At 59.5% G+C, this 57,671-nt stretch carries 46 protein-coding genes and 1 pseudogene (2 of these 47 only partly in view); 23 read left to right on the forward strand and 24 right to left on the reverse strand.

Going from position 1 to position 57,671, the window contains the following annotated elements; translation table 11 throughout:
• Together M6G53_RS00985 and M6G53_RS00990 are read right to left on the reverse strand one after the other, a co-directional pair.
• Window positions 1–663: pseudogene (locus M6G53_RS00985) on the reverse strand (NAD(P)/FAD-dependent oxidoreductase) (it extends 380 nt beyond the left edge of the window).
• Between the two features lie 17 nt (window positions 664–680).
• Window positions 681–1,853 carry an MFS transporter gene (locus tag M6G53_RS00990; protein WP_253328363.1) on the reverse strand — a complete coding sequence of 391 codons (1,173 nt, stop codon included), beginning with the start codon at window positions 1,851–1,853 and terminating at the stop codon, window positions 681–683.
• 182 nt (window positions 1,854–2,035) lie between these two features.
• Here M6G53_RS00990 and M6G53_RS00995 point away from each other — a divergent pair, with 182 nt between their 5' ends.
• Complete coding sequence (locus M6G53_RS00995; RefSeq protein WP_253328364.1) at window positions 2,036–2,923, forward strand: LysR substrate-binding domain-containing protein; 888 nt, start codon at window positions 2,036–2,038, stop codon at window positions 2,921–2,923.
• On the opposite strand, the gene M6G53_RS01000 is transcribed toward M6G53_RS00995, so the two are convergent.
• The 3 genes from M6G53_RS01000 to opgC all read right to left on the reverse strand — a co-directional run bounded on the left by M6G53_RS01000 (window position 2,920) and on the right by opgC (window position 5,518).
• Entirely contained in the window at window positions 2,920–3,327 is a 408-nt protein-coding gene (locus M6G53_RS01000) for a DUF2000 domain-containing protein (RefSeq protein WP_253328365.1), read from the reverse strand. The genes M6G53_RS00995 and M6G53_RS01000 overlap by 4 nt on opposite strands.
• A 53-nt stretch (window positions 3,328–3,380) precedes the next feature.
• Window positions 3,381–4,229, reverse strand: coding sequence for an AraC family transcriptional regulator (locus tag M6G53_RS01005; protein ID WP_253328366.1), 849 nt, complete (start codon window positions 4,227–4,229; stop codon window positions 3,381–3,383).
• An 86-nt stretch (window positions 4,230–4,315) separates the two neighbouring features.
• On the reverse strand, window positions 4,316–5,518 hold the full coding sequence (gene opgC / locus M6G53_RS01010; protein ID WP_253328367.1) for an OpgC domain-containing protein: 1,203 nt from the start codon (window positions 5,516–5,518) through the stop codon (window positions 4,316–4,318).
• A gap of 296 nt (window positions 5,519–5,814) precedes the next feature.
• On the opposite strand from opgC, the gene M6G53_RS01015 reads away from it, so the two are divergent.
• From M6G53_RS01015 to M6G53_RS01045, 7 genes are read left to right on the forward strand one after another with little or no spacing between them, the layout of a single operon-like run.
• On the forward strand, window positions 5,815–7,647 hold the full coding sequence (locus M6G53_RS01015) for a glycosyltransferase family 2 protein (protein WP_253328368.1): 1,833 nt from the start codon (window positions 5,815–5,817) through the stop codon (window positions 7,645–7,647).
• A gap of 2 nt (window positions 7,648–7,649) precedes the next feature.
• Window positions 7,650–9,014, forward strand: a complete 1,365-nt coding sequence (locus M6G53_RS01020) for a DUF3131 domain-containing protein (protein ID WP_253328369.1) — start codon at window positions 7,650–7,652, stop codon at window positions 9,012–9,014.
• A gap of 19 nt (window positions 9,015–9,033) precedes the next feature.
• Complete coding sequence (locus tag M6G53_RS01025; RefSeq protein ID WP_253328370.1) at window positions 9,034–10,602, forward strand: DUF3131 domain-containing protein; 1,569 nt, start codon at window positions 9,034–9,036, stop codon at window positions 10,600–10,602.
• Window positions 10,587–11,969 (forward strand): DUF3131 domain-containing protein, encoded by a 1,383-nt coding sequence (locus tag M6G53_RS01030; protein ID WP_253328371.1) that lies wholly within the window; start codon window positions 10,587–10,589, stop codon window positions 11,967–11,969. Before M6G53_RS01025 ends, M6G53_RS01030 begins: the two co-directional genes overlap by 16 nt.
• 1 nt (window position 11,970) lies before the next feature.
• A complete protein-coding gene (locus M6G53_RS01035) occupies window positions 11,971–12,423 on the forward strand; it encodes a Globin (RefSeq protein WP_253328372.1) in 453 nt (150 codons plus the stop codon).
• The gene (locus M6G53_RS01040; protein ID WP_253328373.1) at window positions 12,420–15,128 is read left to right on the forward strand and encodes a hybrid sensor histidine kinase/response regulator; all 2,709 of its coding nucleotides are present in this window, start codon (window positions 12,420–12,422) and stop codon (window positions 15,126–15,128) included. The genes M6G53_RS01035 and M6G53_RS01040 overlap by 4 nt, the downstream gene beginning before the upstream one ends.
• A complete protein-coding gene (locus M6G53_RS01045) occupies window positions 15,125–17,308 on the forward strand; it encodes a glycoside hydrolase family 2 protein (protein ID WP_253328374.1) in 2,184 nt (727 codons plus the stop codon). The genes M6G53_RS01040 and M6G53_RS01045 overlap by 4 nt, the downstream gene beginning before the upstream one ends.
• Window positions 17,309–17,341: 33 nt before the next feature.
• On the opposite strand, the gene M6G53_RS01050 is transcribed toward M6G53_RS01045, so the two are convergent.
• The 8 genes from M6G53_RS01050 to M6G53_RS01085 all read right to left on the reverse strand — a co-directional run bounded on the left by M6G53_RS01050 (window position 17,342) and on the right by M6G53_RS01085 (window position 27,116).
• Entirely contained in the window at window positions 17,342–19,102 is a 1,761-nt protein-coding gene (locus tag M6G53_RS01050) for a putative bifunctional diguanylate cyclase/phosphodiesterase (protein ID WP_253328375.1), read from the reverse strand.
• A 19-nt stretch (window positions 19,103–19,121) separates the two neighbouring features.
• A complete protein-coding gene (locus M6G53_RS01055; protein ID WP_253328376.1) occupies window positions 19,122–21,002 on the reverse strand; it encodes a diguanylate cyclase domain-containing protein in 1,881 nt (626 codons plus the stop codon).
• A gap of 41 nt (window positions 21,003–21,043) precedes the next feature.
• A complete protein-coding gene (locus tag M6G53_RS01060; RefSeq protein WP_253328377.1) occupies window positions 21,044–21,496 on the reverse strand; it encodes an ATP-binding protein in 453 nt (150 codons plus the stop codon).
• Between the two features lie 25 nt (window positions 21,497–21,521).
• Window positions 21,522–21,863, reverse strand: coding sequence for an STAS domain-containing protein (locus M6G53_RS01065; protein WP_253328378.1), 342 nt, complete (start codon window positions 21,861–21,863; stop codon window positions 21,522–21,524).
• A gap of 27 nt (window positions 21,864–21,890) precedes the next feature.
• Complete coding sequence (locus M6G53_RS01070; protein WP_366519467.1) at window positions 21,891–23,126, reverse strand: PP2C family protein-serine/threonine phosphatase; 1,236 nt, start codon at window positions 23,124–23,126, stop codon at window positions 21,891–21,893.
• A gap of 12 nt (window positions 23,127–23,138) precedes the next feature.
• Window positions 23,139–24,026, reverse strand: a complete 888-nt coding sequence (locus M6G53_RS01075; RefSeq protein WP_253328379.1) for a hypothetical protein — start codon at window positions 24,024–24,026, stop codon at window positions 23,139–23,141.
• Window position 24,027: 1 nt separating this feature from the next.
• Window positions 24,028–26,469 (reverse strand): glycogen/starch/alpha-glucan phosphorylase, encoded by a 2,442-nt coding sequence (locus M6G53_RS01080; RefSeq protein ID WP_253328380.1) that lies wholly within the window; start codon window positions 26,467–26,469, stop codon window positions 24,028–24,030.
• A 197-nt stretch (window positions 26,470–26,666) separates the two neighbouring features.
• Window positions 26,667–27,116, reverse strand: coding sequence for a MerR family transcriptional regulator (locus M6G53_RS01085; protein WP_253328381.1), 450 nt, complete (start codon window positions 27,114–27,116; stop codon window positions 26,667–26,669).
• A gap of 72 nt (window positions 27,117–27,188) precedes the next feature.
• On the opposite strand from M6G53_RS01085, the gene M6G53_RS01090 reads away from it, so the two are divergent.
• Window positions 27,189–28,412 carry an NADH:flavin oxidoreductase/NADH oxidase family protein gene (locus M6G53_RS01090; RefSeq protein WP_253328382.1) on the forward strand — a complete coding sequence of 408 codons (1,224 nt, stop codon included), beginning with the start codon at window positions 27,189–27,191 and terminating at the stop codon, window positions 28,410–28,412.
• A 46-nt stretch (window positions 28,413–28,458) separates the two neighbouring features.
• Here the strand turns inward: M6G53_RS01090 and M6G53_RS01095 are convergent, their stop codons facing one another.
• The 3 genes from M6G53_RS01095 to M6G53_RS01105 are packed head-to-tail and all read right to left on the reverse strand — an operon-like array spanning window position 28,459 to window position 30,562.
• Entirely contained in the window at window positions 28,459–28,863 is a 405-nt protein-coding gene (locus M6G53_RS01095; protein WP_195873440.1) for a fucose-binding lectin II, read from the reverse strand.
• Window positions 28,864–28,873: 10 nt separating this feature from the next.
• Window positions 28,874–29,275, reverse strand: coding sequence for a fucose-binding lectin II (locus M6G53_RS01100; RefSeq protein ID WP_253328383.1), 402 nt, complete (start codon window positions 29,273–29,275; stop codon window positions 28,874–28,876).
• A 15-nt stretch (window positions 29,276–29,290) separates the two neighbouring features.
• Entirely contained in the window at window positions 29,291–30,562 is a 1,272-nt protein-coding gene (locus M6G53_RS01105; RefSeq protein WP_253328384.1) for a type 2 periplasmic-binding domain-containing protein, read from the reverse strand.
• 889 nt (window positions 30,563–31,451) lie between these two features.
• Here M6G53_RS01105 and M6G53_RS01110 point away from each other — a divergent pair.
• The 10 genes from M6G53_RS01110 to pqqF all read left to right on the forward strand — a co-directional run bounded on the left by M6G53_RS01110 (window position 31,452) and on the right by pqqF (window position 42,221).
• Entirely contained in the window at window positions 31,452–32,834 is a 1,383-nt protein-coding gene (locus M6G53_RS01110) for a diaminobutyrate--2-oxoglutarate transaminase (RefSeq protein ID WP_253328385.1), read from the forward strand.
• Between the two features lie 18 nt (window positions 32,835–32,852).
• Window positions 32,853–34,322 (forward strand): pyridoxal phosphate-dependent decarboxylase family protein, encoded by a 1,470-nt coding sequence (locus tag M6G53_RS01115; protein WP_253328386.1) that lies wholly within the window; start codon window positions 32,853–32,855, stop codon window positions 34,320–34,322.
• Window positions 34,323–34,463: 141 nt separating this feature from the next.
• Window positions 34,464–35,369 (forward strand): LysR family transcriptional regulator, encoded by a 906-nt coding sequence (locus M6G53_RS01120; RefSeq protein ID WP_253328387.1) that lies wholly within the window; start codon window positions 34,464–34,466, stop codon window positions 35,367–35,369.
• Window positions 35,370–35,508: 139 nt separating this feature from the next.
• Entirely contained in the window at window positions 35,509–36,558 is a 1,050-nt protein-coding gene (locus M6G53_RS01125) for a dipeptidase (protein ID WP_253328388.1), read from the forward strand.
• Window positions 36,559–36,675: 117 nt separating this feature from the next.
• Window positions 36,676–36,753 (forward strand): pyrroloquinoline quinone precursor peptide PqqA, encoded by a 78-nt coding sequence (gene pqqA, locus M6G53_RS01130; protein WP_004937827.1) that lies wholly within the window; start codon window positions 36,676–36,678, stop codon window positions 36,751–36,753.
• Between the two features lie 57 nt (window positions 36,754–36,810).
• Complete coding sequence (gene pqqB / locus M6G53_RS01135; protein ID WP_253328389.1) at window positions 36,811–37,722, forward strand: pyrroloquinoline quinone biosynthesis protein PqqB; 912 nt, start codon at window positions 36,811–36,813, stop codon at window positions 37,720–37,722.
• Window positions 37,723–37,731: 9 nt separating this feature from the next.
• On the forward strand, window positions 37,732–38,487 hold the full coding sequence (gene pqqC / locus M6G53_RS01140; RefSeq protein WP_253328390.1) for a pyrroloquinoline-quinone synthase PqqC: 756 nt from the start codon (window positions 37,732–37,734) through the stop codon (window positions 38,485–38,487).
• Window positions 38,487–38,765: a pyrroloquinoline quinone biosynthesis peptide chaperone PqqD gene (pqqD, locus tag M6G53_RS01145; protein WP_016927749.1), complete on the forward strand. Its 279-nt coding sequence runs from the start codon at window positions 38,487–38,489 to the stop codon at window positions 38,763–38,765. The genes pqqC and pqqD overlap by 1 nt, the downstream gene beginning before the upstream one ends.
• The gene (gene pqqE / locus M6G53_RS01150; protein ID WP_253328391.1) at window positions 38,758–39,894 is read left to right on the forward strand and encodes a pyrroloquinoline quinone biosynthesis protein PqqE; all 1,137 of its coding nucleotides are present in this window, start codon (window positions 38,758–38,760) and stop codon (window positions 39,892–39,894) included. The genes pqqD and pqqE overlap by 8 nt, the downstream gene beginning before the upstream one ends.
• Window positions 39,894–42,221, forward strand: coding sequence for a pyrroloquinoline quinone biosynthesis protein PqqF (pqqF, locus tag M6G53_RS01155; RefSeq protein ID WP_253328392.1), 2,328 nt, complete (start codon window positions 39,894–39,896; stop codon window positions 42,219–42,221). The genes pqqE and pqqF overlap by 1 nt, the downstream gene beginning before the upstream one ends.
• On the opposite strand, the gene M6G53_RS01160 is transcribed toward pqqF, so the two are convergent.
• From M6G53_RS01160 to M6G53_RS01185, 6 genes are all read right to left on the reverse strand, one after another.
• On the reverse strand, window positions 42,218–43,603 hold the full coding sequence (locus M6G53_RS01160; protein ID WP_253328393.1) for a purine-cytosine permease family protein: 1,386 nt from the start codon (window positions 43,601–43,603) through the stop codon (window positions 42,218–42,220). The genes pqqF and M6G53_RS01160 overlap by 4 nt on opposite strands.
• A gap of 162 nt (window positions 43,604–43,765) precedes the next feature.
• The gene (locus tag M6G53_RS01165; protein WP_253328394.1) at window positions 43,766–45,232 is read right to left on the reverse strand and encodes an aldehyde dehydrogenase; all 1,467 of its coding nucleotides are present in this window, start codon (window positions 45,230–45,232) and stop codon (window positions 43,766–43,768) included.
• Between the two features lie 11 nt (window positions 45,233–45,243).
• Window positions 45,244–46,281, reverse strand: a complete 1,038-nt coding sequence (locus tag M6G53_RS01170; RefSeq protein WP_253328395.1) for an LLM class flavin-dependent oxidoreductase — start codon at window positions 46,279–46,281, stop codon at window positions 45,244–45,246.
• 19 nt (window positions 46,282–46,300) lie between these two features.
• Window positions 46,301–47,230, reverse strand: a complete 930-nt coding sequence (locus M6G53_RS01175) for a flavin reductase family protein (RefSeq protein WP_253328396.1) — start codon at window positions 47,228–47,230, stop codon at window positions 46,301–46,303.
• Complete coding sequence (locus M6G53_RS01180; RefSeq protein ID WP_253328397.1) at window positions 47,217–48,044, reverse strand: alpha/beta fold hydrolase; 828 nt, start codon at window positions 48,042–48,044, stop codon at window positions 47,217–47,219. The genes M6G53_RS01175 and M6G53_RS01180 overlap by 14 nt, the downstream gene beginning before the upstream one ends.
• Complete coding sequence (locus tag M6G53_RS01185) at window positions 48,016–48,618, reverse strand: amino acid synthesis family protein (protein WP_253328398.1); 603 nt, start codon at window positions 48,616–48,618, stop codon at window positions 48,016–48,018. Before M6G53_RS01185 ends, M6G53_RS01180 begins: the two co-directional genes overlap by 29 nt.
• A 456-nt stretch (window positions 48,619–49,074) precedes the next feature.
• Between M6G53_RS01185 and M6G53_RS01190 the strand changes: the two genes are divergently transcribed.
• Both M6G53_RS01190 and M6G53_RS01195 read left to right on the forward strand, forming a co-directional pair.
• A complete protein-coding gene (locus tag M6G53_RS01190; RefSeq protein WP_253328399.1) occupies window positions 49,075–49,749 on the forward strand; it encodes a GntR family transcriptional regulator in 675 nt (224 codons plus the stop codon).
• A gap of 1 nt (window position 49,750) precedes the next feature.
• Entirely contained in the window at window positions 49,751–50,047 is a 297-nt protein-coding gene (locus tag M6G53_RS01195; RefSeq protein ID WP_253328400.1) for a DUF1330 domain-containing protein, read from the forward strand.
• Window positions 50,048–50,101: 54 nt separating this feature from the next.
• Here M6G53_RS01195 and M6G53_RS01200 read toward each other — a convergent pair whose 3' ends face one another.
• The gene (locus tag M6G53_RS01200) at window positions 50,102–53,137 is read right to left on the reverse strand and encodes an autotransporter outer membrane beta-barrel domain-containing protein (protein ID WP_436286510.1); all 3,036 of its coding nucleotides are present in this window, start codon (window positions 53,135–53,137) and stop codon (window positions 50,102–50,104) included.
• A 909-nt stretch (window positions 53,138–54,046) separates the two neighbouring features.
• Between M6G53_RS01200 and M6G53_RS01205 the strand changes: the two genes are divergently transcribed.
• Both M6G53_RS01205 and M6G53_RS01210 read left to right on the forward strand, forming a co-directional pair.
• Entirely contained in the window at window positions 54,047–56,140 is a 2,094-nt protein-coding gene (locus M6G53_RS01205) for a putative bifunctional diguanylate cyclase/phosphodiesterase (protein ID WP_253328402.1), read from the forward strand.
• A 137-nt stretch (window positions 56,141–56,277) separates the two neighbouring features.
• On the forward strand, window positions 56,278–57,195 hold the full coding sequence (locus M6G53_RS01210; RefSeq protein WP_253328403.1) for an ABC transporter substrate-binding protein: 918 nt from the start codon (window positions 56,278–56,280) through the stop codon (window positions 57,193–57,195).
• Between the two features lie 49 nt (window positions 57,196–57,244).
• On the opposite strand, the gene M6G53_RS01215 is transcribed toward M6G53_RS01210, so the two are convergent.
• A protein-coding gene (locus M6G53_RS01215) for a sigma-54-dependent Fis family transcriptional regulator (RefSeq protein WP_253328404.1) crosses the window boundary here: on the reverse strand, window positions 57,245–57,671 show its 3' portion. Its footprint extends 1,355 nt past the window's final position; only the last 427 of its 1,782 coding nucleotides appear in the window; the start codon falls outside the window, past its right edge; the stop codon is at window positions 57,245–57,247.

Here is a 57,671-nt window from a genome sequence, read left to right on the forward strand (position 1 = left end):
CCAGCGCCGCCGCACGATAGCGTAACAGAATCGCCGGCGACGCCTCGATCGGCAGCGAGAACCCGCTGCCATCCAGCAGCGCGGAGATTCCCGTGCCGCAGGCAAGCACCACCCGATCGGCGGCAATCGCGCCTTCCTCGGTAACGATGCCGATTATCTGCCCCTCTTCACGCAAAAATCCGGTGACGGTTCGCCCCAGGAGCAACTCCCCGCCCCACGCGCTAACGCACTCGAGCAACCGCTGTGTCACTTCTTGCGGATCGACGGCGCCGTCACGCGCCGCAAAATAGGCTTGGCTATCGGGCTGCCTGAGCCCCGGTTCCAGCGCGTTCACCTCGGCGGAGGGCAAACCCGATTGTCGGGGTTTTGCGTCGCCGGCGCCTGGCCATAGCTGAGCGCGCCGGACCAATTCACCCAGAGATCCGGGATCTCCTGCGCCAGGCGCATCCAGTCAGCGACGATCTCGCGCCGCAGAAACGCGTCGGGAGCGCCCTCAGGCACGCCTTCGCTGATCCAGCCAAACGAGCTGCCTGTGGCCCCCGCCGCGGGATGCGCCTGCTCAACGACGACAACGTGCTGCCCTTGGCGCGCGAGATGATAGGCGACCGATGCCCCGACAATCCCGGCGCCCACGATAACCATGCGTGATGATGTTCCATTCATTTAATGATGTCCGTACCTCATTTCAAGTGCTGCCGCCAAAGCAGGCAGGCCGCCAGACAGGCTACCCCACCACCGCAGGCCAATACGGCATAAGACGTGCCCCAGCTCTGGGTGGTATCCATCACGACGCCAAAGGATAACGGGGCGAACGAACCGATACCGAACCCCAGCAGCGATCGCCAGCCCATCACGCTGCCGAGCTGTTGCGGCGGCACGTTGTCCGCCATCGCGGCCGACAGCACGCCGGAGTCGCCGAGGATGAAGAAACTGCCGATGCTGACGGCCAGCAGCGTCCATCCCGGCCCCCAGTTCGCCGACCAGCCCATCAGCAGCGATCCCAACGCGCCGGCGGCGCCCATAAACATCAGCACCGATGCACGGTTGAAATAGTCGGAAACGGTGCCGACAATCAGCGTGGCAACCATGCCGGCCAGATGGATCACCGCCGCGACGATCAATCCGGCGCTCAGCGGATCCAGCGAGAAACCGCTTAACGCCTCGCTGACCAGGCTGGGTGCCCAGGCCCAGTTGCCGAGCAGCTCCCAGCTGTGGGCGATATACCCGATCAACAACAGCAGGGTCGCATAGGTGATAGCGTAGCCTTCACGTTTCGTCCTCCTCCCCAGGGGGCGTGGCTGCGGTTCCTGATAACCGACCAAGGCCAACGAACCGGCCAGCGCCCCCAGCAACGCGCCGGCGGCGCACAGGGAAAACGCCACGCCGGCGCCCCAGCGCATGGCGCTCCAGCCGGCGATGAAGACCGACAGAAAATACCCCAGCGAGCTGGCCGCCAGCATCATGCCGACGGCATAACCGCGCCGGGCCGGGCCGTTCATTCCCATCGCCAACAGCAGCGCCGGCGTGTAGGCGCCCCCCTGCGTCAGGCCGACGAAGGCCATCAACACCAGCGCACCGGCATAAGAATGAGCAAATACGGCGAACAGCGCCAGCGCGATGGCGCCCAGCCAGGAAAACAGCAGGTAAACCCGGCGCGCGCCCAACGAATCACACCACCAGGAGGCCACCAGCAAAGCCAAGGCGTTGGTCAGGCTGAACACTGTCTGCACCGTACCGGCGGAGGCGGCGTCGAGCTGCCACTCGCTTCTGATGGTCGGCAGTGCGCCGGCGAACATCATGGTGCCCAGGCAGAGGCCGGCCCGGCTCACGCAAAGCAGAAAGAAAGCGCGCATCTCAGCGACACCTTCCTGCCCATCGATGGGTGAGGATAACTCGACCAACACGGGCGACAAGACGGGGAAACCTCAGCATGGCACACTCGGCAAATCTGGGGAGGATGCGTCATAATAGTGAGCAAAATCAACGGCTGGCAAACGATCTTTCCTCGCTCATTTGGTTGAGCTAGACTCAACCTATGAAAAAAATCCATTCCCTGCCGCACCTGCCTGCTTTCGAAGCCGCCGCCCGTCTCGGCAGCTTCAGCGCCGCTGCGGATGAGCTGTTTCTCACCACCGGCGCCGTCAGCCGCCACATTCGCAGCCTGGAAGAACAACTGGGGATCACACTGTTTTATCGCGGACACAAGTCCGTGCGGCTGACGCAGGCCGGCGAGAACTTTTCCCGTACCGCGTCCCGGGTGATAAGCGAACTGTTTGCCGCGGAAAACGCGCTGAAAACGAGCGCCGGCCGGCAACGGCTGGTGGTGCACAGCCTGCCGACGTTCACCATGCACTGGCTGATGCCAAAGCTGGCGGCGTTCAATGAGATTCATCCTGAGGTCGCGATTGATATCACCACCAGCACCGGCGCCGTCGATCGCAATACGCCGTTCGATCTGGCGATCAGGCGCGATCCCGCGCACTTCTCCGGGCTGAAAGCGATCCCTTTCCTGCAGGAAGACAGCCTGTTGGTCTGCAGCCAGAGTTATTTGCACGCCACGCCGGTCAGTGCGCCGGGCTGGCTGGCCGGGCATACCGCCATCCGCATCCGCGCCCGTGAGGATTTATGGCACAGCTGGCTGAATACCTACCCGACGGCGCTGGACGCCTCACCGCCGCCGCTCACGCTCGACCATACCTTTGCCGCCATTCAGGCGGCAGAGGACGGCCTGGGGCTGGCCGTCGTGCCTTACCTGTTTTGCGCCAAACATCTGTCGTCCGGCCGGCTGGTGTCGCCTTTCCCGGCGTTGACTATCCGCACCGGCGTTTACTCCCTGCTGCTGCGCGATAGGGACGATGAGGTCGTGAGAAAATTCGCCGCCTGGCTGCAAGCGTTCCAGGCTGAGATCCCGATTAGGGGTTAGCCGTGGAGCACCAGGCCTTTTATCGCCTTGTCCACCGCTTTCTTCGGCCCGCGCAGCGCCAGGCCGACCAAGTCCAGATTGTCCGCGTCTTCGGCGAGAAACGCCTGCCGGTTGGCTTCATCGTGCCCGGTCGAGAACATGGCGTGCACATAGGGGATCAGCGTCAACTCTCGCTCCAGCCCCTTGCGATGCACATTTTGCAGGCTCGGCAGATCCGCGGCGAAAATCAACATCGGTTGCCCGGAAATGCCGCCGTAGCGGCGGCCCTGCGCATCCACGTAGCACTCGCCGATGATTTCCGGGGCCGCGGCGGCGATGCCCGTCGCCAGAAAGGCCACCACGTTCAGCCGCTGCCAGGTTTGCAGATCGTCACGCACGACAAACGCTATCTTGGTATCAAACATGTTTCGCTTTACTCCGTTGTGCTGTTAAAAGCACATCATCGGCGAAGGACGAATCAGCGGTATAGAACGTTTGTGCACTGGCGTTGATAGGCCGCCGGCGATAAACGGTAGGCGCGCTGGAACCAGCGGCCCAAATGGCTCTGATCGGCAAAGCCCACCTGCATGGCGACCTGCGCCGGTTCTTGCCCCTGGGCCAACAACACGCGTGCCGCCCGCAGCCTTAGCCGAACCAAATAAGCATGCGGCGACTGGCCGAAAGCCTTGGTGAACTGACGGGTCAGTCGGAAACGGTCCAGACCGCACTGAAGCGCCAGGTCATCCAGGCTTGGGTTATCCGCCATATGCGCATGCAAATAGTCCCGTAAACGATTCATCTCAATCAAAGCGTCATCGTGTTGGGAAAAGGGCCTGGTGCGGACATGCCGTGACAACAGCGTCAGCAGATGGTCCAGGCTCTGATCGCGCGCCAGTCGCCCTTCTCTATGATGCAGCGAGAAAAAGGCCTGCTGTATTGCGGTCGCCAGCATCGGATCGTCGGTCAACGTGCTGTGGAAGGCGCCTTCCAATACCGAGGCATCCCCCAATCCGCGGCGATGCATCGCGTCGCAGACCCAGCGCTGCGGCAGATAAAGCATCGCATAGGTAAACCCCTCGGCCTGTGGCGCATGGCCATCATGCACCGCGCCCGGTTCGATCAGCATGGCTCTGCCCGGCCGGCTGGTATGCAATGAACGGTGGCAGTTGAAACGCTGTAAACCCTGCTGCGTGACGCCCACCAGCATTTCATCATGATCGTGCGGATCGTAGGCATGTCCCTGAAAGTGGGCGTTGACGCTCTCGATGCCGGTTTCGTCATCGCGTCGCAGTTCAAGCCAGTCTTTATGTTGGCGATTTGGCGTCATGCGGTTGTTCCATGCTCAAGCTCATCGTGAAAAACACAGCGTCATCTTAGGTTCATTATCTTATGACATCTGTTTTTCGGCTAAAGCTAGTTGGGAACAATCTTTTTCAACAGGCCGTAACGCGCCATCACCCAAAGCGCCATCAGACCGGCGACATGCACCGCCGTATTGAAGAGCCAATGTTGCGTCCAGAGATCGAAGGTCACGAACTGGCTGATGAACAACACCAGATAGACATGAATAATGAAGGTATACAGCGAGTTTTGCCCCAGTACGATCAGGAACCACCCTATGGCCTTGTTGATCGGCTGCCAGCAGACGGTCAGCAGCCAATAGACGCTGGCAATCAGGCAAAAATCATTCAGGATGCGTACGGGCCCCAGCGCATTCTTGGCGGCAAGGTGCTGATAAAACCAATTGAATTCCGCTGCCGGGATCACATGCATCATCAATGCCGGCGGCATAAAGGGATTGGTATGGTTCTGCGCGACGAACAGCATGGCCAAGGCCACCGCCGCCATGAGATAACGTGCCATCTTGCCGGCCTGGGTTCGGGCCAACGACGCGATCTCCTCTTTATACCACCCGCAGCACAGGCCCAATACGTAGATCAACTGCCAGGCCAGGAAAGGAAAAGCGAACTCGAACTCCGCCGACGTCATCGGCATGTCACTGAGCTGGTAGTAGCCATAAGCAATCAACGACAGCGCCAGCAGCGCGGCTCCCCTGCCCGTGTTCAATAGCCAGAGGAACAGCGGGCTGAACAACAGCAGATAGAAATAGAGCCCCAGAATTTGCGTTTGATGCGGCCCGATCTGCAAAAAAAGAATCTCGTTAAACCAGGCCTCTTTGACCTGTTCATTAACCGGATACATCGAGTATACCGCCCCCGAAAAACGATCGACAAAATGCGTCACTTCAAACGTATCGATAAAGTCCAGTGCTCGCACCAGCAGAATACTTATAATAATAACGATGTTAACGAAATAAAGCTTTACCGCACGGCGTACCAGCGAATAGGCCACCGTCAACATGGGTTCAGTTTGTAACTGACGTCGTTTCATATTGCCGAGAATAAAGCCTGACAAGATAACAAAGCCCTCCGCCCCGGTCGTCAATCCGAATCTTTCCCAGGTGAAAATATTCAAAACCGACATAACCTCCACGTGCGCCACCACCATCATCACCAGCGCTATGCCGCGCAGCATATCGATGCGCAAATCACGTTTTCCACTGGCAACATAATGAATCGCCGTCGTAGGATACTCATCAACTTGCTGTAAATTCATTGGGTTATCTCATGATGCTCGATTTGAAAGACGGCACTACGTGGTTTGCTTGCACCTGTAATTAATTGCAAAATAAATTTATAACTTACTAATCATTTTATTCCCCTGACAGGCCTCTAGGAATTTTAGATGAAAAAACAAATTTGTCCGCCCGAGATGTGTTTTTACAATTGCCAGCCAATCATATAAAAAATAATGAGATGCGCTTTTAATTTTAAAGCTGAGCTCTTGCTAATCCTTCACCCTTAACTAAACTCTCTGTCTATATCACGACTTCCTTGCCGGGAATGAAATGCATGGCGAATTTTTATTTTTCATCTTTTGAAAAAAGGAGCCCCCCTGCACCGCTAAAAACCTCGCGGGCAATTGAGTTCCTGTGGCAAACTCTCGCCGTTGCTGCTTTGTTGGTCGGTGCCAACTACATTCGCTGGCGCTGGATGGCGTCGCTCAATTATGACGCCTTATGGTATGCCGTCCCCTTGGTGATAGCGGAAACCCTGGCCTATTGCGGCACGATCCTGTTTACCATCAACCTGTGGCAGGTACGCGACGTCAAACGCCGGCCGCCGCCACGCGATATACGTCAATGCCTCGATCCTGACGACACGACGGCACCGCGCCCGGTCAAAGTCGATCTGTTTATCGCCACCTATTCCGAAGATACCGAACTGGTCAGGCTGTCGATTCAGGATGCCAAACGAGTCACCTATCCCTTCGCATTGGATTACCGCATTCATGTGCTGGACGACGGCAAGCGCCCCGAGATGCGACGCGTTGCCGAACAGGAAGGCGTGAATTATCTGTCGCGGGAGAACAACATCGGTTTTAAAGCCGGCAATCTGCGCAACGGGCTGGAACACACGGACGGGGACTTCATCGTCATTTGCGATGCCGATACCCGCGTCTTCCCGTCCATCTTGACCGACACGCTGGGGTATTTTCGCGATCCTTTGGTGGCCTGGGTGCAAACGCCGCAATGGTTTTACGATCTGCCCGCCGGAAAGCGCCTGCCGCAAAGGTTGAAAGCCACGCTCGGGCAGCCCGGCTATCTCGCCGGGCGAGCGCTGGAAGGGATGGTTGGCCCCCTTACCGTTGGCCACGATCCCTTCTTCAACGATCCCAAGATGTTTTACGACGTGATCTTGCGCCGCCGCAACTGGGCCAACGCCGCCTTCTGTTGCGGCGCGGCCTCGCTCCATCGGCGCGAGGCTATCATGCAGAGCGCGTTGCGTAGCTATGCACGCGCCGTCGAAACGGAAATCGATCGCTATACCCGCGACGTAACGGATGCCGGGCTGCGCGACGAGCTGGGCCGGGCGATGAAACCTCAGGTTGCGCTCGATACCGAATTGACACCCTATAAATTCCACGTGTCGGAAGACATTTACACCTCGATCGTGCTGCACGGCGATCCAGAACGGCGCTGGCGCTCCGTCATGCATCCCGAGGTGGAATCGAAAATGCTGTCGCCACAGGATTTGTTGACCTGGATGATTCAACGCTTCAAATATGCGGCAGGTTCGCTGGACATCGCGCTGCATGATGCGGTCTTCAGCGCGAAAAACTTCAGGCTCAGCCTGGCGCAAAAACTGATGTACGGCACCACGTTCTGGTCATATCTGGCCTGCTTGTGGAATACGGTGTTCCTGATCTCACCGTTGATCTATCTGTTTACCGGCATTCCGCCGGTTTCCGCTTACTCGCTGCCCTTTTACCTGCACTTTTTACCGTTTTTCCTGCTGTCGGAGCTGGCTTTCATGTTCGGCACCTGGGGGATCTCAGCCTGGGACGGAAAAGCCTCTTACCTTTCGCTGTTTTCCATGAACCTGCGGGCGCTGGATACGGTGTTGCGCGGTGAGAAGATCAAATTCCACGTCACGCCCAAAGAACGCCAGCAAGGCAATTTCCTGACGTTGGTCAAACCGCAGTTGGCCATCATCGCCTTAACGCTGCTGGGGCTGTTATGGGGCGGCGTTCAGCTGTATCTCGGCAACGTGGCCGATCCGTCCGGCTATGTGATCAATATTTTCTGGGGTGGCGTAAACATTTTTGCCATGTTGCCAATGGTGTTCGCCGCACTGTGGCGCCCCGAGTCAGAATCCCCTTCCGAGCAGCAGGAGGCCGGATAAGCATGACGTGGAAACACTCATTGTTGCAGGCGCGCAGCTATATCGCGGTCATCATCGGTTTCCTGCTGGCATTCGGCGTCGTGGTTTATGTTGAGACGCATATGCCCCCCGCCCCGGCGGAAAGCGCCGAGCTGACGCTGAGCGCCGATTTCCCCACGCTGCCCGCGCCGCGCGCGCTCACCTTCGACGAAGCCGTTTGGGCACGCATCGCCTGGCAATACTTCGTCAACAACACGCAGTCCAACGGACTGGCGAATGCCATCGACAACCAGCCCTACACCACCATGTGGGATACCGGCAGTTATCTGATGGCAGCCATCAGCGCGCAACGGCTCGGGATCATTACGCGCGACGAGCTCAATGCCCGCGTGAATGCCGCTCTCACGGCGCTGTCGTCATTACCGCTGGCCGACGGCCAGTTGCCGTCGCTGTATTACCATACCCAGCGTTCGATCAGGCTGAACAGCCTCAGCCAAAACGAAAGCCAACCCGATTGGTCGGCCGTCGACATCAGCCGTTTGTTGATGGCCTTGGATATCGTCGCCTGGCTGTACCCGGAACAAACCGCGGCGATCGCTCGCTTAACCGCTCCCTGGCGGTTCGACGCCCTGTTTATGCAGCAGGAGCCGCAACAACCGCTGAATTTCCGCGCGGCAAAGAAATGGCAACTCGTCACCCAAAGCAACCGCGACAGCTATGGTTACCAGCTTTATGCCGTCAACGGACTGCGCCGCGTCAGCCCCCTGGCCGGCATCGTTCTCGGTTCACAACAGCCCTCGCCGCGCACCATCAGCATTGACGGCCTGCGTATCCCCTACGACAGCCTGGTCAAAATCGGCAAGGTCGATCACCCGGTCGTCACCACCATGCCCTATCTGCTGACCGGGCTGGAGGCGGGGTTCGACATCCGTTCGGCGGAAATCAGCTGGCGGGTGATGAAAGTGCAGGAAAGCCGCTATCGCAGCCACGGCGATTACGCCTATGTGAACGCCGACAATGAAGAACAATTGCCGCGTTTTATCGACGATGCGGTCATCAGCCGCTTCCCGGCATTGATCGACAAATCGCGTGCGGAAATCAAAGAGGCGGCGCTGCAGCTGTCGACCAAGTCGGTGTTCGGTTGGTACGCGCTGTTTCGCACCCCATGGAGTGACGAAATGCGTCGGCGTGCCAGCGTGTTGTTCGAGCCGGGACGCGGCTGGTACGAAGGCATCATCGCCGCCAATGGGCAGCAGAGCCGGGTGATCGGTGCCAATACCAATGCCCTGATATTGGAAAGCCTGGTTTATATCGCGCAAGGTCCGCTGTTTTGCCAAAACTGCGCCCCTGTTCCCCCGGCGAATTCTACCGACGGTCAACGGCCGTAATCAGTTATAAGGAGCCATTATGCCTCATCATTATTCCGTCAGGCCGTTTGTCACGCTGGTTCGGCGCGCGCTGTGCGGCTGTTTGCTACTGTTGCTGACGGTGTCTGCAGCCGCAGGCGACACCCAGTTGCCCGCCGCCGCCTATCCGCAGCGCCACGGCGACCTGACGCCGCGCGAACAGGCGATGGCGGTCAAAGCCTGGCAATATTTCGTCACCAACTACCAACCGGCGACCGGGCTGGTCAATGCCGTCAACAACTACCCGTCGACCACCATGTGGGACAGCGCCTCCTACCTGGCCGCGCTGACGGCCGCTCGCGAACTCAGCATCATCGACAAGGAACAGTTCGATCAGCGTTTGATCAAGTTTCTCGCCACGCTCAACACCGTGCCGCTGTTCCAAAACCAGATGCCGAACAAGGCGTACAACACCATCACCGCGCAAAAGGTCGACTATCTCAACAAGCCTGGCGAGATCGGCTTTTCATCCATCGATATCGGCAGAATGCTGCTGTGGTTGAAAATCATCAAAGAGCGCTATCCCGAATTTGCCAACGACGTCGATAACGTCGTACTGCGTTGGGATTTCAGCCATATCGTCGACGACTGCGGCACGCTGTATGGCGCCAATCTGGATGCCAACAAGCAGCCGGTTTACGTCCAGGAAGGCCGACTGGGTTATGAAGAGTACGCCGCCAGCGGTTTTCAGCTGTGGGGGTTCTCCACCTGCCAGGCTTCCCGTGCGGAACCTTACCAGTTGGCGGACATTTATTGTGTTCTGGTGCCGTATGATTCACGCGATCCGCGTACCACCAGTCAGCATAACTATGTGGCCACCGAACCCTATGTGCTGCACGGGCTGGAGATGGGCTGGGACACCAGCGACGATCGCAGCAACGATCCCGCTAAACACAGCCATCCCTGGATGCAAGACTTCGCCAATCGGGTCTATCAGGTGCAGGAAAATCGCTACCAGATTACCGGCCGTCTGACGGCGCGTTCCGAACATCAGCTCGATCGCGCGCCGTACTTCGTGTACGACACCGTCTACTCCGACGGCTTCGACTGGAACACCATTACGGATAAGGGAGAATACGTGCCCGATACCGCCGCCATCTCGCTCAAAGCGGCGCTCGGCATGTGGAGTCTTTGGCAATCCCCGTATACCGATCGGCTGCTCGACGTGATTGAGAACGCCAGTGAAAAAGACAAGGGCTTCTACGAAGGCCTGTATGAAAACGGCGCCGGCCCGATCCGCGAGTTCACCGCCAACAACAACGGCATCATGCTCGAAGCCCTGCTGTTCAAAAAACAGGGGCGGCTGTTGAAATTCAATACCAATGACCAGAGCGACGGCAAGTATGCGCCGGCCCTGTGGGATAAAACGCTGGTGAACGTGTTTGACGACAAAAACACGCCGTTTAACCGGCCTTTCATCACGCCGGACGTTAACCTGAAAACCTGGTGTCAACAAACGGGGGTCGCGCTGCGCAACGCGCCATCCTGCAAAGCCTGCAAATGCCCGCAGTGCCAGAATGACGCGCCTATGAAACTGCCCCCGGTAGCGACATCATGCTTAAAACCCTAACGCTGATCGTCTCCGTCGTCATCGCACTTGCGCTGGTGGTGCTGTTGGGGGTCATGGCACGCCCCGACGGCGCCGGGCCGGTGTGGGAACGGTGGCAGCAACAGCCTCGCCGCGGCGCGTTGACTGAAGAACAACGGCAATGGGCCGACGTTGCCTGGCGTTACGTGCAGAACAACACGCAGCCCGGCTCCGGTTTGGTGAACGGCAAAGATCGTTATCCGGTGGTCTCGCTGTGGAACATCGGCGACAGTCTGGTTGCGTTGACCGCCGCACGGCGTTTGGACCTGATGCCGCAACGGGAGTTCGATACCCGTTTGTCGGCGCTGCTGACGACGCTCGATCGTTTACCTGTGACCCGCATTGGCGCGCCGGGCATGCTGTACGACGCCGTCAGCGGCGCTTTCAGTCAGAACGGCAGCGCCGTCAGCGAAGCGCAAGGGATGGCTCGCCTGCTGGTCGGCATGCGCTTCACGGCGCAAAGCTTCCCCGAATACCGCACCTTCCTCGAACGCATCGCGCTGCGCTGGAACTTCTGCAACCTGCTGACCCAAGACGGCCAGCCGCTCGACGGGCGGGAGCAAAACGGCGGTTGGCGCAGTGCCGCAGCCAGCGACGTCGGCTATGCCGACTACAGCGGCGCAGCGTTCCGCCTGTGGGGATTTCAGCGGTCATCAACGCGAACGGCGCCGTTCAAAACGGCGATCGTCTATGGTGAACCCATCGCCATTACGGCTCGCGATCCGCGTCTCTCCGGCACGCCCGCCGGCATCGAAAATACCCCCTATCTGCTGACCGGCCTCGAGATGGGATGGCCGGCACCCCATGCCGGCGAGGCGGCCGACGCCAGTATGGCGCAACGGGCCCAACGCCTTTACCAGGCGCAGGAAACGCGCTGGCGCCGGGAGAAAATCCTCACCGCCCGGGCGCAATATTCACGCAGTGCGGCGCCGTGGGAGGTGTATGACAGCCTGTTCGCCAACGGCTATGCCTGGAATACCCTGGCGGACGACGGCCGCTACGCGCCCGAGCTGGCGCTGCTCTCGACACGCGCCATTTTCGGCCTGTGGGCGCTCTGGGATACCCGCTACACCGACGCGCTGATGCAGCTGGGGCGACTGCATCAGGATGACAAACGCGGATGGTTCGAAGGCCGCTACGAGGCGAGCGGCGGCTATAACACCACCTTCACCCTCACCACCAACACGGTGGTGCTGGAGGCGCTGTTATTCAAACAGAACCGCGGCCCGCTGCTGCACGCAGCGCTCAACGACGGCTATCTCGATGCGCGCATGAAAGACATATTCAACTGGCCTGGCCACTGTCTGCCGCAGGAACGTCATTCGCTCCCCGGTGAGAAAGGAGGATGACATGGGGATCAATTATGAAGAGCTGTTCAATAACAGCTACAACCGCATCACTCAGGGAGATAAAGGCGACCGTTTCTTCACCCATTTTTACGCGTTGTTTATCGGCAGCACCGAGGATCTGAGTTCGCCGGGCAGTATCGCCCAACGGTTGGAAAAGCAGAAAATCATCTATAAAACCTTTTTCTATATGCTCTCGGTCGCCAATACGCATATCGTGGCGGATTACCTGGTGCAGGTGACGCAGGAAGGCAGCCCGCAAAGCCTCAACCTGCCACCGTCGATTTATGCGCTGTGGCGCAAAGCCGTGCTGCAAACCGTGCGGGATCTCGACCCCGAATGCGATGAGGAGATCCTGACCGCCTGGGCCATCGTGCTGGCACCGGGGCTGGAGTTCATGCGGCGTCAGGCCGAACTGCATCATAATCCCACTGCGCAATCAGGGCTGCCGGGATGAACAAGCTGCCGCTGCTTTCCGCGCTCAACGCCCCACCTATCGCGCTGGCCATCTATGACGCCGAAGAACGGCTGAGCTATTGGAACCGGCGTGTGATCGAGTATTACCCCGGCCTGGAGTCTTGGCTGCGCATCGGGCTCACGCTCGCCGACGTCTTGCGCATGATGATCGATATCAGCTATCCGTCGTTGCATGACGACGCCAAAAAACGCATGGCGGCCGCCCTGCTGGCCAACTATCGCCGGCCAGATCATTACGAGGTGCGACGGATCACCGATCGCACCCTGTATATCCAGCACCGCCGAACGCCGGAGGGCGGCGTGATCAGCACCCATACCGATATCAGCCGCTATGCCGACGTCATCAAGGCCGAACAGCGGCTGCACAGCGATTTTATCCTGGCGGCCGAAACCTCGCGCATCGGTATCTGGGAATGGGATTGGGCGACAGACGAGTTGCAGGTTAATGACGCGTTGCTGCTGTTGCTGGATATTCCGCGGACCAACCCGACGCTTTCCGGCACATTGTGGGCGCAGGCGCTTCCCGCCGACGATCTGGCGCATTTCACCCGCAGTATCCGCCAGGCCGGCCGGGCTATCCTGCCGATTTTCGCCTGCGAAGCGAGGATACAGCGTGCGGATGAACGTTACGGCTGGGTGTCGCTGCAGGGCCAGATCGTGCAGCAAGACCTGCACGGCGAAGTGCAACGGGTCATCGGCACGCTGCAGGATATTACGGAACACAAAGAGGCGGAGGCGTCGTCCCGCCAGTCGGTTGAGATAGCCAAAGCGGCCAGCCAGGCAAAAAGCGAATTTCTCGCCAACATGAGCCACGAAATTCGCACGCCGATGAACGGCATTCTCGGCATGACCCAGCTTTGCCTGGAGACCGAGTTGAATCAGGAACAGCGCGACTACGTCACGATGGCGTACAGTTCCGCGCGCGCCCTGTTGAAAATTATCGATGACATTTTGGATTTCTCCAAAATCGAAGCGGGCAAGATCAGCCTGGATCCGGAAGATTTCGCCCTGCGGCCGTTATTGCAGGAGATCACCCGCCCGCTGACACCCAAATTCTCTGAGAAAAACGTCGAACTGCTGGTGGATATCCACCCTGACGTCGCCGACGAGATCTATGGCGATCCGCTACGGCTGCGCCAGATACTGACCAACCTGATAGGCAACGCGCTCAAATTTACGCCCGCAGGCGAAGTGGTACTGCGTATCGAGCCGGTAGCCAACGATCCGCATCGCCTGTTGTTCAGCATCCGCGACAGCGGTATCGGCATCGCCGCCGACAAGCAGAAAGTCATTTTCGAATCGTTCAGCCAGGCAGATAACTCGACGACGAGAAAATACGGCGGCACCGGCCTCGGGCTGACGATCTCCGCCAGACTGGTCGCGATGATGGGGGGCGAATTGCAGGTCGACAGCGACGTTGGACGCGGCAGCCGTTTCTATTTTTCACTGCCGGTGTTGTCAGACGCGCGCAGAGAAAGCGTCCGCTGGCCACGCACGCTGGCAGGCATCGAGGTGCTGGTGGTGGACGACAATGCCACCAACCTGCGTCTGCTGGCCGACCTGCTGCGCAATATGGGCTTGAAACCGACCCTCGCCGGTTCAGGCAAGGAGGCGCTGGCGCTGATGAACAGCCGCGCACCGTTCCCGCTGGTGCTGCTGGACGCGCAAATGCCGGAAATGGACGGCATGGCACTGGCGCTGGAGGTGATGTCTACCCCCTCGTTGCGGCACTGCACGCTGATTATGCTGAGCTCGACGGGCAACCGCATCGATAAGGCGGTGCTGCAAAAGGTGGGCGTTTCCTTTTTCCTGACGAAGCCCATCGATGCCGGCGAACTGTTTGCCGCCATGGAACAGGCGCTGGTGCCCATGCTACCGGGCTCGCCCGCCGCCGCTACGGCCACCGAGGCGCCGCCGGCCGTCCACGAGTCGGCGATGGCCACCGAGGCTCCCCATTACCATTTGCTGATCGCCGAAGACAACCCGGTCAACCAAAAGCTGGCGCTCAGTTTCATCGGCAAGCTGGGGCACAGCGCCGATCTGGCCGGCAACGGCGCCGACGCGCTGAGCCGGCTGCAAACGGCACGCTACGACGTCATTTTAATGGATCTGCAGATGCCGGAAATGGACGGCGTCGAAGCGGTGCAGGCGATCCGCCAGGCGGAGCGGCAGGGGCCGGCCGGCGAGCCGACGCAGCGGATCATCGCCATGACCGCCCACGCCATGAAGGGTGACAGAGAAAAATGCCTGCAGCTTGGCTTCGACGGCTATATCGCCAAACCGATCCTGCTGGACAAGCTGGCCGAAGAAATTGCCCAGGTGATCGCTGCCGCGCCCGCCCCGGCGCCCGCGTTCGACTACCCGCTGGCGCTCGCGCAGTTGGACAACGATCCGGCGCTGTTCAACGAGCTGGCGGCGATGTTCATCGACGAATTGCCCGGGTTGTTGCACGCGCTGCAGACGGCGATCGCCGCCCAGGCATTCGATGAGATCAAACGCTGCGCGCACCGGCTCAAAGGCGAAACGCTGCACTTTGCCGGCTCGCCGTTGACGCCCTGTCTGCAAGCCATTGAGCAGGCCGCCGGCGCCCGCGATCTCGCGTCGCTCCCCTCTCTGCAGTCGCAGTTGGCGCCCTTGAGCCGGCAACTACGCGACGCGCTGATCGCCATCGTGGAGGCAACATGAAGACAAGATTCTGGCTCTCGTTGGGGCTGCTGGTCTGTGCATCAACCCCCCTTGCCCAGACGCCGCGCAGCGTTTCCCTCGATGGCGTGTGGCAATACCAGGACGCCAACCCGCCCCATGACGATCGGCAACGCCTGACGCCAAACTGGCGCCCGCTGCGGGTACCGGCGAACTGGTACAGCGCCGGCGTCGATCATCAGGGCGCGTTGTGGTACCGCACGACATTCCCTCTCCCGCACCTCACCCGCGATCGGCTGGCCACGCTCACTTTCGACGGCGTCGACTATCGTGCGGACGTCTGGCTCAACCAACGCTTTGTCGGCCGGCATGAGGGCTATTTTCAGCGTTTCCAGTTCGATGTCACCCAAGCGACACGGCGTGAGAACCACCTGCTGGTGAGGGTGGACAGCCCGTTTGAACCCCCCGGCAGCGTCTGGCCACTGCACAAGCGCGCAATTAAAGGCATTTTGTCACAGCATGATACCCGCCCCGGCGGTGCCTGGTCGCCGCAGGGCCAGGATGCCAACTCAGGCGGTATTTGGCAACCGGTCACGCTACGCCTCAGCCGCGGCGCGGCGATCGATAACCTCACGGCGTTGCCCGACTGGCGTCAAGGATTGGAACGACCGACGCTGGACATCCGTCTCGATTACCGGGTGAATCGGCCAAGAAAAGCGCGCCTGACTCTGCGCCTGACGCCGCTGAACTTCGCCGGAAAAAGCTATCGTCTTTCCCGCCGCGTAACGTTGACCGGCGGCGCACCGCTCGCCGTTTCGCTGCCGATGCCCGGCGCCGCGCTTTGGTGGCCATACGGCTATGGGGCGCAACATCTTTATCGCATCGAGGCCACCCTGTCCGACGCCGAAGGGCTGCTGGATCGGCGCACGTCGCACACCGGTTTGAGAGAGGTCCGTGAACTGGCATCGGGCCATGGCTGGACGATCAATGGCCGTCGTCTGTTCATTCGCGGCACCAACTATATCGGTTCACCGTGGCTCGGCACCATGACCGGCCCGCTCTATCGCCGGGATCTGCTGCTGATGCGCGCGGCAAACATCAACGCGGTGCGGGTGCATGGGCATGTTGCCGGCCAGGCGCTGTATCGCGAGGCCGACGAGCTGGGCATGTTGCTGTGGCAGGACATGCCACTGCAATGGGGGTATGACGACAGCGAAGCCTTCGCCGCCGAAGCGGCGCGCCAGGCCGGCGATCTGTTGCAACAGCGGGGCAATCATCCTTCGGTGATCGTGTGGGCCGGACAAAATGAGCCGCCTTTCGATTCACCGTGGATGAAACAGCGGTTTGCCGACTGGACCCCCACGCTCAACCGTCGGCTGGCGCAACGCGTGGCAGACGCATTGAGCGAAGATCGCAGCCGCATCGTCCACCGCTGGTCGACGGTGGCCGAGCATTACTGGCAAGGATGGTATTTCGGCACGATCGCCGATTTTCTCAAGCCGGCGACCACGGCGATCATCAGCGAGTTTGGTGCGCAGGCGCTGCCTCGTCTCGCTACGTTGCGCACTATTATTCCGGCGGCGAACCTGTGGCCCGCCAGCGCTTCGCCTGACGATCCGGGCTGGAAAGTCTGGCAATATCACAACTTCCAGCCCGAGCAGGCTTTCGGGCTGGCCAAATTGTCGCGCGGCACCACGATCGAAAGCTTTATCGCCAACACCCAGGGGTATCAGGCGGAAGGCATCCAACTGGCGGCGGAAAGCTATCGGCGTCAACGCTATCAACCGGTCGCCGCCCTGTTCCAGTTCATGTTCAGCGAGACCTGGCCATCAATAAACTGGGGGGTGGTCGACTACCGTCGGCAGCCTAAATCGGGTTACTACGCGTTGCGTAAAGCCTATCAGCCCATACTGCCATCCATCGAACCGATCACGCCAGAATGGCAACGGGGGCGCAGCGGCAGGATTGGGCTCTGGGCGATCAACGATCGCTGGCAGAGCTATCACGACGCGAGGCTAAGCTGGCGTCTGGTGCAGGGAGAACAGGTATTGGCGCACGGTAGCATGAAGCTGGATCTCCCGGCGGACAGCGGCCGCAAGCTGAGGGAGCTGACGGTAACGCCGCGCTCAACATTGCCGCTGCACCTGGTGACCGAACTGGCAGACAGCGACGGGAATCGACTGGGAGAGAACAGCCGGCATTTTCAGGTAAATGAGCACTGAACGGTACGGCGCGAGGCGTTGCGCCCCGCGCCGCTATTGTCCGTGAGCAGCAACCAGTTCACACAGTTTTTCCGGCGACACTGCGGGTGAAAAGTAAAAGCCTTGCGCGACATCGCACCGATACTGCATCAGGAAATTGAGCGACTCTTGATCTTCGACGCCTTCCGCCAACACTTCATAATCGAGTTTATGCAGCATAGCGATGATGTTCTCGACGATAATCCGACTTTCCGCATCGGTTTTTAATTGTCTGATCAGAGAACCATCCAACTTGACCACATCGGCGGGAATATGGCGCAAGTAGTTGAGGTTGCTGTAGCCGGCGCCGAAATCATCCAGCGCGATACGATGTCCGTTAGCCTTGAGCGCGTGCAGGCAAGCCAGCGCAGCGCTGCTTTCCTGAATGCGTTGCGACTCCAGGCACTCGAGCTCGATATCGCCCGGCCGCAGCCCGCGCCGCACGATGGCATCATTCAACCGCTCGGCAAAGTGCCGCTCGGCCAGATTGCTGGCCGTGACGTTGATCGAAATCGGGAACCTGATCCCCGCCTCACGCAGCATCAGCAGTTGAGTAATCGCCTGCGTGATGACGAACTCGGTCAGCGGTTTTATCAGCGAGGTGTTTTCCACCAGCGGAATGAACTCTGCCGTCGGGATGGCGCCCAGCACGTCATGCTGCCAGCGCAGCAACGCCTCCGCGCCGACGATGCGCCCGGTGGTCAAGTCGACCTGAGGTTGGTATTCCAGAAACAACCCGCTGTTTTGTTTCAGACACTGCGCCAGCTCATTGAACAAATTGAATTTATGCTTGCGGACCGCGTCCTTCGGTTCACTGTAAACAGAGAGCGTTCGCCCTTCGTCGATAGAGTCATGCAGTGCGCTGGTTGCCTGCCGCAACACCTCCTGCGGGCTGGCGTGCGGTGCGGAGAACACCGCATAGCCGGCATACAGTTCCAGACGCAGCGGCACGGCACCGCGCACCTCGCGGTGCAAGCGATCGGCGCAGCGCAGCAGATCGCGTTTGGCCTGCGGCAAGTTTTGCGCTTCAATGATAACCGCGAAACGTCCAGGCGCGATGCTGTACAACATGCGGTCGCTGAGAAAAGCGTCCTTGAGAAAATGCCCGATATCCCCTAACAACAGCTCGACCGTGGAAAGGCCGAAGGAGCGCGCCATTTCATAGGCGTATTTGATATCGATGGTGTCAATCAGCAGCAGCGCATATTTTCCCGCCGCCGGCAGATTGCAAAGATCGCCCATCAGCCGCTGCCGATTAGGCAGCCGAGTGATAGCGTCTACCAGGCCGATTTCGCTCTGCGCTTCGATCAGTTCGCTGACGATGGTGGTCATGCTGTTCAACAGTTCGGCCTGATGGCGAGTGAACGGTTTCGGCTCCGGCCCGACGAGACAAAATGCGCCGATCGTGTAACCTTCGCGGGTACGCAGCGGGATGGCGGCACAGTGGCGGATCGCCGCCGCCCCGGTCACCATCGGATCCGTGGCAAAACGTTCATCGGTCAACGTATCAGCGCAAAACAGCGCCTCACCGTAGCGACGCACAAAGTTGAACAGTGGGCTAGCGAAATCAATTGCGTCAAACCCGATATCGATCTGCGCACGGATCCAGATCTTGCGTGAACCATACAGACAGATAAGGCAACCCGACGCCTGCAGCAGTTTACGAGTGATGTTCAACACTTGGTCAATGGCGTCGTCATGGCTCGCGCCCAGTCCCTCCAGCGCATCGATGGACGCCAGGCGCTCTTCTTCGTTTTTACTCAGGTGTCGTAGCATTGCCGCCGCCCCCTCAGGCTCACCGGTCACAGATGGCGTAAGTGCCCTTTCCGGCAGATTTCGCCTTGTACATTGCCCCGTCGGCGCTGGCCAACAGTTTTTCCGCCGTGACTTCGCTGGTCGACGCAATGGCCGCGCCAATGCTGGCGGACAGACTCACTTTTTGCTGGCCGATCTGCGAAATACCGGCCAACTGCGTCAGCACCTTTTCGCAAAATTCGCTGACTTCCCGCCGCGGTTCGGTCAGCGGCCACAGGATCACCGTAAACTCGTCACCGGCCAGGCGCGATACGCTGTGCTGTGGACCGGCGCAGGCGCTGAGCAATTTGGCGAAGGTTTTCAAAATCAGATCGCCGAAATCATGGCCATAGCTATCGTTAATCGCCTTGAACCCATCGAGATCGATGAACAACAATGCCATCTGGCGCTGGTGACTGCAGGTGGGCAATGTGGCAGACAATCGGCGCAAAAATGCACGTCGGTTGGTCAGCCCGGTCAGCATGTCGTGCGTAACGTCGTACTCCAACCGATGCTGCAGACGTTTCAGCTCAGTGATATCCATGGCGAGCATGTAGAGGCCTTGCGCTTCGCAGGGTACCAGCGTGGTATGGATCATTTTCACCCCCTGCGCCGTCTGCAATTCATTCTCAAAGCTTACCACCTCGCCGGCCAATGCGCGTTCAATCATCGGTTCGGCTATCTGATACACGCCTTCGCCCATGAACTCACGTACCGTCATCCCCTGCAGGTTGGCCTCTTCCAGGCCAAACCAGATCTTATAAGCGCTGTTGGCGAACAGGTAGCGTTCATTGGCGTCGATCTGGCTGATCAACGCCGGCATGTTGTCGGTAATGGCGCGCAGGCGTTCTTTCTCCGCGCTGAGCTGATGCTCCGCCAACACGCGGGTTTCAATTTCAGCATTGAGCTTTTCGACCACGACGCTGAGTTCATGCGTACGAATGTCGACGCGCTCTTCCAGCTCGTGCTGCAAGGCGAACAGGTCAGCCTCCGCCGCCTTGCGCTCGCTGATATCGACGACAACGGAGATGAAATGATCCGGCTTGCCGTTCGGCAGCCGATTCAACGCGACCGTCAACTGGGCCCAGACGATCGAACCGTCGGCGCGAAAATAGCGTTTTTCCATCGAATAGGTATTGATTTCATCTCGCAGCAGCTGCTCCAAATACACCAGATCGTTATTCAGGTCGCTGGGGTGTGTAATGTCCTGAAAGGTGCGATCGAGCAGCTCGCGCTCCGAGTATTGCAACATTTCGCAAATGCGCGGGTTGACCCGCAGCCAGTACCCTTGCAGAGAGACCAGCGCCATGCCCACCGCCGCCTGAGAGAAGGTTTGCTCGAACAAGGATTCCGTGCGCTGCAGATCTGACTTTAGATTTTCGGTATAGACGTTGCGTTCGATGTTTTGCAGGTATTCTTCAACTACGGCGGCAAAATCGTGCAGATCGGCCAACTTTTCCTGCGGAAACGGCTGCGGTTTGCTATCGATAATGCACAAGGTGCCGAGTGGCAAACCATCGAGCGACAGCAACTGCTGCCCTGCGTAGAAACCGATCTTCGGTCCACCAATGACCAGCGGATTGTCAAAAAAACGTGGATCTTTGGCCGTATCCGGCACGACCAGGGCGTCATGCTGTAAAATCGCATGGCCGCAAAACGAGATATTGCGAGGTGTTTCGCGGGCATCGAGGCCGTAGCGCGATAAGAACCATTGTCTATCACGGTCGATCAATGAAACCAGCGCGATGGTCACGCCGAAATATTTCGCCGCCAGCCGCGTAATACGATCCAGCTTTTCTATCGAGGTCGAATCCAGCACGTTCAGCGAATTCAATACCGACAGGCGTTCGGCTTCATTTTCGGGAAAACATGGCTCGAACATGTTAGCTCCTGCTGCGTCTCCGATAGGCCGCAAGCCTCCGTTCAGGCGGAGGCAACCGTTGCATTTTTAATCAGAGTCAGCTCGTTGCGTCCGTCGGTGGAACGGTAACGAACTTCGTCCATCATGGAGTAAATCAGTCTCAATCCGATCCCACTTTCTGGCCAACTCTCCAGGGAGCCCGGTTCGGGGAACGCCTGCGGCTTATCCGCCAACGCTCGCAGGATCTCCGCCGGTATCGGGCACCCGCTGTCGGTGAGCGTCAGGGTGATCACGCCAGCAGAAAGTGACATAGTCACATCAACCCTGTGTTGCACGTCATAATTGACACCGTGCCGGACGATGTTGCTGAATGCCTCGCTGGCTGCCAAATCCATCTGGTATATCGCCGCCGGATCAAGCGCGAACGGCGCGACGAACTGTTGAAAAGCGCTGCTCAGCGCATCCAGATTTTCAAGCGTCGCCCCCAGGCGCAGCGAGGTGGTGACAGTCTCCATCAAAGCCTCCCGGCAAAGCGCCACACTAGTCGCGGGCAAGAATGTCCAACGCGTCCTGCCGCGTGGCCCCGATGGTAAAGATCCTGTCCATTCGGGTCAGTTTGAACAGATGCTGAATATTGCCGTTGAGGGAACACAACACCAACTCCCCTTTTCCGTTCAACGTTTTAAGAATCGATACCAGGGCGCCCAAACAGCTGCTGTCGATAAAATCGACCCGGCTGAAGTCGAGCAGCACACGATTACCGTTACGCTCGATCACGTCCAGCACCTGCTGCTTGAACGCCAGCGCGACGGAAGCGTCGAGACGACGCACCAGCGGCACCACGATCTCAATGTCATTTTCGGTATACATTTCAAAATTCATGGTTTTCCTCATCGAAGTTGTCTGGGATTATGCGGTGCGCTCAATAGTCACCAGCGAAATATCGTCATTAAAGAAACGGCCGTACTCCGCTAACTCATCGGACTCCGGTCGGCTCCAACTCACCAACTCGCGTTCAACGCGTTGAAAAATCGCCGGCCTCGCCAGCCCGCGATGCGCTTTCAGCAGTTGCTGCAGCCGCGTTTCCCCATAGAGCTCTCCCGCGCAGTTCTCACATTCGCTAATGCCGTCGCTGTAGAGATAGAGCCGTTCGCCGGGCGCCAGACAAAATTCGCTGCTCTGATACGCCGACTGAGGAAATAACCCGACAGGAACACCGCCGAGGCCAACGGTACGCAGTGCTCCGTCCTGGCGGATAATGAAAGGTGTTGGATGGCCGGCCTGACAGAGCGCACCCTGCCCGGTTTGGGTGTCGATAAAACCGTAGATGAGCGTGAAATAGCTGGTGATCTCTTCATTATCCAGGCAGAAACGCCGGTTGAGCGCCGTGACCACCTGATGTGGTGCGACGATGCCCCCATCGACGATCAGCAGCCGCTCATCGACCCGACCGGTAAGAAACTCCCTGGCCACCGCCAGGGACAGCATGGCGGCGCTCACCCCATGACCGGCGACATCAATGCAGTAAAACGCCAGATGACGACTGTCGAGCGCAAAATAGTTCAGCAGGTCGCCGGAAACGTACGCAGAAGGCAAGAACATCCAGTCCGCCTGATAGCCGCTGAACGTCAACGCTGCCGCCGGCAACACGCTGCGCTGCAATCGCGCGGCCGCCTGCAGATCCTGCTCCATCTGGCGATAGGCGCTGCTCAGCCGCTGGTTGCGGATCGCCAGCGTGCTTTCCAGCGTCAGGATGCGTTCGGCGGCATGCAACCGGGCGCGCAGCTGGCTCTGATTAACCGGTTTTGAGAGGAAATCGTCGGCGCCGGATTCCAGCCCCTGAACCAGATCTTCGATCGACTGGCGCGCCGTCACCAGAATGGCATAGATGTAATGGCCGAAATCACGTTGACGAATTTGGCGACAGAGCGCCACGCCGTCCATTTGCGGCATTTCCCAATCGCTGATGACGGCGTTGATGGTTTGCGTCTCCAACATCGCCAGCGCGTGTACGCCGTCCTGCGCCTCCAGCACCTGGTAGCCCCATTTGCTCAGCATGCTGCCCAGCAAATGACGGTAGCTCCTGGAATCATCGACGATCAGGATGGTCAAAGAGGATGCGCTGTCTTTATCCGTTGGTTTCACAATTACACTCGCTTAAAACGGGAGCGTCCAGCTCAGGTTGATCGTCCCGCTACGAAAATTGGCATTGGCGTCGCGGCGCCACGGGTAGCGCGTGCCGGTATAGTTGTCGTAATGCACGGATACCGCCCCCGGCAAATAGCTGGAGACATAGCCGATGCTGTAGGTGTAGTCGTAATCCCAGGGCTGCTGTTGCTGGTGGTCGGGATAATAGAACGACGATACGCGCAGGAAATAGTGTTGCAGCAGCGTGTAACCACAGCTGGCCAACAGCGAGCTTTTGTTACGTTTGATGCCACTGTCGGCCAGCGAATAATATCGCGGCACATAGCTGTAACCCACCTGGCAGATCAACGCGTCTTCCTTGTTGATCAACAGGCGTTTTTCGACGCTGTCCGGCAAACTGAATTTATACGCGAACGTCCAGGCGCCTTGTTCAAAATAGGTGTGTCTGTCGCCGCTGGCCGGATAAAAGTGGTTATTATCGTTATAGTTGCCGTAGACCAGGCTAAAGGTGCCGGGGTGCCAGTCATCGTAGCCAAAGCTGTACACGAAATCGGTGCTGTATTTATTGGTGTCCTGCAGCGGCACCCGCACCGTCATGTTGGCGAAGAAATAGCTCATCGGCGAATACTGCATGCTCAGCAACATGCGCTGGTTGTACTTATCACGGATCTCGGACGTGTTGGGCCCCGTAGGGACATAGACCGGCTGACGCGCCAGGTTTGAGTTATAGGTCAGCGCCGTGGAAAAAGACGCCTCGCTGCCGGAGAACAGACGCGCCCAGGGGCTGGTGAACACGCGTACCGCCGGCTGGTTGGGCACGGTGTCCGCCGCCCAGCCGCAAACGCTGAACAGACAGCCGGCCAGCGGGGAAAAACGTCGCAAAAATCGGGTGGCCATATCAGTATTTCATCCCCCAAATCTCCTTGGCATAGCCGCGAATGGTGCGATCGCTGGAGAAGCCGCCCATACGTGCAATGGTCAACAGCGCGCGACGATGCCACTGTTCCGGCTCGTCGAAATCGGCCGCCGCACGCAGTTGAGCCAGCCGATAACTCTCAAAATCCTGCAGATGACAAAAATAGTCGCCCGCGATCAACATGTTGCGTAAAGGTGCAAACAGTTCGGTGTCGGCCGCGAACAGGCCCGAAGTCAGCGAGTCCACCACCCGTGCAATGCGCGGGTTGTTGCGATAATGATCGCCGCCGTGGTCACCGTTGCGCCTGATGTCGTCGATTTCCTCGGCGGTGGCGCCGAACAGGTAAAAATTGTCCGCCCCGACCGCATCGCGGATCTCGATGTTCGCCCCATCCAGCGTGCCGATGGTCAGGGCGCCATTGAGGGCGAATTTCATGTTGCTGGTGCCTGAGGCCTCGGTACCGGCGGTCGAGATCTGCTCGGACAGATCGGTCGCGGGGATAATGCGTTCGGCCAGCGAAACCTTATAGTCCTCCAGGAACACCACTTTCAGCTGGCCACCGACGCGAGAGTCCTGATTAATGCGCTGCGCCACGCCGCCGATCAGCTGAATGACCAGCTTGGCCAACGCATAACTCGGTGCCGCCTTGCCGGCGAAAAGATGCACTTTGGGCGCGATAGTCTTACCTCCCTCCTTGATCTCCAGATAGAGATCGATCACATGGAGAATATTCAGCAGTTGGCGTTTATATTCGTGGATCCGCTTTACCTGGCAGTCAAACATCGCCATCGGATCGAGATGCATGCCATGACGCTGCGCGATCAGTTGGCATAGCGCGACCTTGTTGGCGCGTTTTATCGTGCGTATTTCATCGATCGCGCCGACGTCATCGGCCAATTTCTCCAGGCCGGCCAACTGTTGCAGATCCGTCGGCCACCGATCGCCCAACTGTTGATGCAGAAACGCCGCCAGCGGCGGGTTGGCCTGCTGTACCCAGCGGCGCGGCGTGACGCCGTTGGTCTGGTTAACGAACTTTTCCGGCGAGATAAAATAAAAATCCGGCACCAAATTTTTCTTGATCAGTTCCGAATGCAGTTTCGCCACGCCGTTAACCCGATGGCTGCCGACGATCGCCAGGTTGGCCATGCGCATCTTCTTGTCGTGCTCGCCCGCAAACAGAGAAAGCGACGGCAACAGCTGCGGTTGATCGGGCCAGCGTGCGGCAACCTCCGCCAGAAAGCGCCGGTTAATCTCATAAACGATCTGCAGGTGACGCGGCAGCAGCTTTTCAAACAGGCTCACCGACCAGGTCTCCAGCGCTTCGGGCATCAGCGTGTGATTGGTGAAGGCGCAGGTTCGCTGTGTGATGTCCCAGGCTTGCTCCCACGGCAGCTGGTGCTCATCAATCAACAGGCGCATCAACTCCGCCACCGCCAGCGCCGGATGGGTGTCGTTGAGCTGGATCGCCACCCGCTCCGGCAATGCCGCGATCGACGCCTCTTCCGCAGCATAATCGGCCAGCACATCCCGCAGCGTACAGGCGACCAGGAAATACTCCTGCGTGAGGCGAAGCTCTTTACCGGTCAGCGCCTCATCCGCCGGATAAAGAATCTTCGAGATATTCTCGGAGGCGATTTTCTCACTCACCGCCTTGATATAATCGCCGCGATTGAAGATATGAATATTGAAGGAGTCTGAAGCCCGTGCGCTGTAGAGCCGCAGCTTATTGGTCGCCGCCCCCTGATAGCCGGAAACGTAATAGTCATGCGGGATCCCCACGAGGATCCGCCAGTCCATCCACATCGGGTTATAGTTTCCCTCGGCGTCTTCGCCGTGTTCAACGCGGCCGCCGATCGGGATCAGCATCTGTTGAGCATGGTGTTCCACCAGCCACGGTGAGTGCGTGGAGTGCCAGTCATCCGGTTGTTCTATCTGCTTGCCGTCATGGATCGCCTGTTTGAAGAGCCCATACTCGTATTTGATGCCGTGCCCGGAGGCGGCGATGTCCAAGGTAGCCATCGAATCGATGAAGCAGGCGGCCAAACGCCCCAAACCGCCATTGCCTAAAGCCGCATCGGGTTCTTCATCCACAATGCGTTCGAACTCAAACCCCAATTCGGTGACAGCACGCTGCATATTCGTCAGCAGGCCGGTATTAATCAGGTTATTACGCAATGACTGGCCTAATAAAAACTCCATCGACAAATAATAAATGCGTTTCTTTTTTTCCGCCCGCTGTCGTTGCTGGGTCAGCAGAAAATCGTCATATTGATAATGACGGACAGTCAGCGCCACCGCATTGAAAACGTCGTTTTCAGTTGCCGTAGGCAAAGTCACACAGAGTTGATATTTAAGATTATTTTCAATCTTTGCACGGAGTTCGTTAACGCTCGGCGCATTGTCTACGGGCTGTTCTGCTGTCATTGCACTTCCTTTCGGGAATGATGTTTAACGGTATATTCGTTAAACGGCAATAAGTTATCAGATAAATTCTAGCCCCTTTTTTTATAATGTCTTTTTTTTTATGGATTTATTTTTAATTCAAAGCGAAATGGTGAGATTGTTAATTATATTAAGAGCGGGTTTGGCGCAATTAAACGATTACCGACACCATCATTTGATTAATCCATGCCGGTACCGACGTTGCGTTTGCCGCCGTGCAGCTTTGCCGGCCGGGCCGGCGACGCGTCGGCCGGTGTTTCGCCCTTGGCTTGACACAGCCCCGCAACACCGGACTCCAATAAGGTCAGCCGGGTCGTCAGCAAGGCTTCTCGTTGCTCATTCAGCGTGGCCATCATCAGCTCGATTTCTGCCAGCCGTTCATCGACGCCACGCATCAGTCCTTCCTGATAAGCGCTGCCCTGCAGCGCCAGCACGCGTTGGATCGCCTGCAGCGAAAAACCCAGATTCTGGCCGATTTGGATCAGGTGCAATCGCTCCAGCGCGCTGTCGCTGTACACCCGATAACCGTTGACGCCGCGCACCGCTTTCGGCAGCAACCCCAGCTGTTCGTAGTAGCGTATCGTCGAGGCGGCCACGCCGGCGCGCTCCGCCAATGCTCCGATCTTCATGCCCTATTGACCTTAAAGTTAACTTTAAACCTAGTATAGCGCCATTCCCCTTACGCCAGGAGCGCAAAACCGATGTTTACCCTACTGACTCTGCCCAACGGCAGCCGCCTGACCAACCGTCTGGCCAAGGCGGCGATGGAAGAAAATCTGGCCGCCCCGGACCAACTGCCCGGCCCTGCGCTGTGGCGCCTATACCGCTATTGGGCCGAAGGCGGCGCCGGCTTGATCATCACCGGCAACGTGATGATCGATGGCCGCGCCATGACCGGCCCCGGCGGCGTGGTGCTGGAACAAGACACGCCGCTTGCCCCGTTCGAAACCTGGGCCAAGGGCGCGCGCCAGGGCGGCGCGCAGGTGTGGATGCAACTTAACCACCCGGGCCGCCAGGTGATGGCGAATATGGGCGGCAATGCGTGGGCGCCCTCCGCCATCCCGCTGGCGATGGGCAAGCACAGCAAGCTGTTCGCCCAGCCGCAGGCGATGAATGAAGCACAGATCGCCGAGGTTATCGCGCGCTTCGCCGCCAGCGCGCACGCTGCCGAACAGGCCGGCTTTACCGGCGTGGAGATCCACGCGGCGCACGGCTACCTGATTTCCCAGTTTCTCTCGCCGCTGACCAACCAACGCAACGATCGTTGGGGCGGCGAGCTGGCGAACCGCGCCCGCCTGCTGCTGGAGGTGGTACGCGCAGTGCGCGAGCGCGTCTCGCCGGGATTTTGCGTAGCGGTCAAACTGAACTCCGCCGATTTTCAGCGCGGCGGTTTTTCATCGGACGATGCCCGCCAGGTGGTGCTGATGCTGAACGATCTGCCGGTCGATCTGATCGAACTGTCCGGCGGCAGCTACGAAAGCCCGGCGATGCAAGGCGAAACGACGGACGGCCGCACCCTGGCACGGGAAGCCTATTTCCTGTCGTTCGCCCGCGATCTTGCCGCGGTGGCCCGCATGCCGGTGATGACCACCGGCGGCATCGCCCGTCCATCGGTGGCACAGCGGGTGCTGGACAGCGGCGTCGCGGTGGTCGGCATCGCTACCGCCATGGCGGAAGTGCCCGACCTGCCACGGCGCTGGCAAACCGGGGCGGCCCCCCATGCGCTGCCCGCCCCAGTCACCTGGCGCAGCAAAGCGATGGCGTCGCTCGCCCGCATGGCGCTGGTCAAGCGCCGGATGCGCGCGCTGAGTGACAATCGGCCGCGCAGCGTGCGCTACTCTCCGCTGTTTACGCTGGTCGTCGATCGGTGGCGTACCCGCCGTCTTCTGCAGCGTTATCATTCATGGTTGAGAACACACAGCTAACTCAAACGCGAAATGTCCCCGATGAAGGACATCGGGGCATCGCAGATTAGCCGACAAACTGGAACCATTGCAGTTGAAGGAAGGAGTCATTGAAATCATTATCGGTGTAGTCTTCGCTCGCGAAGACATACTTACCAAAGTAGACCGTGGCGCCACGGGTAATCACGTCCTGTGCCCAGATCACCTGTGAATACTTTTGCCCCCCGTTAGTGCCGATCCAGATAGTGTAATTGCCGGAGGGGTCGGCAGCCTGAAAGAAACCCTGCCCAATTTGCGTGGGTGTACCGCCGCTCGAGCTTGCACCCTGCGTAGTGAAGATAACATTGGCGCCACTGTCTTTCAGTTGAATGAACTGATTGGCCGAGCTTTGAACCAAAGCCGACCAGAAAACCACTTTCCCGACGGGAATATTGACGGCAATACCGCCGCCGCTTACCGGTCCAATCGCCATTTTAGCCCCCTCATCCTATGCTGTTAAACCAGGTCAGTGTCAGGCAGGTATCATTGAAGTCCTGGTCTGCACCGTCTTCAGTAATGAAATTGAAACAGCTGGAATATATTTGACTGCCTATATTCAGCGTTATTTCATCCCACATGACCTGCGACCAGACCTGGCCATTGTTATAACCGAGAAAAACGGTATAAACCCCGCTACCTGCGGTAATAAACGAGCCTTGTCCTATTTGAGTAGGCGAATGCCCACCCGTGGATGAACCGCTGCTTTGAATGACGACATTATTGTTGGAGTCGCGTACCTCAACATATTGTGAATAGGATGCCTGGACGTTTGCCGTCCAGAATAGCGTTTTGCCTATCGGCAAGTTAATGGCGATGCCATTACCTGATACAGGACCCACACTCATGCTCTTCTCCTGCGATTAACGGGTGGTTCGTTCGGTGATGGCACTGCCATGGGCCGGCGCCAACATGCGGGTGGAGTTGCTACTGGTACACACAAAATTGGGTTGCTGCTGTTTTAAAGCGGCGCAAATACCATTGGCCATATCGACCTGACTTTGCGGAGTAAAGTTGTTGGGGAACGCTTTCGCGGTCGAAAATATTGGTGCCAACTGCCGATAGTAGCTATTGTCGCTGATACTAGGCTGTTGCCAGAAAGCTTGTGTGGCAACCAGCAAGGTGCGCCACGGTGAACCTGCCGGCAGATCCTTTGACTGCACGATGTAATTCTTCATCGCCGTGCCGGTCATCAGCGTCGTAAAGGCCTGGGCGTTTGCCGCGCACTGGCTCGCCGGGGGACAGGTTGCCGCGTTAGAGACAAACGCATCTTCAAACAACAACGGTTGAGGGTGTTCCCCCCAGGGAGTCGGAACGACGTACAGCGGTTTTTGCGTGGAAGAATAAAGGTTAATAAAGAATGACTGTTCAGAGAAGCCCATGTCGGTGCTGGCTTGCCCGGAGGCGAAGACCTGTTCGGTGTTGCCATTTGCGCCGTTGTGATAGGTCTTGTTGGTACATTTGTTTACCCCGTTGAAAGCACAGGTATCGGACAGGGAAACCAACTGTTGAATAACGGCCTCGTTGGGTGGCATCTGCATCGATTGTTGTAGGGCGCCATAACCATAAGTTTGAACATATGCATTAATGTAGTCGGAAGGAAGGGTCCAGCTACCATTAAAATTACCCACCAATTCGGTGACGGCTTTTGACTGCGAACTCAAATAATTCAGCATCTGCGCCAAACCGTTTTGCTGTTTTATCGCCGAGTCGAACGCATAGATGAAATTCATGCATAACCAGCTGGGAATACCCCACAGCTGCCCCTGATACGTAGCACCGGCCAACGCCACGGGCCAGGGCGTTTCTCCGGCGATCTGCGCAGGGTTAATCAAACGCTGTTCAGCCAGAAATCCCAAATAAAGAACGTCCAGTTCTATGACGTCAAACCCGTCCTGGCCGAGCAACTGAGGCAGATCGACAAAGCTGTAAATATTGACCTGCTGATTAAGAACCGCATTCAGCAGCACTTGCGGATGCTGCGTCTGATAGGTCTGCACCACGTGGGCAACCAGGTTTTCGAAGTTATCCGTCGGTAACGTAGGCAAATAGGGATAAAGTGAAACGTTCAATACCTGAGTTTGTAATCCGTTCAGCACCAGCGTTTGATTGGGGCCGCTAGGTGTGATTGTCATCTGCCGGGTCCGTAGTTGATTGCAGTCTGCCCAATTAATCACCGGCGATTTCGGCCTGCTGGTATTCTGCCCCACATAGAATGATTGTCCAGCCGGCACGGTAATATACCAGTCAAAGCTGCTACCGGACGTTTTAGTCCAACCGTCTACCGTGCACGTGATGGGCGAAGATGACGTATTCTTTAATATCAGTTGCCCGGCGAGGGTAACCGGGACGCTGAATATAAATAAAACGGTGTAAAATAACACCCGAATTAGAGCATTCATATATACCTCACCTGTGCGTAATCAAAGTTTTGCCCGTCTCTATATTCAAGGGCATATAAAAAACGAAGTTATTCAACGACAAAGAAATAAATAACAGAACGCCGGCGCACATGTTGGCATGCGACGTTACCTTAGCCTGATATTTATATTTACTAAAATAATTTAATGCCTGGGTATTATTTGAATTTAAGCTAAAACATTATGAATATAGCATTCCATTTAAACTCTGGCAAAGAAGTGTAAATTAAATTTATGTTTTTTATCACTGCCCACGCCATGATAATGAAGTTTAAGTAAAATCATTCAACGCTCAGTCTACCAGCATCAATCCTGGCCCCGCTTGGCCCTGAATTGCTCACCTTATTACCACAGAAAAAGCATGTCTAACCCCCTTCCAGGCAGGTTTTACCTGATCGTGTAACCGAAAGGAGTAAATGAACGTTCATCAAATCAAAAACATGTTGATTCTTAGAGAAAAAAGTAAACAGCCGGAAACAAAATAACCTATTGAGTCCCAGGCGAAAAAGCCATATATTGGACGCGCTTTTCACAAGGCAGTTACTTTTCTAATTCATTAATTCAATCGGAGCGTGTTGAGACCTTCGGTTGTAGGAGAGATATGATGACGGATAAAGTCCGTATTGATACTTTAGTTGCAAACTCATTAAACGGAAACAATGAAACCTATTTGGCGCGCCAAGCCGAATTTGAGTCGAATGTTAGGAGTTATCCGCGCAAATTGCCGCTGGCAATTGCGAAAGCCCAGGGCGTTTGGATCACTGATGTTGAGAATAATCAATATCTTGATTGCCTGGCCGGGGCGGGAACGTTGGCTCTTGGACATAATCACCCCGACGTCCTGCAAAGCATCCAAAATGTCATTACCAGCGGCTTGCCGTTACATACTCTCGATCTGACGACCCCGTTGAAAGATCGTTTCTCCGATTACCTGCTCTCTCTGTTGCCTGGCCAGGGCAAAGAGTATTGCCTGCAATTCTGCGGCCCGTCCGGCGCCGATGCGGTGGAAGCCGCGCTGAAACTGGCGAAAAAGCACACCGGCCGTTCCGGCGTGATCAGTTTCTCCGGCGGTTATCACGGCATGACCCACGGTGCGCTGTCGGTCACCGGCAACCTGTCGCCGAAGGCGGCGATCAACGGCATGATGCCGGAAGTGCAGTTCATGCCTTATCCGCATGAATACCGCTGCCCGCTGGGCATCGGCGGCGAAGCCGGCGTCAAGGCGTTGACCTACTACTTCGACAACCTGATCAACGACGTGGAAAGCGGCGTGCGTAAACCGGCGGCGGTGATCCTGGAAGCCGTTCAGGGCGAAGGCGGCGTTAACCCGGCCCCGGCCGAGTGGCTGCAGCGCATCCGCAAAGTGACGCAGGAGCACGGCATTCTGCTGATCATCGATGAGGTTCAGGCCGGTTTTGCCCGTACGGGCAAACTGTTCGCCTTCGAACATGCGGGCATCGAGCCGGACATCATCGTGATGTCGAAAGCGGTCGGCGGCGGCTTGCCGCTCGCGGTACTGGGCATCAAGAAACAGTTCGACGCCTGGGAACCGGGCCACCACACCGGCACCTTCCGCGGCAACCAGCTGGCGATGGCCACCGGCCTGACCACCCTGCAATACCTGAAAGAGCACCAGGTCGCCGACAAAGTGGCCGCTCAGGGTGAGTGGCTGAAAGGCAAACTGGCCGAGCTGCAGAAACGGTATCCGGTGATCGGCCACGTCCGCGGTCTGGGCCTGATGATCGGCATCGAGATCGTCAAGCCGAACGAAGCGCAGGATCACATGGGCTGCTACCCGGCCGATGGCGAGCTGTCAGCGCTGTTGCAGAAAAAATGCTTCGAATCCGGCCTGATCCTGGAGCGCGGCGGGCGCAACGGCTGCGTGCTGCGCCTGCTGCCTTCGCTGCTGATCACCAACGATGAGCTGGGTATTTTCCTGGATAAATTTGAGCAGGCGCTGTTGGCCGCCGGCGTCAAGCCAGTCTGATTGGAGCGAATGACCGCGATGTCCAAGTTAAACCCGATTCTGGCTTCCTCGGCGCACAGCGCCGAGGCTTACCGCCAGGCGATCGCGCAGAGCAGTGAAGCCGTCGTGCAGTGGCTGCAACAGCCCGAGATGTATCAGGGCAAAAGCGTGGCCGAACTGCGCGAGCGCATCCAGCTCGACTTCACCCCGCAAGGCCTGGGCAACCAGGCGGCTATCGATCGCGCCATCGAGTACTTTTTGAAAGACAGCCTGTCGGTGCACCACCCGCAGTGCGTGGCGCACCTGCACTGCCCGAGCCTGGTGATTAGCCAGGCCGCCGAAGTGCTGATCAACGCCACCAACCAGAGCATGGATTCCTGGGATCAAAGCCCGTCGGCCACGCTGATCGAAATGAAGCTGATCGAGTGGCTGCGTGCCCAGGTCGGTTACCCGGCCGGCGACGCCGGGGTGTTCACCAGCGGCGGCACCCAGAGCAACCTGATGGGGCTGATGCTGGCGCGCGATGCGTTCTTCGCGCGTCAGGGCCACTCCGTGCAGCAGGACGGCCTGGTGGGCGACCTGCGCAAGCTGAAGGTGTTCTGTTCTGAAAACGCCCACTTCTCGGTGCAGAAGAACATGGCGCTGATGGGCCTCGGCTATCAGTCCGTCACCCTGGTGAAAACCGATCGCTTCGCCCGTATGGACGTGAACGATCTGGCGGAAAAACTGGCGCAGGCCAAGGCCAACGGTGAGCAGGTGATGGCGATTGTCGCCACCGCCGGCACCACCGACGCCGGTGCCATTGACCCGCTGCGCGACATCGCACGGCTGGCGGCGCAGCAGCAGATCTGGGTGCACGTGGACGCGGCCTGGGGCGGCGCGCTGCTGCTCTCCGAGCAGTACCGCGACTACCTGGACGGCCTGGAACTGGTGGACTCCATCACCCTGGACTTCCACAAGCAGTTCTTCCAGACCATCAGCTGCGGCGCCTTCTTGCTGAAAGACGAGCGCCACTATGAGCTGATGCGCTATCAGGCGGCCTACCTGAACTCCGAGTTCGACGAAGCGCAAGGCGTGCCGAACCTGGTGTCCAAGTCGCTGCAGACCACCCGCCGCTTCGATGCGTTGAAGCTGTGGATGGGGCTGGAAGCGCTGGGGCAGAAGCAATACGCCGAGATCATCGATCATGGCGTGACGCTGGCGCAGCAGGTGGCGCGTTACATCGCCGATCAGGCATCGCTGGAACTGGTGATGCAGCCGCAGCTGGCCAGCGTGCTGTTCCGCTACCGTCCGGCGCAGTTGGCAGCGAACGGCGACGCGGCCGTCGCACTGTTCAACCAGCGCATCGGCGACGCCCTGCTGGAATCGGGCCGCGCCAACGTCGGCGTGACCGAGTTCGATGGCGTGACCTGCCTGAAGATGACGTTGCTGAACCCGATCGTGACGCTGGAAGACATCAAGCTGTTGCTGGCGCTGGTCGAGAAAACCGCGCAGCAGCTGCCGGCGTAACGTCGCGCAGCCTGCCACTCAAGCCGATAACCGCCGTTATCGGCTTTTTTATTGCTCCTCAATCGCAGGAGACGCAGCGTTTACGCTGATATACTGCATCAAACGCCTTTTCCCATTCCCGGCGCCACAGGATACGCACGCATGACCGACCCGGATTTCAACCTGTTAATCGCGCTCGATGCCCTGTTGACGGCGGGCAGCGTCGTCGGCGCCGCACGGCGTCTCGGTTTAAGCGCTTCGGCGATGAGCCGCACCCTCACCCGGCTGCGCGCCGCCACCGGCGATCCCCTGCTGGTGCGCGCCGGGCGCCGTATGGTGCTGACGCCCTATGCCGAAACGCTGCGCGAACGGGCGAGAAACGCGGCGTTCGAGGCGCGCGCGGTGCTGCGACCGGCGCAGGGCGAGCTGGATCCGACCCGGCTGGATCGCACCTTTACGCTGCGCGCCAACGACGGTTTCGTCGAGGCCTTCGGCCCGGCGTTGATCGCCGCCGCCGCCGAACAGGCGCCGCGGGTACGGCTGCGCTTTGCGCCCAAACCGGAGAAAAGCGACCGCCCGCTGCGTGAAGGGCTGGTCGACCTGGAGATTGGCGTGCTGGGCGATATGGGCCCGGAAATCCGCCTGCAGGCGCTGTTCCGCGATCGCTTCGTCGGCGTGATGAGAACCGCGCATCCGCTGGCGCAACAGCCGGAGATCGGCGCCGCCGACTATGCCGCCTGCGGCCACGTGGTGGCCTCGCGCAGCGGTCGCGTTCTCGGGCCGGTAGACGCGGCGCTGGCGGAGCTGGGGCTGGCGCGCCATATCGCCGCTGTGGTGCCGAGTTTCCCGGCTGCGCTGGCGGTGGCGCAGGCCTCGAACCTGTTGGCGTTGCTGCCCGCCTCCTTCCTGCATGCCCAACCGGCCGACGGCCCGCTGCGCGTCTTCGCGCTGCCGGTGAACACGCCGCCCATCACCGTCTCGCAAATGTGGCACCCGCGCCTGGACGCCGAGGCGGATCACCGCTGGCTGCGGCAATTGGTGCTGAATGTCTGCCGCCGGCGGGCGTAGGTACCGCTTCGCGAAGGAGTGACAATATCGACGTCGGGGGGCTACCAGGCGACGCCAAAGCCCCCATAGCCTGAGGGTTGTTCCCCCTCGCGCGATCGTGGAACATAGCGTTCACGATGCCTGACTCAGTGAAACGCCCATGACGCTTCCCCCTCTCTGGCCGGTGTTCGACGGCCATAACGACCTGCTGCTCAACCTGTGGCTGCACCACGACGGCGATCCGGCCGCCGCCTTTTATTCCCGCGTCACGCCGGGCCACCTCGATTTCACCCGCATGCGGCGCGGCGGGTTCTGCGGCGGGCTGTTCGCGGTGTTTATTCCCCCGGTCAGCTATATCGCCCAGATGCGTAACCAAACGCACGACGAGGCGCAGGCCGCTTTCGATCCGCTGGCGATCGCCGAACGGCAAATCGCCATCCTGCAGCAGCTGGAACAGGCCTCTCAGGGGCGGCTGCGCATCTGCCGCACCGCCAGCGAGATAGAACAGTGCCGCTTCAACCGACAGATCGCCGCGGTGCTGCATATCGAAGGCGCCGGCATGATCGATGCGGAGCTGACGCAGCTGGAGGCCTTCTACCGGCTGGGCGTGCGCAGCATCGGGCCGTTCTGGAATCTGCCGAACGCCTTCGGCACCGGCGTCAGCGGGCCGTTCCCCGGCTCACCCGATACCGGCCCCGGCCTGACGCCGGCCGGCGAGGCGCTGCTCCGCGCCTGCAACCGCCGCCGCATCCTGATCGACGTCTCGCACATGAACGAGAAAACCTTCTGGCAAACCGCCGCGCTGAGCCGCGCACCGCTGGTCGCCACCCACTCCAACGCCCACGCCCTCTGCCCGCAGCCGCGCAATCTGACCGACGCACAGCTGGACGCCATCGCCCAGAGCGGCGGGATGGTCGGCGTCAATTTCGGTACCGCCTTCCTGCGTGCGGACGGAAAACGTGACAGCGCAACAACCGGCTTAACAGAAATTGTTAAACACGTTGAGTATTTGATCGCTAAACTTGGAGAAGACCGCGTGGGCTTTGGCTCTGATTTTGACGGGGTCAACGTACCGCAACCATTGGCGGATGTCGGCGGCCTGCCGCGGCTGACGCAAGCGCTGGCACAGGCCGGGTTCGATAACCGGCTGCTGGAGAAACTGACCTGGCGCAACTGGCTGAACGTGCTCGCCGCCACCTGGGGTGAATAACCCGGTTACGCTTTAAAGGTTGCGATCTCCGTCACATTTCGTCAACATTGGGCCGGCCGGATGGGAACGTTTCTCATTGGGCTCGAACTATTACGCTGCATGCTAAGGAGCACCGCTATGACTACCTGGACTAAACCTGAGTTTGTTGACCTGCGTCTGGGGCTGGAAGTGACGCTGTACATTTCCAACCGTTAATCGCCCGTCTGCCCGCCTTTCGCGCGGGCATTTCTTTCCCTTTCTTCTGGTTCAGACATGCAGATAAAAGTTCTCGGCTCAGCGGCGGGCGGCGGCTTTCCCCAGTGGAATTGCAACTGCGACAACTGCCGGGGCGTTCGCGACCACAGCATCAACGCCACGCGCCGCACGCAGTCTTCCATCGCCGTCAGCGACGACGGTAAAAACTGGGTGCTGTGCAACGTTTCCCCGGACATTTGCCATCAGCTGCTGGCCTCGCCCGAATTGAATAATCCCGACGTGCTGCGCGGCACCGGTATCGGCGCGATCGTACTGACCGACAGCCAGATCGATCACAGCGCGGGCTTGCTCAATTTGCGTGAGGGCTGCCCGCACCACGTCTGGTGCACCCACGAAGTGCATGACGATCTCAGCACCGGCTTCCCGGTGTTTCCCATGCTTTCACACTGGAACGGCGGGTTGATTCACCACCCGGTGACGCCCGGCGAGCCGTTCCACACGGCGGTCTGCCCGAGCGTGCGCTTTACCGCCATCCCGCTGCTCAGCAACGCGCCGCCCTATTCACCCTACCGCGATCGCCCGCTGCCGGGGCACAACGTGGCGCTGTTTATCGAAGATACCGCGCGCGGGGTCGGGCTGCTGTACGCACCGGGCCTGGGCGAGCCGGACGAGGCGCTGATGCCGTGGCTGCGCCGCGCGGACTGCCTGCTGATAGACGGCACGCTGTGGCGCGACAACGAGCTGGCCAACGCCGGCGTGGGCCGCAATACCGGCAGGGACATGGGGCATCTGGCGCTGGCGGAAGAACACGGGCTGGCGGCGCTGCTCGCCACCTTGCCTGCCAGGCGAAAAATCCTGATCCACATTAACAACACCAACCCAATCCTCAATGAAGATTCGGTAGAGCGGCAAAGCCTGACCGCCGCCGGCATCGAAGTGAGCTGGGACGGCATGAACATCGAACTGTAGGAAGCCGCCATGACGCAACCACTCCCCCTTGATCCACCGGCGTTTGAAGCGGCGCTGCGCGCCAAAGGCGCTTATTACCATATCCACCACCCGTACCATATTGCGATGCACAACGGCGAAGCGACCCGCGAGCAGATCCAGGGCTGGGTGGCCAACCGGTTCTACTACCAGACCAGCATCCCGATCAAGGACGCGGCGATCATGGCTAACTGCCCGCAGCCGGAAACCCGCCGTAAATGGGTGCAACGCATCCTGGATCACGACGGCTACGGCGGCAGCGAAGGCGGCATCGAAGCCTGGCTGCGCCTGGGCGAAGCGGTCGGGCTGCAGCGCGACACCCTGCTCTCTGAAGAGCGGGTGCTGCCGGGCGTGCGCTTCGCGGTGGACGCCTACGTCAATTTCGCGCGCCGCGCCTGCTGGCAGGAAGCGGCCTGCAGCTCGCTGACCGAACTGTTCGCGCCGCAAATTCATCAGTCGCGCCTCGACAGCTGGCCGCAGCACTATCCGTGGATCGACGCCGCCGGCTACGACTATTTCCGCAGCCGCCTCGGCCAGGCCAACCGCGACGTGGAGCACGGCCTGGCGCTGGCGCTGGAGTATTGCGACACCGTGGAAAAGCAGCAGCGCATGCTGGCGATCCTGCAGTTCAAGCTGGACATTCTGTGGAGCATGCTGGACGCCATGAGCATGGCCTATACCCTCAACCGCCCGCCTTACCACAGCGTGACCGCCGCGCGGGTATGGCACAACCAGAGGCTGGTGTAATGACGCTGAACCCTGAACACACCCCCGTCTTCCGCCGCGGTTACCGCCTGCAGTGGGAGCAGGTGCAAAACAGCCACGTGATCCTCTACCCGGAAGGCATGGCCAAGCTGAACGACAGCGCCGCCGCCATCTTGCAACTGGTCGACGGCCACACCACGCTGAACGGCATCATCGCGCAGCTGAATGCCCGCTTCCCCGGCGCCGAAGGGTTGGCGGACGACGTGCTGGAATTTTTCCAGCGCGCCTATGAACAAAAATGGGTGACCTTCCGTGACTGAACCACGCGCGCCGGCGGTAGCCCCGCCGCTCTGGCTGTTGGCGGAGCTGACCTATCGCTGCCCGCTGCAGTGCCCGTACTGCTCCAACCCGCTCGATTTTGCCGCGCAGGAAAAGGAGCTGACCACCGCGCAGTGGATCGAGGTGTTTCGCCAGGCGCGGGCGATGGGCAGCGTGCAGCTCGGTTTCTCCGGCGGCGAGCCGCTGGTGCGTAAAGACCTGCCCGAGCTGATCGCCGCCGCGCGCGATCTCGGCTTTTACACCAACCTGATCACCTCCGGCATCGGCCTGACCGAGAAGAAGCTGCAGACCTTCGCCGACGCCGGGCTGGACCATATTCAGATCAGCTTTCAGGCCAGCGACGAAACGCTGAACGCTGCGCTGGCGGGCTCCGCCAAGGCGTTTGGGCAGAAGTTGGCCATGGCCAGGGCGGTCAAGGCGCTCGGCTACCCGATGGTGCTCAACTTCGTGCTGCATCGCCATAATATCGGCCAGATCGACCGCATTATCGAATTGGCTCTCCAGCTGGACGCCGACGACGTCGAGCTGGCGACCTGCCAGTTCTACGGCTGGGCGCACCTCAACCGCGAGGGACTGTTGCCGACCCGCGAGCAGATCGCCGATGCGGAAGCGGTGGTGAAACGCTATCGCGAACGCATGGCCGCCGACGGCAAGCTGGCCAACCTGCTGTTCGTCACGCCGGACTACTACGAGGAGCGGCCCAAGGGCTGCATGGGCGGCTGGGGAGCGATCTTCATGAGCGTGACGCCGGAAGGTATGGCGTTACCCTGTCACAGCGCCCGCCAGTTACCGATCGCCTTCCCGTCGGTGCTGGAGCACGATCTGCAGCATATCTGGTATCACTCGTTCGGCTTTAACCGCTATCGCGGCTATGACTGGATGCCGGAGCCCTGCCGCTCCTGCTCGGAGAAAGAGAAGGACTACGGCGGCTGCCGCTGCCAGGCGTTCATGCTGACCGGCAACGCCGACAACGCCGACCCGGTATGCGGCAAATCGCCGCACCACGGCACCATTCTGGCGGCGCGGGAAGCGGCGAACCGTTCGCAGATCGGTATCGATCAGCTGCGTTTTCGCAATCAAACCAACTCTCGTCTGATCTTCAAGGGTTGATGATGGCACTCGCCGGCGCCTCCTGGCAGCTCGACAACGGTTTGGCCGTCAGGGCGATAAGCGATCCTGCCGCCGCTAGCGCCGCCGCGCTGGTGCGCATTGAGGCAGGCAGTTTCCAGGCGCCGGTCGCCTGGCCGGGCCTGGCGCATCTGCTGGAGCATATGTTGTTTCGCGGCAGTGCTAACTTCAGCGCACAAGATGGCCTGATGGGCTGGGTGCCGGCGGCCGGTGGCCGGCTGAACGCCACCACCCAGGCCACGCAAACCGCGTTTTTCTTCGAGGTGGGTGCCGATCGTTTGGCTCAGGGGTTGGCGCGGCTGAGCGATATGCTCGCTGCGCCACTGCTGGCAGCTGCGGCGATCGCGCAGGAAATCGAGGTTATCGACGCCGAATACCGCCTGCTGCGCGCCGATACCGAAACCCGCTGTGAAGCCGCGCAGCGGCAGATGTTCGGTGGCCTTGAGGCATTGCACCGTTTTCATATCGGCAGCCGCGCCGCTTTCGGCAACGACATTTCCGCCTTGCAGCAGGCACTGCGGCAGTTTCACCACCATTATTATCGCACACCGAACATGACGCTGTGGCTACAGGGGCCGCAATCGCTGGCGCAGCTGCAGGCGCTGGCCCAGCGTTACGGCAGCCGCTTGCCATCGGGCAGCGCCACACCGCACGAAGCCTCACCGCCGCTGGCCGCTGCGGAAGATTACACCCTGTCTCTTCCCGGCACGCCGCAGCTGAGACTGGCGTTCGCCCTGCCGCGCGTCCACTCGCGCGGTTGGCTACGGCGGCTGGAGCGCCTGCTGCTGGACGAAGCCGCCGGCGGGCTGCTGGCCCGGTTACGCGCTCAGACGTATTGCGACGCCGTTCGGCTGGATTATTCACGCTGCAGCGAGAACAACGCGCTGCTGAGCTTTATCTTTACCGTCAATCACGGCTCGGCCACGGAGGCCGCACACATCGAAAGCGCCCTGTTGGCGTGGCTGCAGGCGCTGCAGACGCTGGCACCGGCTCAGCTTGCGCATTACGAGCGGCTGGCAAATCGCGATTTCCACCGTTTGGCGCCGCTCGACCAGCTGCGTGCCAGAGCGCTTGGGCTGCCGCCGGCGGAGCCGAACGACGATTGGCCACGGCACATTGCGGCGCTGATTAGCGCGCCGCGCCGCCGCCTGGCCGTGCGGCCCGATGGCGGCGGCGAAACCCGTGAAATTGAGGGGCTGCCGCTGGCGCTCGGCCCTTTCGTCAGCGCCGCGCTCGTTCCCGCACCGGAACCTTTCTGCTTTTTCGCCGCCTCGGCACCGCCGCCGCTCCCGACATTGCCCTCTGGCCAGGCGCCGCTGCGGCATCTGCTCCCCGGCGAAACACAGCCGGTGTTGCTGTTGCGGCCAGCGCCGTCCAGCCCATTCAGCGATCAACAGGCCTACGGCTTAAGGGCGGCGCTGCGCGCCGGGGCGGCAGAGCTGGCACATCGGGAGGGGCATTTAAGCTTCGAACGCCATCAGGGCGTGTGGCTGCTGCAGCTGGCAGGCAGCAATGCGCTGATCGGCCAGGGGCTGAGCGTAGTGAACCGCTCGTTGGTGGCGCTACCGCCTGCCATCCTCGAGGAGGCGGCGAGAAACCTGCGCCATACCCAGCTGAAGGAGCAAAACGATATCGCCATTCGCCGCCTGCTAGCCCGATTGCCTGCGGCGCTCAGCGCGCCAGCCGCCACGGCGGTGCAGTGGCATGCCACCTTGATCGGCGGCGATGACGAGTTAAAACGGCAACTGTCGCACCTGCTGTACGACTTCCCTTATTCCGTGGCCGCCGAGCCGCCGCTGCCGACACCTCAGCGTCATCGTCCCGTCACGCTGACGGCGAGCGGCAGCGAACACGCCTTGCTGCAGTTTTACCCGCTGCCGAGCGACGAAACCGCAGGCCGTTGGGCGCTGCGCGTGCTGGCCCAGCTTTACGCGCCGCGTTATTTTCAGCGGCTGCGCGTGGAACGCAACGTCGGTTACGTGGTGCAATGCGCCTTCCACCGCAGCGCCGATGCCGAAGGCCTGCTGTTCGCGCTGCAATCCCCGACATTCAGCGTTGAGCAACTGCGGCAGTTTACCGACGAATTCTTACAGCAGATGCGCCATGAGCTGGCGCACGTTGGCGCTGGCGAGCTGGCGCAAATACAACAGGCGCTGCGGCAAAGCCAGCAGCGCCTCAGCACAGAATCGTTGCAGCGCGCCCGAGAAATTGCCTTGGAAGATCGCGTGGCCATTGCTGACGCTGCGCCAGTCACGCTGACCCAACTGTTGCACTGGCAGCAGCGGCTTTTCCAGGGCGATGACATTTAAAGCTGCACCGCCCAGTTAGCCCGCCGTGAACAACACAATGGATAGGCGATGCCGGTCAGCACCATGCTGATCACCCAGGAAATGTCTGCGCCCGGGATCAGATTGGCGTAAGGGCCGGAGAAGAACGCGTTCTCGACGAAAGGCACCTGCACCGCAATACCGCCGAAATAAACGCCGAGCGCGCGGAGATTAAGCAGGCCGTAGCGTCCACCGTCGGCGCTAAAGATGGCCGAGATATCATAACGCTGGCGGTTAAGCAGGTAAAAATCGATCAGGTTGATCATGCACCACGGGATCAGCACCGAGATCAAGGCAAAGATCAGGTTCAGGAACAGATGTACAAAGTTGGCCGAGGCAACCAACGCCACCCATACCGATCCCAGCAAAATCAATGCCGAGAACAGCGTACGTATCCGCGCATTCGGCATCCACTGCGGCAAGAAGGTTTGTACGGCGGTAATCAGCGAGAGCACCGCGCCGTACAAATTCATCGAGTTATGGCAGATGATGTTGATCAGAAACAGCACCATCAGCACCGGCCCCAACCCTCCCGTCGCCTGGCGCACCGCCTCCATGGCATCTTCGCTGCCGGCGACCAGATTGACCGCCACCATGCCGAACACGAAGGCCAAAATGGTGCCGCTGCAGGCGCCTAAGTAGGTATACAGGAACGGTTTGGCAATGCCGACTTCCGCCGGCAGGTAACGCGAATAGTCTGACGTGTAGGGCGAGAAACTGATTTGCCAGACGGCGCCGATGCAAAACGTGGCGAACCAACCCGCAATGCTGAACGAGCCCCGCTGCCAAAAATCCGCCGGCAGCGGTTGAGCAAACATCAAGACCAGCCCGAGCATCAGCGCGCTGCCCATCACCCAGGCGCCGACTTTGTTGATCTTGTGGATGAAACGGTAGCCCACTACCCCGATCAGCGTCGCCAGCACCGCGCCAATCACCGTCGCCACGCCCATGTTCAATGACGGGATGACGTTATGGATGACTTTGCCCGACAGCGTGATGTTGGAAATAAAGAACCCCAGATAGATCACCGTGGTGAACACGATCACCAGCAGCGAACCATAGCGGCCGAACTGCGCCCGGCTCTGCACCATTTGCGGTATCCCGACCTGCGGCCCCTGGGCCGAGGTCAGCGCCAGAAAAATACCGCCGAACAGGTGGCCGGCGACAATCGCGCTCAGCGCCGAGAGAATATCGAGATGAAACGTCTGCGTGGCGATGGCCCCGGTCACCACCGCCAGCGGCGCAATGTTGGTGCAAAACCACAGGGTAAACAGGCTGCGGGCATGGCCGTGACGCTCCCCGGCGGGAACAAAATCGATCGACTTGTCTTCAATAAACGCGGTCTGCTCTGGCTGAGAATGCATATATCCCCCGGTTAACGTGGATTATTATTTTTTTACAGCGTGTAGGGTGCGAATACGTCGAAAAACGCGTGCGTTTGCCCCGGCGACATTGTGGTCGCCGGTATCAACGCGATGAAAACAGGGCTGCCGGCGCGACCTGAGATCGCGCCTGATTACGCTGACTCAGCGCATGACGAAGGGATCGTCTATCGGATCGTCACTGGTGCGCAGCCACACCGTCTTGCTGGTGGTGTATTCCAGCGCGGCGTCAATCCCGCCCTCGCGGCCAAACCCCGACTTGCCGTAGCCGCCGAACGGCGCCAGCGGCGATACCGCCCGATAGGTATTCAGCCACACCACGCCCACCCGCAGGCGACGGGTCACCCGATGCGCGCGCGTCAGGTTCTGCGTGAAAATACCGGCCGCCAGGCCATAGGCTGAATCATTGGCAAGCTGAATCGCCTCCGCTTCGTCCCTGAAGGTCAACACCGACAGCACCGGGCCGAACAGTTCCTGCTTCACGCACTCGGCTTCCGGCTGCGCGCTGCAATCGAGGATCGTCGGCGGGTAGTAAAAGCCCGGTGAATCGATCGCCGCGTGGCCAACCACCAGTTTCGCCCCCTGCTCCAGCGAGCGGCTGACGATGGCGGCGATCCGCTCTTGCTGCTGCCGGGTGCAAAGCGGCCCGAACTGGGTGTCCGGGCGATCCGGCGGCCCGATGCGGATACTGCGCACTTTCTCCGTCAGCCGGGCCAAAAACGCGTCTTTGATGCTTTCCGCCACCAACAGGCGCGAACCGGCTACGCAGCTCTGGCCCGACGCGGCGAAAATGGCCGCCACCTGCGCATTCGCCGCGCTGGTCAGATCCGCGTCGTCGAAGACGATAAACGGCGATTTCCCACCCAGCTCCAGCGAGGTGCTGGCGAGGTTTTCCGCACTGCCGCGAACGATGTGCTTCGCAGTTTCCGCGCCGCCGGTAAAGGCGATGTGGTCTACCTGCGGATGCGCCGTCAGCACCGCGCCGCAGTCGGCGGCAAAGCCGGTGATCACATTGCATACGCCGCGTGGAAAACCGGCCTCGTCTATCAACCTGGCGAACGCCAGCAGCGGCGCCGGCGCGGTTTCCGCCGCTTTGACCACCAGCGTGCAGCCGGCGGCGATCGCCGGGCCGATTTTCACCGCCGCAAGAAACAGCTGGCTATTCCAGGGCACGATCGCCGCCACTACCCCGATCGGTTCGCGCCGCACCCAGGTTTCCATGTCAGGTTTGTCGATCGCCAGCACGCTGCCTTCCATCTTGTCGGCCAGGCCGGCGTAGTAGCGGTAGTATTCCGCCACATAAGCGATCTGCGCCTGGGTTTCCCGGATGATCTTGCCGGTATCCAGCGTCTCCAGCCGCGCCAGCTCGGGAGCGTGTTGCTCCAGCAAATCGGCCAGCCTCAACAACAGCTTGCCGCGCGCGCCGGCGGTCATGTCGCGCCATTCGGCTCCCTGAAACGCCCGGTGCGCCGCCGCAACGGCGCGATCCACATCCCGGGCGCGGGCTTCCGCCACCTGCGCCCAGGGTTCACCGGTCGCCGGATTGAGCGAGGTGAAAGTCGCCGAACCGGCGTCAAACCGGCCGTCGATGTAGAGTTTGAACGATTCCATCAGCGCCTCCGTCAGTGAAATTCCGGCATCACGCAGCGAATGAACCGCGCCAGAGAGGCCTTTTTACGTGCAAAGCTCATGCCGCTGTCGATCCACAGCGCAAACTCGTCATACCCCAGCGCCTCATATTTTTTCAGCCGCGTAATGACCTCATTGGCGGTACCGATAGCCAGGTTAGTGCGCATCATCTCGGCGGAATAATAGGTATTGGCGGCGATCTCTTCATCGCTCAGCGGCTGAATCAGCCCTTGCCGCACCGGCCGCTGGTTCTTGAACCAGGCGCCGAAGTAGTGGTAGAAACGGTTGAGCTCTTCCGCCGCCTGGCGGGCGTCCGCCTCGTCTTCTGCCACATAGCCATGCTGCAACAGCATGATCTTCAGCGGCTGCCCGGCGGCGAAGCGTGCACGCGCCTCGTTGAAACAGGTCACCAGCCGCACGATCTCCTCTTCCCCCTGATGCAGCGGCGTCACCTGAACGTTGCAGCCGTTTTGCACCGCAAATTCGTGGCTGTTGGGATCGCGCGCCGCCACCCAAATCGGCGGATGCGGCTGCTGTTTCGGCAGCGGCGAGGAGGTGGTCGCCGGGAACGACCAGTATTCGCCCTGATGGGCATAGTCGCCCTGCCAGAGTTTTTTTACCGCCGGGATCAGCTCGCGCATGCGCTGCCCGGCATCCCAGGCGGTCAAACCGGGCATCAGCCGTTCGTATTCATAGGAATAGGCGCCGCGCGCGATACCCAGCTCCAGCCTGCCGCCGGTGATGATGTCGGTCATCGCCGCCTCGCCCGCCAGACGGATCGGGTGATTGAACGGCGCAATGACGGTGCCGGTGCCGAGCCGCACCCTGGAGGTGCGCCGGGCGATATCCGCCAGATTGATGAACGGATTCGGCGCTATGGTAAAATTCATGCCGTGGTGCTCACCGGTCCAGATGGCGTGCATACCGCCGCGATCGGCGATTTCGCAGAGTTCGATCATCTCTTGGTAGAGCTTTTCCTGCGACTCGTCGGGTAACGTTCGTTCCATATGCACGAATAAAGACAGTTTCATCACACTCTCCCGTTCAGCCTCAACCGGCGAACTGCTTGATGGCACCGCTGTGCTCATCGCCATAATAGATACCGTAATTACCCACAGCGTTTTCTTTGACGAACCGGCCCAGCATCGACCGCAATGCCGGATCCTTGATCGGCAGCCGCGCCAGCGTCGGCATATCGAACCATTCCGCCGCGCTGAGCTGCGGCGTCAGGCTGCCGGCGTCGGTCGGCAGCGCACACAGAAAAACGATGTGCTGCTGGTGCTTCTGCCGGTCGTCATAGACGGAATAGACGAAACCCGGATGGGCGTTGATGCCCAACTGCTGCAGTAAATCTCCCAACGTTTCGCTGACGCTGCGTTTCTCCACCGCGCTGGATGGCAGCTGATAGCCGCCGTCGTTTTGCCGAACCATCACGGCATGCCCTTCAAACTCGATCAGCGCACTGACCACCACCTGCGGCCCGCCAATCAGCGACTGCGCGTTTTGATACGGTGTGAAATAGGCACCGCGGTAATACCCCAGACCGGCGGTGGCGTTGGATTCGAACCCTTCGACCTGGCCGATCAGAATGGCGTGATCGCCGGCATCCACCACCTGATGCAGCGAGCAGTCGAACCACGCCGAACTGTTATCGATCAGCGGCACCCGCGACGCGCTCCAGCGCCAATCGATCAGCGCGAAGCGGTCTTCGTTCTTTTGCGCAAAAATGGTTGAAACCTCTTTTTGCCGTTCCGCCAGAATATTGATGGCGAAGTGGCTGCACTGGGTAAAGTTCTCCAGGTTCGCCGAACGCTTATCGATGCTCACCAACAGCAACGCCGGATCCAGCGACACCGACGAAAACGAATTGGCGGTAAAGCCAATCGGCCGCCCCTGCTTGTCCACCGAGGTCACAATGGTGACGCCAGTCATAAAGGCGCCGAAAGCGTCGCGCAACTGCCTGCGTTTATCCGCGTCCATCTGCCGCTCCTAAAGTCAAAGGTTGCTCTGCGGTCAGAAAATCGAGCATCAGCGCGTTGACGCGTTGCGCATCGGTCAGACTGACCATGTGTTTGGCGTTCTCAATGATCACGGCGCGCCCGTTCGGTGCGGCCTGCGCCATTTGCCGCGCCATCTCCGGGCTGGAGTTGGCATCGTGCTCGCCGGTCAATACCAACACCGGGCAGCGGATAAGGTGCCAACGCTGGGCATACACCCGATCGCCGGTAGCAAACGCCTGATACGCGCGGGCATAGCCCGTAACGTCCACCTGTTGCAACCAGCCGCCCACCTGCCGGCGCAGACGCTGTTCGGCGGGATCGGTACCAAACCACCGGCTCAGCGGCGAGTCGAGCTGCGTCTGGCCGCTGGCCAAAGCGCTGGCGCGTTGTGCGACCGCGGCGCTGGCCTGAGCAGAGCGCTGGAACACACCGCTCATCACCACGGCGCGCTTAATCCGCTGCGGATAATCGATCGCCAAACCGGCGGTGATCAACGCCCCCATCGAGTGCCCCGCCACCGCAACGCTCGGCGCATCCAGGGTGTTTAAGAAGGCCGCCATCCAGCGCACGTAATCCTCCAGCGTCGCGGCGTGGGCGAAGCCTTCGCTTTCGCCGTGGCCCGGCATATCGACGGCGATGACCCGAAAGTGCGCGCTAAGCGCCTCGAGCTGGGGATACCAGGCCTCCGCGTTCATGCCTACGCCGTGGATCAGCACCAGCGGCTCGCCACGCCCGGCCTCCAGATACCCCACCCGCAGAGCGGGTTCAGACAGCTGCCGGATTGTTCTGATCATGGCCCAGCTCTTTCAGATCCAAATAACGGTTGCCGATGCGGTGATGCGGCCGCCCCCCCAGTGCCGCGCCCAGTGCGATGACGATTTCGTCATCGAAAGGCGCGTCGTTGATGTTGAACTGGAATGTCAGGTAGTGCTCGCGGCTGCCTTCGTCGTTTTTCCCCATCATCGGGATCAAAATCGGCGCGTTGGCCGGCCCTCGGGTATTGTTGAACGCCAGATAGCTCTTACCGTTAACCGCCGAGCGGTAGTGGTTGCCGAAATGCAGCGTGTGGATCAGCGCCGAGGCGTGTTCCAGCTCGCCGCCCAGCCCCACCACCGCGCTTTTGCCGAAGGCTTCCACCCGCTCGCCGGAGCCGGCCTCGTTGAGGATCAAACCGGTCAGCAGCTCACCCAACACCGGCGCCATTTCTCGAATCTTTGGTGCCAGATCCTCAACGAAGCCTTGCCCGGCCCAGGGGTTTTTGATCACCGCTGCGGCGGCGATCATCACCAGCGGTTTGCCCGCCGATTTGCCGCCGTCGGCGTAGAGGGTTTCTGTGGCAACCAGGGTCTTGCGGATGTCTTGATGCATAAGGGACCTCGAAAAGTAAATCAAATGTTAATCAGATGTCACGAGTCGAGGGTATAGCATCGAGCAGATTGGCATGTCAAAGTTTGGTATACCATAATACGGTATTCTATAATTTGCGTAAGACGGCAAAGAAAGATTGAAAATAATATCTATTAATCAATTAATTAAAAAAAACCACATAGCTTGGCCGAGCGGAAAAAAGTGACCGCCCCCGCTCCCGCTCAACGGCATGCGCCAGTGCCGAAGCCGTTGAGCCAGCGGGTATCGGCAACGAAAAGCGGTTTTTTTAGGCTATCTTTCGATTTTGTGAGCTGCGGCAACATTCACCGTTTTGGCGCTGCGGCGCAAAATCAGCCGCCGTTGCTTTGCGGGTTGGAAAGGTGTTAATAGTACCGGGCAAACGGGAATACGCGTCGTTATCCGGATTAATGATGATCCACAAAAATAGAGACAATTATGGTTCAGGCGTCATTGAAGATTGAGAATGCACCGGTCACCTTACGCGAATTGGCATTGGCGAAAATCAGACAGGCGATTATCTCAGGGTATTTTCAGGCCGGCGATCGTTTGGTGGAACGCAGCCTGTGTGAGGAGTTGGGCGTCAGCCGCAGTGTGGTGCGCGAGGTGATCCGTTATCTCGAAGCGGAAGGACTCATTGAAACGCTCGGCAAGAAAGGGCCGATTGTCGCTATTTTGACCTGGGAAATTGCCGAGCAGATTTATACTATTCGCCTGCTGCTTGAACAGGATGCCGCTCATGACTGCGCCTTGAAAGCCGGGCCAGAAGATAAAAAGAAACTGCATGAAAAATTAATTGCGATTAATCGGGCTTCGGCCGGGCAGGACGATATTCAGCGCGTTGAAGCGTCGCAGGCTTTTTATGAAACCATTTTCCAGGTGGCCCATCACGCCATCGCCTGGGAAATCGTGCAGCGCCTGAACAGCCGCATCAGCCGGCTGCGCGCCCTGACCTTGAGAACGCCGGAGCGTCAGTTGGCCGGTTTCGAGCGCATGACGCGGATCTATCAGGCCATCGAACAAAACAATCCGACGCAGGCCCGGCAGGAAGTCATCGATCACCTGACCGAGGCCGCCGCGCTGGCCAAGCGCATTCTGCAACAGGAGCCCTGAGATGCCCGCTTACTGGATTGCCCATGTCACCGTGAGAGATCCGACGCAATATCAGCATTATATGGATTTAGCGCCCCAGGCGTTCCGCCAGTTCAACGCCCGTTTTCTCGCCCGCGGCGAGCAGGCGCAAACGCTGGAAGGCCCGACGTTTGTGAAGCATGTGCTGATCGAATTCGATGACTACGCTACCGCATTGGCCTGCTACCATTCGCCGGCCTATCAACTGGCGAAACAACAGCGGCGCCACGTGGCGGAAGCCATGATTACCATCGTCGACGGCTTGCCGCCCGCCCACTAAAAAGCCCCCATCATTGCGATGGAGGCTGAGTCGCGAGAAGCGAAGTAAAGGCGATCAGAAGCGCCAGGTCAGGCCGGCGTTGACGCTGTTGTCCTGATGGTTGGACGACAGCTGCCCGCCGTAGCCGAGGGACAAGACGGCGTTTTTGTTAACCGAAACGTCGACGCCCGCCTTCAGCACCGCGCCATCGCGGGAAACCGGCACGCTGTTCACATCGAACGCCGCATCGGTGCGTTTGAACATCAGCTGCGTTTTGCGCTCCAGCTTGCCGTACTGATGCTGCCAGCCCAGTTCCCCGCGCAGCGCGATCGCTACGCTATCGGCCTGCCACTGCGTATCGGCGCGCAGCCCCAACGTTGAGGCGGTGGCGGATTGGCTTTGCTTGTCGCCGCGCAGCGCCGCCGCACCACCATGCTCGTCGATCCCCTCGTTACGATAGTGGCTGTACGCCAGGTTGGCGAACGGCTCAAGATTGAGGCTGTCGTTCGTCCAGTCGTAACCGCTCTCGATAAACAGCTGGCCGGTGCGCGCGTTATAGCCGGCCTTCTCGCGATCCGACTGCACGCCATAGTTCACCGAACGCGAGGTGTCGATGCGATGCCAGGTATACGTGCCCCCCGCCCGCAGCGCCAATGCGCCGAAGCGTTTGTTGCCGTACAGCCCCAGATGGTAGTTGTTGCTGTGAGCGTTTGACTGATAGCCGCCATCCAGCGAGGTGCGGGTATATCCGGTCATCACCCCCAGCCGGCCGTCGTCAAACAGTTCGCTGTCGAGCCCTAACAAGACGCCGTAGGTGGACGTCTGGTAGCCGGTGGCGTTGTCGTTGCCGGACGCATGCCCCCAGCTGCCCAGCAGTTTCGCCCAGGCGCCGTTGTCATCCGCTTTGATATCGGAAGCGATGCGGCGGCCTTCCGCCTGACGCAGCCGCTCGATGGCGGTATCGCGCAGGTAACGGCTTTCGTTGATCTGGGCAGAAGCCATATCCGCGTGGATCTGGCCGGACAGCTGACGGGTCGCCTGTTGCAGCTCTCGGGCCGAAGTAAAGCCGAGGAAGCTTTCATAAACCGGGTGACCGGCAACCAGGCTCGCCTCTTCGCTTACGGCATGCGCATTGCCTTCATCACTTTGCGCGGCGTTCAGCGCTTCAGCGGCAGGCGCCGCCACGCTGCGCTTGGCCGTTTCCGTGACCGGCTCCGTCGCGTTCAACGTTTCCACCGCGCGGGCCACCGCTTTCTCGTTCTCGGTGCTCGCCAGGCTGTCAAAACGAGCGGCGGTACGCGTGATCCCAAGGCCGACGTCGTTGCCCTGATAATCCAGCGCCACATTGACAAACGGATACGCCGGATTGGCGTTTTCGAACCGGCCGTTGACGCCGTCCGTCGTCGTCAGGATAGTGTATTTGTTGCCCAGCAGACTTTGCGCCTCGTTCTGCGACAGCAGGTTTTTACTGTGCTCCAGGCTGACGTTCACGCTGCCGCCGTTCAGGAAGGCGCGTTGCGCTTCGATTTTATCGCTGCGGCCATTGCCCGCGATCTCGACGTTATACTGTGAGCCACGGTCAAACACGGCGTCGTGCAACACGCGCAGCGTGCCGATGCCGTTGCCCGGCGCGACGCTGCCGCCCCGCACCGCTCTGAAGGCGGCTACGGTGCCGTCGCCGGCCAGCGTGCCGCTATTTTCGATATAAACGTTGGACGTCACCGAACCGTTGATCGCCAGCGTGCCCTGTTTCACCCAGGTATCGCCGCCGTAGGTGCTGTTGCCCAACAGCGCCAGCGTACCGGCGCCCGTTTTGGTCAATCCGCCGTGGCCGCCGATGTCATTGCTCCACGCATCGTAGTCGCATTCGCTCGACGTGCAGCGCCGCTCAACCGGGGTGCCCGCTTCGACGATATTCCCCAGGCCGGGGATATTCACCACGAACTGTTTTTCACTGTAGGAGCCCGGTACATAATATTCCTGCGGGATATCCTCTTGGGTAATAAACATTTTCGGGCCGTTGATCGCATCGCGTAAATTGACTCGCCCCCAACCGAACAGATTATCAATGCCTGCCACGCCCAAATCGGTGGCGGTAGTTTTAATTACTGCGGATATTTGGTCGGCGCTCATATAAGGGAAACGCTGCATCAGTACGGCGGCGACACCGGTGACGTGTGGCGCCGCCATTGAGGTACCGGATTTATATCCGTAGCCGGGGTTGAGCGACAACTCGCCCTTATTATAGGCCTCGCGGTTAACGGCGCCGCCGGTATTGGATTCCAACCGGCCGACGGTACTGTAAATATCGGAACCCGGTGCGGAAACGCAGTAGCTGGCCGTTTGCCCACAGCTGGTCGAGGAGACGCTTAAATGGTTTTCGTCGCTCAGGTTGGTCACGATCAGGTAATTATTCAATACGTCCGGGAAGGCATAAGGCAGCGACTTTTGCGCTTCGGGAATATTGTAGTTGTTGTAATTGCCTGCCGAGAAGACGATCAGCTTGCCGTGCCGGGCCGCCCGCAGCAGCGTCGACATGGCGCTGTGTGCGCCGGTAGGCACCGGCTGTTGGCTGCCCCATTCCACGCTGGCCTTGCTGCGCATCATTTCAGCGATCACGTCGCTTTTAACGAACGCCACGTAGTCCGGCCTGCCGTTCGGCAACCAGATGATATCGCCTTTGGCGTCTCGCCGAATGTCCGGCGCAATTCCCCAACTGTTGTTGATAACGCGAGCCGCGCTCTGAATCAACTCCTCACGGCCGTTGCGGTTACCGTAGTCATTCAATTTGGTGCCGATAATATCCGCGTCGAAAGCCACACCGTGCATACCGGTGCCGTCTCTTTTAGCTGCGGCAATACCGGCTACATGGGTGCCGTGATCGCCGAAAGACATATTGTCTTGTTTATCATACGAGAAATTATAACTGCCGTTATCCAGCCGCGTCAGTTTACCGGCGAATTCAGAATGGGAAAGAATCGCGTTGTCGATAATACCGATGGTCACGCCTTTTCCGGTATAGCCTCTGGCATAGGCGAATTCGGCGGAAATAGCCTCGAGCCCCCATTGGCGGTTAAACTCTGCGGTTTTCCAACTGCCGGGTGAACCCAGCAAGCCGGGATCCTGATAAGCGGCAAGGGAAGAATGAATGGATAGGCCATAACACCCCAGAAAAACGCAATACGCTAACTTCAATTTTCTATTAAGTTTCATTTTACGCTCCATGTTTATTTATACCCAGAAGAAAACTTACGTTTTAACCGCCCTGCGACCTCCCAAGATCGTGAAACGACAGATAGCGCATGCAGACCCGATACGGGCCGCATGAGAAGACATGCTGAGTGACGAAAATTTGTGCGGGCAGACAAGAGCATGCCGCCGCGCCTGGCACCTATGGGGCAGAGATGCAAACAGGAGGCGAATGTACGTTTATCGGCGCCGTTACGCCGGAGCGGCTCGGCCATCTGGCCGGAGCGCGAGAATCAGACAGTAGGTGCATCTCGCTTAATCATCCAGTTTTGTTAATGATTTACATTCGCGAGGCTATCTTATACGTAAGTAAAGTGTCAACAGATGAAACAAAACATTTCTTGATTTGCATCATGTCTTCTCAGGTAAGCGCCAGGGAAAGGCACGCTGAGGACCACTGCGGAGTGCATAAAATGGCGTTTATCTCCGTCTTGACTGCGTTTTTTGTCAGTGTTACCGCATAGAGCGGGCAGAATACCGTTCAGAAGGACACCATGGCGACTGAACATTTCGCCAACCATAAACATCAAGAATGATTAATTTTCACGAGAATAACGCATCGTGGTCGGATCACTTATTTTTCGCCGCAATATAAGGGGGACTTATAAATAACAGGAATATTCCTAATGCGTTCACACGGGATGTATTCCATGCTACCGGGCTGATTTTTAGCCATGCCCGCTGGCTATTCCCATTTTCGTTGGCAAGACTATATTGAAAGAGGCTCTGCTACAGAGCGAGAATATGGGTAATTTTCCGAGGAAATACCGCATGCCCCTGTTGTCCAAGCAGACCAATAACAAAAATCCGATTGATCTCTATAGCGAAATCGTAGACGACTTGCCCGGTCTGATCTGCTTCGGCAACCGCCTCGGCGGCTACTTTAATAAACAGTGGCGCGGCTATACCGGCGCCATCGCCGGCGAGCACGGCGCCGCTGACTGGCTCGATGCCCTGCACCCCGACGACCGCGAGCGGCTGGCCACGCAATGGCGCCAGGCGATCGTGGCCCTCTCCGCGTTCGCCGGCGAGGCCCGCCTGCGCGATCGCAGCGGCACCTACCGTTGGTTTATGCTGGCGTTCAATGCGCGCCAAGACGGCACAGCGCTGGAGCCCAGTTGGTACCTCACCGCCACCGATATTCATCCGCAAATGCTGCTGCGCCAGCAAAACGTTCAGGCGCTCTCCATCCAGCAAGACATGCTGGACGCCAGCGTCGACTGCATCAAAGTGATCAACCATGACGGCACGCTGCGCCACATGAACCGCTCCGGCAGCCTGGCGCTCGGCATCGATCCGGCGCAAAAAGAGTTCGGCATGCCTTGGCTGGGGCTGCTGTCGCCTGAGATCCGGCGCCGCGGCCGCAAGGCGCTGCGCAACGTCAGAGCCGGTAAAAATGCGCGCTTTATGGGCTTGAGCGTGACCCCGCAGGGTAAAAAGCAGCACTGGGACAACATCCTCACGCCGGTCAGCGATGAACATGGCGCGGTAGCCGAGATCTTGTGCGTCTCGCGCGACGTGACCTCGCAGCGCGTGATGGAGCAACGCCTGCTGCTCGCCAGCGAGTATGACGAATTGACCGGCCTGCCCAACCGGCGCTTATTCAAGAAAAAGCTGAAGCAAGAGATGAAGCGCGCCCTGCACGGCAACAGGTCGCTCGGGCTGATGCTGCTGGATCTTGACCACTTCAAGCTGGTGAACGACACGCTGGGCCACGCGGCGGGCGATCATCTGCTGCGGGTGCTGGGCAAAAGGCTCAGCGCCTGCATGAACGCACACTCGTTCGTCTCGCGTCTCGGCGGCGACGAATTTGCCGTGGTGATCAGCGACGTCGAGAACGAGCAGGATATTTTCCGCATCGCCAACAAGTTTCTGCTGCAACTGGAGACCCCGATCACCCACGGCGGCAAAACGCTGCATTGCGGCATGAGTATCGGCGGCGCCATCTATCCCAAAGACGCCCGCGACGCTTCGGAACTGATGAAATGCGCCGATACCGCGCTGTACGAACTGAAAGACGGCGGCCGCGGCGGCGTCTACATGTTCGATGGCAAGATGATGGACAAGGCGCGCGCCCGCGCCAGCCAGCTCAACTACGCGCGCCAGATCGTGCGCGACAACTGCATCCGCCCCAGCTACCAGCCGAAGGTCAGCCTGACCGACGGCAGCATCGTCGGTTTCGAAGCGCTGCTGCGCTGGCACTGCCCGATCAACGGCGTGCAGCTGCCGGCGACGGTGGGCGAGGCGTTCAACGACTACGAGCTGGCGACCAAGATCAGCGAGGCCATGCAGCTGAAGGTGTTCGCCGATATCGCCCGCTGGCGCGCGGCCGGCGTGGCGGTGCGGCCGGTTTCACTCAACGTGTCGCCGATCGAGTTTTTGCGCGACAACTATGCCGAAACCTTCCTGCAGCGCCTGCTTAAGTTCCACATTCCCCACCACCTGGTAGAACTGGAAGTGACCGAACACGCCTTCAACAAGCACGGTTCGAAGTACGTGCTGCGCGCGTTGCAGATGCTCAAGGAGATGGGCATCCGCATCGCGCTGGACGACTTCGGCACCGGCCATTCCTCGTTCAGCCATATCATGGATTACCCGCTGGACTGCATTAAGCTGGACTGCGACTTCGTTCAGCGTATGAATACCGAACCGGCGATCCTGGCGATCGTGGAAAGCATCGGCATCCTCGGGCAAAAGCTGTCGATCGATATCATCGCCGAGGGGGTGGAAACCGAGCAGCAGCGGCAGACGCTGTGCGAAGCCGGTTTCCATATCGGCCAGGGTTTTCTGTTCAGCCGGGCGGTGGAATCCCAGCGGGTTCCCGAGCTGCTGCAGGCAGCACCACAGCCGGTCGGCGGGCGCTGACCCCGTCAGCCCTCGCGGCGGCGGCGCTTCATGATGATTCCAAGATTGGTTAGTTGATTTTGTTCGTTCACAGAACGGCGGCCTTCAGAGATAGTGCAACGACCGTGCAATACTCGTGAATGAAGGCAATTAACATAATGATAGATAGCAAAAAAATGACAATGATGGCGGCGTTGCTGAGTTTTTCCGCCGCCGCCGCGCCAGGGGTGGATATCGTCGCCAACGAAACGCCGATCCACACGGTAAAAAACGCCGAAGCGATCGCCAACATTCCCGCCGGCTTCCGGTTCGTGGAGCCCGGCACGCTGACGGTGGCCATTTCGCTGTTGGGCAGCGGCCCGCCGTTCGGCCTGTACGCCCGCGACAATAAAACGGTGATCGGCAGCGAGGCGGATATCGCGCGCCTGGTGGCCGACGGGCTGGGGTTGAAGCTCAAACTGGTGCCCACCTCGTGGGAAGACTGGCCGCTGGGGGTGGCCTCCGGCAAATATGATGCCGCGATTTACAACATCACCGTGACCAACGAACGCAAGACCAAATTCGATTTCGCCACCTATCGCCAGGATACGCTGGGTTTCTACGTCAAATCCGACAGCAAGATCACCCAGATAAAAACCGCCCCGGACATCGCCGGCAAAAAGATCATCGTCGATTCCGGCACCAATCAGGAAGCGGTGCTGCTGGCCTGGGACAAGGAGAACCGCGCCAGGGGGTTGGCGCCGCTGCAGCCGGTGTACGTCACCGACAAGGCCGCCTCCACGCTGGCCATTCAGTCCGGCCGCGCCGACGCCACCTTCGGCCCCAACGTCTCCGGCGCTTACCAGGCGCGGCTGACCGGCAAAACCCGGCTGGTGGGCCTGGTGCCCGGCGGCTGGCCGAAGACCGCCAACATCGCCGTCACGCTGAAGAAAGGCAACGGCCTGGTGAACGCGGTGCAGGCATCGCTCAACGGCGCCATCGCCAACGGCAGCTATCTGCAGGTATTGGATCGCTGGGCGGAGGGCGACGAGAAGATCGCCCATTCGGAGATTAACCCGCCGGGGCTGGGAGACTAGGCGTGAACCGGCCCCGCACGACGGGGCCGGTTATTGATGATCAAGCATGTTATTTCATTCCGCCAGCGCTACGCTGCCGCTCCAACCTGCGGTACAGCGTGCTGCGCGAAACGCCGAGCGCCTGCGCCGCCCGGCTGAGGTTGCCGTTTGCCCTGCCGATCGCCACCTGCAACTCTTCAAAGCCACCGTCGGCGTTTTCCTGCTGCGGTGCCAGCACCGCGATTGGCGGCGGCAGATCGTCCAGGGTGAGCACCGCATGATCGTCCGCCAGTGCCAGCAGCACCTTGAGGGTACTCAGCAGTTGCCGCACGTTGCCGGGCCACGGGTAGCGCGCCAGCATCGCCAGCGCCTCCGGCAACAGGCGAATGTCGCGCCGCTCACCGCCCAGCTCTCGCCACAGCTGCAGAATGAAGGGCTCCAGCGGTGCCCGCTCTCTGAGCGGCGGGATGCGCAGGCTGTATTCCTGTATGCGATAC

The sequence above is a fragment of the Serratia nevei genome (genome assembly GCF_024160145.1).
Classification (GTDB): Bacteria; Pseudomonadota; Gammaproteobacteria; order Enterobacterales; family Enterobacteriaceae; genus Serratia; species Serratia nevei_A.

Excerpts from the sequence above, each read along its gene's own strand:
- M6G53_RS00990 (WP_253328363.1), bottom strand. The coding sequence starts at position 1,853 with ATGCGCGCTTTCTTTCTGCTTTGCGTGAGCCGGGCCGGCCTCTGCCTG.
- M6G53_RS00995 (WP_253328364.1), top strand. The coding sequence starts at position 2,036 with ATGAAAAAAATCCATTCCCTGCCGCACCTGCCTGCTTTCGAAGCCGCC.
- M6G53_RS01000 (WP_253328365.1), bottom strand. The coding sequence starts at position 3,327 with ATGTTTGATACCAAGATAGCGTTTGTCGTGCGTGACGATCTGCAAACC.
- M6G53_RS01005 (WP_253328366.1), bottom strand. The coding sequence starts at position 4,229 with ATGACGCCAAATCGCCAACATAAAGACTGGCTTGAACTGCGACGCGAT.
- opgC (WP_253328367.1), bottom strand. The coding sequence starts at position 5,518 with ATGAATTTACAGCAAGTTGATGAGTATCCTACGACGGCGATTCATTAT.
- M6G53_RS01015 (WP_253328368.1), top strand. The coding sequence starts at position 5,815 with ATGGCGAATTTTTATTTTTCATCTTTTGAAAAAAGGAGCCCCCCTGCA.
- M6G53_RS01020 (WP_253328369.1), top strand. The coding sequence starts at position 7,650 with ATGACGTGGAAACACTCATTGTTGCAGGCGCGCAGCTATATCGCGGTC.
- M6G53_RS01025 (WP_253328370.1), top strand. The coding sequence starts at position 9,034 with ATGCCTCATCATTATTCCGTCAGGCCGTTTGTCACGCTGGTTCGGCGC.
- M6G53_RS01030 (WP_253328371.1), top strand. The coding sequence starts at position 10,587 with ATGCTTAAAACCCTAACGCTGATCGTCTCCGTCGTCATCGCACTTGCG.
- M6G53_RS01035 (WP_253328372.1), top strand. The coding sequence starts at position 11,971 with ATGGGGATCAATTATGAAGAGCTGTTCAATAACAGCTACAACCGCATC.
- M6G53_RS01040 (WP_253328373.1), top strand. The coding sequence starts at position 12,420 with ATGAACAAGCTGCCGCTGCTTTCCGCGCTCAACGCCCCACCTATCGCG.
- M6G53_RS01045 (WP_253328374.1), top strand. The coding sequence starts at position 15,125 with ATGAAGACAAGATTCTGGCTCTCGTTGGGGCTGCTGGTCTGTGCATCA.
- M6G53_RS01050 (WP_253328375.1), bottom strand. The coding sequence starts at position 19,102 with ATGCTACGACACCTGAGTAAAAACGAAGAAGAGCGCCTGGCGTCCATC.
- M6G53_RS01055 (WP_253328376.1), bottom strand. The coding sequence starts at position 21,002 with ATGTTCGAGCCATGTTTTCCCGAAAATGAAGCCGAACGCCTGTCGGTA.
- M6G53_RS01060 (WP_253328377.1), bottom strand. The coding sequence starts at position 21,496 with ATGGAGACTGTCACCACCTCGCTGCGCCTGGGGGCGACGCTTGAAAAT.
- M6G53_RS01065 (WP_253328378.1), bottom strand. The coding sequence starts at position 21,863 with ATGAATTTTGAAATGTATACCGAAAATGACATTGAGATCGTGGTGCCG.
- M6G53_RS01075 (WP_253328379.1), bottom strand. The coding sequence starts at position 24,026 with ATGGCCACCCGATTTTTGCGACGTTTTTCCCCGCTGGCCGGCTGTCTG.
- M6G53_RS01080 (WP_253328380.1), bottom strand. The coding sequence starts at position 26,469 with ATGACAGCAGAACAGCCCGTAGACAATGCGCCGAGCGTTAACGAACTC.
- M6G53_RS01085 (WP_253328381.1), bottom strand. The coding sequence starts at position 27,116 with ATGAAGATCGGAGCATTGGCGGAGCGCGCCGGCGTGGCCGCCTCGACG.
- M6G53_RS01090 (WP_253328382.1), top strand. The coding sequence starts at position 27,189 with ATGTTTACCCTACTGACTCTGCCCAACGGCAGCCGCCTGACCAACCGT.
- M6G53_RS01095 (WP_195873440.1), bottom strand. The coding sequence starts at position 28,863 with ATGGCGATTGGACCGGTAAGCGGCGGCGGTATTGCCGTCAATATTCCC.
- M6G53_RS01100 (WP_253328383.1), bottom strand. The coding sequence starts at position 29,275 with ATGAGTGTGGGTCCTGTATCAGGTAATGGCATCGCCATTAACTTGCCG.
- M6G53_RS01105 (WP_253328384.1), bottom strand. The coding sequence starts at position 30,562 with ATGACAATCACACCTAGCGGCCCCAATCAAACGCTGGTGCTGAACGGA.
- M6G53_RS01110 (WP_253328385.1), top strand. The coding sequence starts at position 31,452 with ATGACGGATAAAGTCCGTATTGATACTTTAGTTGCAAACTCATTAAAC.
- M6G53_RS01115 (WP_253328386.1), top strand. The coding sequence starts at position 32,853 with ATGTCCAAGTTAAACCCGATTCTGGCTTCCTCGGCGCACAGCGCCGAG.
- M6G53_RS01120 (WP_253328387.1), top strand. The coding sequence starts at position 34,464 with ATGACCGACCCGGATTTCAACCTGTTAATCGCGCTCGATGCCCTGTTG.
- M6G53_RS01125 (WP_253328388.1), top strand. The coding sequence starts at position 35,509 with ATGACGCTTCCCCCTCTCTGGCCGGTGTTCGACGGCCATAACGACCTG.
- pqqA (WP_004937827.1), top strand. The coding sequence starts at position 36,676 with ATGACTACCTGGACTAAACCTGAGTTTGTTGACCTGCGTCTGGGGCTG.
- pqqB (WP_253328389.1), top strand. The coding sequence starts at position 36,811 with ATGCAGATAAAAGTTCTCGGCTCAGCGGCGGGCGGCGGCTTTCCCCAG.
- pqqC (WP_253328390.1), top strand. The coding sequence starts at position 37,732 with ATGACGCAACCACTCCCCCTTGATCCACCGGCGTTTGAAGCGGCGCTG.
- pqqD (WP_016927749.1), top strand. The coding sequence starts at position 38,487 with ATGACGCTGAACCCTGAACACACCCCCGTCTTCCGCCGCGGTTACCGC.
- pqqF (WP_253328392.1), top strand. The coding sequence starts at position 39,894 with ATGATGGCACTCGCCGGCGCCTCCTGGCAGCTCGACAACGGTTTGGCC.
- M6G53_RS01160 (WP_253328393.1), bottom strand. The coding sequence starts at position 43,603 with ATGCATTCTCAGCCAGAGCAGACCGCGTTTATTGAAGACAAGTCGATC.
- M6G53_RS01165 (WP_253328394.1), bottom strand. The coding sequence starts at position 45,232 with ATGGAATCGTTCAAACTCTACATCGACGGCCGGTTTGACGCCGGTTCG.
- M6G53_RS01170 (WP_253328395.1), bottom strand. The coding sequence starts at position 46,281 with ATGAAACTGTCTTTATTCGTGCATATGGAACGAACGTTACCCGACGAG.
- M6G53_RS01175 (WP_253328396.1), bottom strand. The coding sequence starts at position 47,230 with ATGGACGCGGATAAACGCAGGCAGTTGCGCGACGCTTTCGGCGCCTTT.
- M6G53_RS01180 (WP_253328397.1), bottom strand. The coding sequence starts at position 48,044 with ATGATCAGAACAATCCGGCAGCTGTCTGAACCCGCTCTGCGGGTGGGG.
- M6G53_RS01185 (WP_253328398.1), bottom strand. The coding sequence starts at position 48,618 with ATGCATCAAGACATCCGCAAGACCCTGGTTGCCACAGAAACCCTCTAC.
- M6G53_RS01190 (WP_253328399.1), top strand. The coding sequence starts at position 49,075 with ATGGTTCAGGCGTCATTGAAGATTGAGAATGCACCGGTCACCTTACGC.
- M6G53_RS01195 (WP_253328400.1), top strand. The coding sequence starts at position 49,751 with ATGCCCGCTTACTGGATTGCCCATGTCACCGTGAGAGATCCGACGCAA.
- M6G53_RS01205 (WP_253328402.1), top strand. The coding sequence starts at position 54,047 with ATGCCCCTGTTGTCCAAGCAGACCAATAACAAAAATCCGATTGATCTC.
- M6G53_RS01210 (WP_253328403.1), top strand. The coding sequence starts at position 56,278 with ATGATAGATAGCAAAAAAATGACAATGATGGCGGCGTTGCTGAGTTTT.